Source organism: Prauserella endophytica (assembly GCF_005146945.1).
GTDB lineage: Bacteria > Actinomycetota > Actinomycetes > Mycobacteriales > Pseudonocardiaceae > Prauserella_A > Prauserella_A endophytica.
This window is the reverse complement of sequence record NZ_SWMS01000025.1, coordinates 56,207-98,716: the sequence shown is the minus strand read 5'-3', so window position 1 is coordinate 98,716 and position 42,510 is coordinate 56,207. Positions and strand designations below refer to the sequence as shown.

Sequence of the window (42,510 nt, the reverse complement as noted above, 5' to 3'; positions counted from 1 at the left end):
GCTACCCGCGCGTGCGCGAGATCATCATGCAGGACCTCGGCAGCGGGCTGATCTACCTGCCCTCGCACGCCATGGACTTCCGGTCCCCGGAGATCCGCCCGTATCTCGACCAGTACGTGCGCGGCTCCAACGGCATGGAGGCCGTCGAGCGCGTGAAGCTGATGAAGCTGATCTGGGACTCGATCGGCAGTGAGTTCGGCGGCCGCCACGAGCTCTACGAGCGCAACTACTCCGGCAACCACGAGGGCGTGCGCGCCGAACTGCTCTTCGCCGCCCAGCAGTCCGGCGCGGCCGACGCCATGAAGGGCTTCGCCGAGCAGTGCATGGCCGAGTACGACCTCGACGGCTGGACCGCCCCAGACCTCGTCAATCCCGACGACGTCAGCCTCCGGAGGAGGTAGTCATGACAACGACCGCAGCGGTGAACCCCACCCAGCAGCGCACGGCGGAGGTAGTGGCCGACATCTTCGGCGTGATCAACGAGCGGCTGGTGCGGCACTCGGTGACCTACCCCGAGTACCAGGCGGCCAAGGCGTGGTTGATCAAGGTCGGCGAGGCCGGCGAGTGGCCGCTGTTGCTCGACGTGTTCTTCGAGCACACGATCGAGAAGCTCGCCTCCGAGCGGCGCCAGGGCAGCTCCGGGTGCATCGAGGGCCCGTACTACGTCCCGGGCGCGCCCGAGCTGTCCTCACCGGCCACGCTCCCGCAGCGGCCGGACGAGCCGGGCGACGTGCTGGTGTTCACCGGAACCGTCCGCGACCTCGACGGCAACCCGCTCCCCGGCTCGGTGGTGGACATCTGGCAGGCCGACGCGCTCGGCTACTACTCGCAGTTCCACCCCGACCCTCCACAGTGGAACCTCCGCGCGAACGTCACCACCGGCGCGGACGGCCGGTTCGAGATCACGACGGTTGTCCCGGCGCCGTACGAGATCCCGAAGGAAGGTCCGACCGGTCAGCTGATCAGGGCCGCGGGCTGGCACCACTGGCGGCCCGCACACCTGCACATGATGGTGCGCGCGCAGGGTTGCCGGACGCTGACGAGCCAGCTGTTCTTCGCGGGCGGCGAGTACGTCGACGAGGACATCGCGAGCGCCGTGAAGCCGGAGCTCACGCTGGAGCTGGCCCACCTCGGCGACGGGCGCTACGCGGCCGAGTACGACTTCACACTGGATCCCGCGTGATGGGAGAGCTGTCCATCGCTTCGGTCCGCACGGTGGTGGTCGACCTGCCGCTGCGCCGGCCGCACAAGTTCAAGTCGATGAGTGCGACCAGGCAGAGCTACCTGGTGGTGCGGCTGCGCACCGAGGGCGGCGCCGAGGGGGTCGGCGAGGCCGTGGTGCCCGGCGGACCGTGGTGGGGCGGGGAGAGTGTCGAGTCGATGAAGGTGATGGTCGACGAGTACCTCGCCCCGCAGCTCGTCGGCGCCGAAGTGTCGCGCGTGGACTACCTGATGGACCGGCTCGACCGCGTGGCCGCGCGGAACTCCTTCGCCAAGGCGGCGCTGGAGATGGCGATCTTCGACGCGTGGGGCAGGACGCTCGGCGTGCCGGTGTACCAGCTGCTCGGCGGGCTGTACCGCGAGTCGATTCCCGTGACGTGGGCGCTCGGCGCCGAGGAGTCGGAGGTGGTGTTCGCCGAGGCCGAGGAGAAGCTCTCCTCGGGCCTGCACGCGTCGTTCAAGCTCAAGATGGGCGCGCTCGACCCTGCCGCGGACACCGCGCGCGTCGCCTCGGTGGCCAGGGCGCTCGGCGACAAGGCCAGCGTGCGCGTCGACCTCAACGCGGCGTGGGACGAGCCGACGTCGGCTCGTTGGCTGCCCGTGCTGGAGGAGGCCGGCGTCGACCTGGTCGAGCAGCCGGTGCCGGGCTGGAACGTCGACGCGATGCGCAGGCTCGCCGCGCGGCTAACGATCCCGGTGATGGCCGACGAGAGCCTGCTGACCCCGCACGACGCCCTGCGGCTGGTCGGCGAGGAGGCGGCGGACATCTTCTCGCTGAAGGTGCACAAGCACGGCGGTCTGTCGGCGACGAGGAGGGTCGCCGCGGTCGCGGAGGCGGCGGGCCTGCCCTGCCACGGCGGGTCGAGCATCGAGAGTTCCATCGGCACCGCCGCGGCGGCACACGCCTACGCGGCCATCAGGGGCGTCACGTTCGGCTGTGAGCTGTTCGGCCCGTTGTTGCTCGCCGAGGACCTGGTCACCGACCCGCTGACGTACGCCGACGGCGCGTTGCGCGTGCCGAGCGGGCCGGGTCTCGGCGTGACGATCGACGAGGAGAAACTGGGCAGGTTCGCCCGATGAAGTCGCCCGACGAGAAGGACTACGTCCAGTCGCTCGAACGCGGTCTCTCAGTGATCCTCGCCTTCTCGGACCGCCGCCCCAGGCTGACCCTCGGCGAGCTTTCCGAGCTGACCGGCCTTTCCCGCCCGACCGTGCGGCGCCTCGTGCTCACGCTGGAGCGGCTGGGCTACGTCCGCACCGAGGGCAGGCAGTACGTGCTCACGCCGCACGTCCTCGCACTGGGCAACGCCTACCTGTCTTCGCTCAACCTGACCGAGGTGGCCCAGCCCTACATGGAGGACGTCACCAAGGTCACGGGGCACACGTGCTCGCTGGCTGCGCTCGACGGCGAGGACGCGGTGTTCCTGACCCGTGTGCCCTCCCGCCGCGTCATGCGGCACACGCTCACCACGGGTACGCGGCTGCCCGCGTTCGCGACGTCGATGGGCCGCGTGCTGCTGGCCTGGCTGCCCGGACACGAGATCGAGGAGTTCCTGCACCACGCGCCGTTTCCGAGGATCACCGCGCGGACGGTGACCGACCCGGACCGGCTGCGCGAGATCCTGCGGGAGGTGCGCACGCAGGGCTGGGCGCTGGTGGACCAGGAGTTCGAGGAGGGTGTGCGCTCGTTCTCCGCGCCGGTGCTCGACTCGGGGGGCCGCGCCATCGCGTCGCTGAGCATGTCGGTGCCCGCAGGGGAGCTGAGCGTGGCCGACATCGAGGCGGAGACGCTGCCCGTGATCGTCGAGGCCGCGCGGGAGATCAGCAAGCAGCTCGGCGCCCCGGACAGGGGCTGACGAGCGATTCGGTGCGTTCCACACCCGCCCGGCGGAACGTACCCTTGTTGTCTACGTCACCGCGCGGGTACGATCGACGATGTATACCGTATACATCAAGGAGGTTGCGGTATGGCGGTGGACAGCGCCGGTACGTCGGTCGTGGAACGCGTTCGAGCCGTGATCGACGCGCACAAGGGCGAGCGAGGAGCCCTGCTCCCGATCCTGCACGGCATCCAGGCCGAGTTCGGCTACATCGCCCCGGAAGTGGTTCCGGTGCTGGCGAACGAGCTGAACATGAGCCGCGCCGACGTGCACGGCGTGATCACCTTCTACTCCGACTTCCAGGCCGAGCCCTCGGGCACCACGACGGTGCGACTGTGCCGCGCGGAGGCCTGCCAGTCGGTGGGTGCGGAGCGCCTCGTGGCGGACGCCGAGCAGGTGTTCGGCGTGAAGGTGGGGCAGACGACGCCGGACGGCTCGGTGACGCTCGGGCAGGTCTTCTGCCTCGGCAACTGCGCCCTCGGCCCCGCGGCCCAGATCAACGGCCGGATGTACGGGCTCATGGACCGGGCGCGCCTGGTGGAGCTGCTGGTACGCGCGGAAGGTGGCGAGGAGACCGCATGATCACCGTCTACGTGCCGAGGGACTCGGCAGCCGTCTCGGTGGGCGCCAACGAGGTCGCCGCCGCGATCCAGCGCGAGGCGGGCGCCGAACCCGTCCGGATCGTGCGCAACGGCTCGCGCGGCATGCTCTGGCTCGAACCGTTCGTGGAGGTGGAGACCGACCGGGGCCGCGTCGGCTACGGGCCGGTGACGCCTGAGGCCGTGCCCGGTCTCGTCGAGGCCGGGCTGTTCGAGGGCGCGCCGCACGAGCTGTGCCAGGGCGTCGTCGACGAGCTGTCGTGGATGCGCGACCAGCAGCGCCTGTGCTTCGCCAGGGTCGGCGTCACCGACCCACTATCCACAGAGGACTACGAGGCGAACGGCGGGCTCGCTGGGCTGCGCAGAGCACTGGAGCTCGACCCCGCGGACGTGGTCGCACAGGTGACCGAGTCGGGCCTGCGCGGCCGCGGCGGCGCGGGGTTCCCCGCGGGCATCAAGTGGAACACGGTGCGCGGCACCGAGGGCCCGCTGAAGTTCGTGTGCTGCAACGCCGACGAGGGCGACAGCGGCACGTTCGCCGACCGGATGCTCATGGAGGGCGACCCGTTCTGCCTCATCGAGGGCATGACCATCGCCGCGCACGCGGTGGGCGCGAGCGAGGGCTACATCTACATCCGCTCGGAGTACCCGGACGCCGTGAACACGATGCGCAGGGCCATCGACATCGCCTACGCGCACGGCTGGCTCGGTGAGAACGTGCTCGGCTCCGGGCTGAAGTTCGACCTCTTCGTGCGCGTGGGCGCGGGCGCCTACATCTGCGGCGAGGAGACCTCCATGCTGGAGAGCCTCGAGGGCAAGCGCGGCATGGTCCGCTCGAAGCCGCCGATCCCCGCGATCACCGGGCTGTTCGGCAAGCCGACCGTGGTGAACAACGTGCTGACCCTCGCCAGTGTGCCGACGATCCTCGCCGACGGCCCGCAGGCGTATGCCGACCTCGGCGTCGAACGCTCCCGTGGCACGCAGGTGTTCCAGCTGGCGGGCAACATCGCGCGCGGCGGGGTGTTCGAGACCGCGTTCGGCATCACGCTCGGCGAGCTCGTCAACGGCTACGGCGGCGGCACGCGTTCCGGCCGCCCGGTGCGGGCCGCGCAGGTCGGCGGCCCGCTCGGCTCGTACGTGCCGACCTCGCAGTTCGAGCTGCCGATGGACTACGAGGCGTTCGCGGCCGCGGACGCGATGCTGGGCCACGGCGGGGTGGTGGTGTTCGACGACACCGTGGACATGGCGGCGATGGCACGGTTCGCGATGGAGTTCTGTGCCGAGGAGTCGTGCGGCAAGTGCACGCCGTGTCGCGTCGGCGCCGTGCGCGGCGTCGAGGTGATCGACAAGATCACGGGCGGCGAGGACCGGGACGGCAACCTCGCGCTGCTGAACGACCTCTGCGAGCTGATGACCGACGGGTCGCTGTGCGCGATGGGCGGGCTGACCCCCAACCCGGTGCGCAGTGCGCTGACCCATTTTCCCGACGACTTCATGACGAACAACGCCCGCCACGAGGAGGCGAAGTAGACCATGGGTCTGTTGAAGGAACACGACTTCGGCACCCCGGCCAAGCCGGGACCGGCGACCGTGACCGTCGAGATCGACGGCGTGCCAGTGACCGTGCCGGAGGGCACGTCGATCATGCGCGCGGCGGCGGAGACCGGGACGGACGTCCCGAAGCTGTGCGCCACCGACAGCCTCGAGGCGTTCGGCTCCTGCCGGCTGTGTCTCGTGGAGATCGACGGCAAGAAGGGCACCCCGGCCTCGTGCACCACGCCCGTGGCCGAGGGTATGAAGGTGCGCACGCAGACGCCGAAGCTGGAAAAGCTGCGGCAGGGCGTGATGGAGCTCTACATCTCCGACCACCCGCTCGACTGCCTCACGTGCGCCGCCAACGGCGACTGCGAGCTGCAGGACATGTCCGGCGTCGTCGGGCTGCGGCAGGTGCGCTACGGCTACGAGGGCGAGAACCACCTCGACGCGCCCAAGGACACCAGCAACCCGTACTTCGACTTCGACGCGTCCAAGTGCATCGTGTGCTCGCGGTGCGTGCGGGCCTGCGGCGAGGTGCAGGGGACGTTCGCCCTGACGATCGAGGGCCGCGGCTTCGACTCCAAGGTGTCGCCGGGCGCCGCCGAGCTGTTCATGGACTCCGAATGCGTCTCGTGTGGCGCGTGCGTGCAGGCGTGCCCGACCGCGACGCTGCAGGAGAAGTCCGTCGTGGACCTCGGCATGCCGACGCGGACCGTGCTCACCACGTGCGCCTACTGCGGCGTCGGCTGCTCGTTCAAGGCCGAGCTGCGTGGCGACGAGCTCGTGCGCATGGTGCCGTACAAGGACGGCGGCGCCAACGAGGGCCACTCGTGCGTCAAGGGCCGGTTCGCTTTCGGCTACGCGACCCACCCCGACCGCAAGCTCAACCCGATGATCCGCGAGAAGATCACCGACGAGTGGCGCGAGGTCGACTGGGAGACCGCGATCTCGTACGTCGCCGAGAAGTTCCGCGACATCCAGGCCCGCCACGGCGCCGGTTCCATCGGCGGCATCACGTCGTCGCGCTGCACCAACGAAGAGGTCTACGTGGTGCAGAAGATGGTGCGCGCGGCGTTCGGCAACAACAACGTCGACACGTGCGCCCGGGTCTGCCACTCGCCCACCGGCTACGGCCTCAAGCAGACGTTCGGCACCTCGGCGGGCACGCAGGACTTCCGCTCGGTCGCACAGGCCGACGTGATCGTGGTGATCGGCGCGAACCCGACCGACGGGCACCCCGTGTTCGCCTCGCGCATGAAGCGCAGGCTGCGCGAGGGCGCCAAGCTGATCGTCATAGACCCGAGGCGGATCGACCTCGTGCGCTCGCCGTACATCGAGGCGGAGCACCACCTCCAGCTCGCACCCGGCACCAACGTCGCGATCGTCAACGCGATGGCGCACGTCGTGGTCACCGAGGGCCTCGTCGACCGGTCGTTCGTGGCCGACCGCTGCGAGGAGTTCGACGAGTGGGCCGCGTTCATCGCCCGTGAGGAGAACAGCCCCGAGGCCACCGAGTCGATCACCGGCGTGCCCGCGGAGCAGGTGCGCGCGGCGGCACGGCTTTACGGAGGCGCGGGCAACGGCGCGATCTACTACGGCCTCGGCGTCACCGAGCACAGCCAGGGCTCCACGATGGTGATGGGCATGGCGAACCTCGCGATGGCCACGGGCAACATCGGCCGCGAGGGAGTGGGGGTGAACCCGCTGCGCGGGCAGAACAACGTGCAGGGCTCGTGCGACATGGGCTCGTTCCCGCACGAGCTGTCGGGCTACCGGCACGTGTCCGACGACGCCGTGCGCGAGGTGTTCGAGAAGCTGTGGGAGCGCCCGATCCTCCCGGAGCCGGGCCTGCGGATCCCGAACATGTTCGACGCCGCCGTGGACGGCACGTTCCTCGGCCTGTTCGTGCAGGGTGAGGACATCGCGCAGTCCGACCCGAACACCCAGCACGTCAACGCCGCCCTTTCAGCGATGGAGCTGGTGGTGGTGCAGGACCTGTTCCTCAACGAGACGGCGAAGTTCGCGCACGTCTTCCTGCCGGGCACGTCGTTCCTGGAGAAGGACGGCACGTTCACCAACGCCGAGCGGCGCATCAACCGCGTGCGCCCGGTGATGGCGCCGAAGACGGGCAAGGACGAGTGGCGCGTGGCGTGCGAGATCGCGCAGGCGATGGGCTACGCCATGAACTACGAGCACCCGCGCGAGATCATGGCGGAGATCGCGGCGGTGACGCCGACCTTCGCTGGTGTCTCGTTCGAGAAGCTCGACAAGCTCGGCAGCGTGCAGTGGCCGTGCAACGACAAGGCCCCGGAGGGCACGCCGACGATGCATGTCGACGCCTTCGTGCGCGGCAAGGGCCGGTTCGTGCAGACGCCGTTCGTGGCGACGCGGGAACGCAGCACGCGCAAGTACCCGCTGATCCTCACCACCGGCCGCATCCTGTCGCAGTACAACGTGGGCGCGCAGACGCGGCGCACCGCCAACGTCGCGTGGCACCCGGAGGACGTGCTGGAGATCCACCCGCACGACGCCGAGGTGAGGGGCATCGAGAACGGCGACGAGGTGACGCTTTCCAGCCGGGTGGGCACCACGACGCTGCGCGCGCTGATCGCCGACCGGATGCCCGTGGGGGTCGTGTACACGACGTTCCACCACCCCGTGACCGGGGCGAACGTGGTGACCACCGAGAACTCCGACTGGGCGACGAACTGCCCCGAGTACAAGGTGACTGCGGTGCAGGTGGGCCTCAAGCACGCGGTGGACCGGCACGACGCGGCCCGCGACGAGGAACCGGCGCTGGCGGACTAGTCGAGGAGCGACATGACGAGCACGATCTCGCCTCAGGTGCGGATGGCCAACGACATCGCCGTGCAGTTCCGGCACCTGCCGGTCGACGAGGCGGCGAAGGCGATCGCCAACCACATCCGGATGTTCTGGGACCCGAGGATGAAGTCGGAACTACGCCGCCTGGTCGATGAGGACCCCACCTCCTTCGACCCGGTAGCCCTCACCGCCGCCAAGCAGGTCTGATCGGGGAGCAAGGGAGCTTTACTCCCGTCAAACGAGAGCAAAGCTCCCTTGCTCTCGTTTGGCGGGGGTGGGTGGGGCTCCGTTCGCGACAGCGGCGCGGGTCACCTGCGCGTCAGGCGGGGATGCGGAACACCGGGAAGCCCGGGGCGACGCGGCGCAGCTCGTCCTGCGGGGTCTTCGCGGTGATGTCCTCGAAGAAGGCGCCCGTCTCCCAGGCCCACTTCTTCAGGTACGCGTGGATCACGGGCGGCTTCTCGTCGTCGGACAGCTCGACCGGCTTGATCATCTCCACGCGTCTGCCCACGCGTAACTCGGCCTCACCCGCGACGCGCAGGTTGCGCACCCACTGCGTGTGCCCCCTCGGCGCGACGAGGTAACGCTCGCCCTCGAACGTCAGCAGGTTCACCGGCGTCGACCGCAACTCGCCGCTCTTGCGGCCGCGGACGTAGAGCACCCTGCTGCCCCAGAGGCTCACGCCGAGCCGGGTCAGCAGCTGGACGGCGCTGTTGAACAGGTTGGTGGGGGCCTTGGGGCGGAGGTAGCGGTTCTCGTCGTACTGGGTCGCCATGATGTCTCCTTCAGTTCGAGAGCGGTGCTCTCTGTTGAGATCAGTGAACACCTTGGTCCACGAGGAGTCAAGAGCGGTGCTCTCGAATTTGTGCACCGATCTCGCCAATGGCACACTGAGCGGCATGCCAGCCCACCGGACCGCGAGAGAACGAGCCCGTGCGGAGCTGACGGCCGCGATCAAGGACGAGGCCCGCAGACAGCTCGGGGAACAGGGCGCCGACGGCCTTTCCCTGCGCGCGGTCGCCAGGGAGCTCGGCATGGTGTCCTCAGCTCTGTACCGCTACTTCCCCAGCCGTGACGACCTGCTCACCGCGCTGATCATCGACGCCTACAACGCGCTGGGCGCGACTCTGGAGAAGGCCGCCGCGGGCGCCGACGCACCGCGCGAGCGCTGGCGCGCCGCGTGCCATGGTCTGCGCGCGTGGGGACTTGCCAACCGGCACGAGTACTCCCTGATCTACGGCACACCGATCCCCGGCTACCGGGCTCCCCAGGACACCGTCACGCCCGCCACGCGCGTGCCTGCCGTGTTCATCGGCGCCCTCCGCGACGCGTGGCGTGCCGGCGAGGTCAAGCCGCCCTTCAAGGGTCCGGAAATGTCCCCCGAGCTGCGCAGGCAGGTGGGCATCGTCCGCGCGCAACTGGCGCCCGACGTGCCGGAGGAGGTCCTCGCGCGGGGGCTCATCGCGTGGGTCCAGTTGTTCGGCATGGTCGGCTTCGAACTGGGTGGGCAGTTCGCGAACACGGTCGACCCCGCCGACGAGTTCTTCACCCACACCGTTGAGCAGATGACGCTGTTCGTGGGGCTCGGATAGGCGGCCTCAGCGCCGAACCGGCCTATGGTCGAGGGGACCAGCAGCAACGCCACGAAGGGAGCCGACATGGCCAGCCGCGACTCCACCACGCATTGGACCGGCGGACTCAACTCGGGCAAGGGCACCGTGACGCTCGACTCGTCCAACAGCGGGCAGTTCGAGGTCACGTTCCCGCGCCGGATCGGCGAGCCCGAGGGCACGACCAGTCCCGAGGAGCTGATCGCGGCGGCACAGTCGTCGTGCCTCGCGATGAATCTTGCCGGCGTCCTGGAGAAGGAGGGCCTCTCGCCCAGGACGATCGACGTCAGCGCCGAGGTGACGGTGACACCCTCCGGGGGCGGGCTCACCATCACCGGCATCGACATCACGTTGCGCGCCGCGGTCGACGGCGTCGACGAGCAGAAGTTCCAGGAGCTCGCCGGTACGGCCAAGGAAACGTGCCCGGTGAGCAGGGCCCTCGCGGGCACCACGATCAACCTCGACGCCTCGCTCAGCGATTAGCTGCGACTCGGAACCGGCGGAGCCGCCTCGCGCCTGAACCGCCCATCGGCTCCGCCACGCAAGCCACTTCACAGACATCGCGAGGCCGGTGACCGGCATCGAGCAGTATGCCGGTCACCGGCTTCGGTCACGCGCGAGCCGGACCGAGCACGACCACGGAGTTGTGGCCGCCCATGCCCAGCGACGACTTCACGGTCAGCCCGCCGTCCACACCGAACTCACCGTGCAGCAGCTGCGGATGCGCCTCGGCCACGCTCGGTGGAGCAGGGATCACGCCGCGTTCATAGCCGATCGCCGCCACCGCGACCTCGACCGCCGACGCCGCGCCCTGGCAGTGCCCGGCCAGCGGCTTCACCGAGTAGATCCCGGTGTCCGGACGGAACATCTCCTCCACGATCGCGGCCTCGACCCTGTCGCACTGCTTCGTGCCGGGGCCGTGCGCGTTGACGTAGCGGACTTCCTCCGCCGGCACCCGCGCGTTGTCGAGCGCCTCCACGAAACAGCGCCGCACCTCGGGAAACTCCGGGTCGATCGACGTCACGTGGTACGCGTCGTGGGACATGGCACCGCCGAGGGTGACCGCATACGGCTTGTCGGAGCGGTTCGAAAGCACCATCCCGACCGACGCCTCACCCATCACGAAACCGCGGCTGCCCTCCTGGAAGGGACGACAGCCGTCGAGTGGCTCCCGGTTGGCCACCGCGACGCCGAGCCGAGTGAAATGCAGCACGTTCTCCGGCGTGAGCGACAGATCCGTGGCGACGAGCACGACGTCGTCCACGATCCCCGCGTCGAGCCACGCCTTCGCCGTGAGCAGTCCCGCGTTTCCCGAGGCACACATCGCCGACACGTTCATGGCGGGCCCGTGGAATCCGTACTCCTGCATGAACGTCGACATCGGAGTGGACGGCATGAGCGCCAGGTAATCCCGCAGTCGCAGTTTTCCCTTGTCGGTGACGTAGAAGTCCTTCCACAGATACGCCTCTCCGATCACGACGGCGTGCAGCAGACCGACCCGCCTGCCCGGAGTCCACCCGCGGCCCTTCGCGTCCTCGATCGCCTCGCGTGCGGAAGCGCGCATGGCACGAGCAAAGCGACCACGGCCGTCGGCGGGATCACCGCCTTCGGGCACCGCGGCGACCCAGGCGGACTCGTCCCGGTTCCGGCCGAAACCGCCGGTCAGCACGGCCGCGGACTTGCCGGAAACCAGGCCGTCCCACAGCATTTCGCGGCCCCAGCCATAACCGGTGACCGCACCGATGCCGCATATTTCGATTCCACGCGACACGTCCTTGTCCTTACTCACTTTCTCACCTTTCGTTTGGCGGATAGGCGGCTTCGCACTGCACAGTCCAAAAAAAGTCCGCCTACTGTTTTGACGACGAAAGGCCGCGCCCGGGATGCCGCTAACGCGAAGTCGCCGCCGAATCCTCCTGTTCGCCTAGCGGCGAAACCGTGCTCTAATCGGGGTTCCCAGCACCACGCGGATGGACGGGACATGGAGGCGCGGACCCACGCAGAGGTGACCACCGGCACCGACCCTGACCACGAGATAGTCGCTGACCTGGCGCTCGCCGCCGGCTCGTCGGCCAGGTGGTCCGTCGGCGCCGGCGACGGCCGCGTTACGTGGTCGGCAGGGCTTGGCGCGATGTTCGGGCTCCCCGAGGAGGCCGAAGCCGACATCCGGCGCACGCTCCTGGAATTGATCTCACCGATCGACGTGACGCTGCGGAATGCTCCGCCGTGGGATAATTTCGAGCTTGAGCAGAGCCTCGAGACGCCGGAAGGCGAGGTCAGATGGATCCGGTTCCTGGCCCGACCTCGACCCGGCGGCACCAAGGCCGGACTTCTCGGGATTGCTACGGACGTGACTGAACGGCATGGCAGCGAGCAGGCGCTCGCCGACCTGGCCGACCGGTACCGGCTGCTGGTCGAGCTCAGCCCTGACGCGATCTGCGTTCACGAGGGCGGCAAACTCGTCTACGTCAACCCGGCGGCACTGCGGTTCGCCGCGGTGGACTCGGCCGACGAGCTGCTGGGCAGGCCCATCACCGACTTCGTCGACCCCGCCTCGGTCCCCGCGATGCTGCACCGCATCGAGGGCCTGACCACCCCGGGCGCCACCTCGGAGCCCACCGAGGTGCAGCTCAAGCGCTTCGACGGCGACTCGATGCTCGTCGAGTCGGTGTCGGTGCGCACGACGTGGCAGGGCAGGCCCGCGTTCCAGGTCATCATGCGCGACATCACGGCGCAGAAGGCCGCCGAGGCGGCACTGCACTACCAGGCGGCGCTCGTCTCCCACGTCAGCGACGCGATCATCGCCACCACTGCCGACGGCATCGTGACCAGCTGGAATCCCGCCGCGGAGGCCGTGTACGGGCGGTCCAGCACCGAGGCCATCGGCAGGGACGTCGGCGAGCTCGTCGGCGCGCCGCTCGACCCGGAGCGGGTGATGGCGGCGGGCGGCGTCGTCGAGGGCGACCACCGCACGGCGGACGGCTCGACACTGGCCATCCGGGTCTCCGCGGCCGAGATGCACGACGGCTACGTGCTCGTGTGCGCCGACGAGACGCCCCGGCGGCGGGCCGAGCGGCGGTACAGCACGGTGGTCGCCGCGCTCGACGAGGGCGTCGTGGTGATCGGCCCCGACGGGATGATCGAGTCGGCCAACCCGGCGGCGGCCAGGATCCTCGGCATGCCGAACACGGTGCTGAGGAAGTCGTCACCGACGAGGTTCCCGCTGTACGGCGAGTCGGGGGCCCGGCTCGCCGCGACGGAGTACCCGTTCTCCGAGGTACTGGCGACAGGGCAGGCGCAGAACGGGCGCGTACTGCGGCTGCAACGACCCGACGGCACCTACGTGTGGCTGTCCATGAGCTGCCGGCCGCTCGATCCCGACGCCGCGCCCCCATCGACGGTCGTCACGTCGTTCACCGACATCACCGAACGCAGGGCCATCGGCGAGCAGCTGGAGCACGACGCCACGCACGACCCGCTCACGGGCCTCGCCAACCGGACCCTCGTGCTGCAGCGGCTGGACGGCGCGCTGGCCGAGCCGGACCGCGAGGGCCTCGCGTGCGTGTTGTTCATCGACCTCGACAAGTTCAAGCTGATCAACGACTCGCTCGGGCACAGCACCGGCGACCAGGTGCTCCGCGTCGTCGGCCAGCGCCTGCGCCACTGTGTGCGCGCGACCGACCTGGTCGGCAGGCTCGGCGGGGACGAGTTCGCCGTGGTGACCTTCGACGTCTCCGGCGACACCGGCATCCGCTCGCTCATCGGGCACCTGCGGGCCTCGCTGACCAAGCCGATCGGCCTCGACGGCAGGCAGCTGCGCGTGGACGCGAGCGTCGGCATCGTCACCGCGGCGCCCGGCGACGCGCGCTCGGCCGAGGATCTCATCCGTGACGCCGACGTGGCGATGTACGAGGCCAAGACGCGGGGTCGCGGGCGGTACGAGTTCTTCGACGTCGAGCTGCGGGAACGCGTCCAGCGGCAGCTGCGGCTGGAGCAGGATCTGCGCGAAGCCGTGGTGGACGGCCAGCTGTGGATGGCCTACCAGCCGGTGGTGGACCTGCGGACGTGCCGGACCGTGGCCGTCGAGGGCCTCATGCGCTGGCACCACCCGACGCACGGCGCGATCTCGCCCGTCGAGTTCATCCCGCTCGCCGAGGAGAGCGACCTGATCAACCTCATCGGCGACTACATGCTCAGGACCACGACCGAGGAGATCGCGAGCCAGCGTGCCGCGCGGAACCTCGACACCCGGCTGACGGTCAACCTCTCCGCCCGGCAGCTCGACGACGCCGCGCTGGTGCCGACCGTGGAGGAGGCTCTTCGCCGCACCGGGCTGCCGCCGCAGACGCTGTGCCTGGAGATCACGGAAAGCGCGCTCATGAGGGACCCGGAGGTGGCGGGCGGGGCGCTGTCGGCGCTGCGAGGGCTGGGTGTGCGGCTCGCGATCGACGACTTCGGCACCGGCTACTCCTCGCTGGCCCAGCTCTGGCGGCTGCCGCTGGACACGCTCAAGATCGACCAGTCGTTCGTCGCCGGGATCGGACGGCCGGGCAAGTCCGAGGCCGAGGCGATCATCAGGGGCATCGTGACGATGGCGCACAGCATGGGGCTCACCGTGATCGCGGAGGGCGTGGAGACCGATCGGCAGCTCGAGGTGCTGCGGGAGCTGAACTGCGACCAGGCGCAGGGCTACCGCTTCGGCAGGCCGGTGAGCGCCGGGGAGCTGTTCCCCAGGATGGCCGGGTAGGCGTATATACTGAGTGACGTCACCGTATATACCGGGAGGCGTTCGTGGCGAAGGTACTGATCGACATCGACGACGAGGCACTGGCCGAAGCCTCGAGGCTCCTGGGCACCAAGACGAAGAAGGACACGGTCAACACCGCCTTGAGGGAGACCACGCAGCGCATCCGCCGTGCCAAGGCGCTGGCCAGGCTGGCCGAGCTGGGCGAGTCCGGGGCGTTTGACGAGCTGCTCGACAAGGAGTCCTACCGGCGGTGATCGCAGTCCGCTACCTGTTCGACACGAGCGCGCTGGTGCGCGTGCTGCGCGACGCGCGGGCGCGGGCGGGCTGGGAGCAGCAGATCGAGGCGGGGCTGGTGGCGACGTGTCCCCTGGTCGAGCTGGAGTTCCTGCACACGGCTCGATCGAAGGCGGACCGCGACCAGCTCGTGGAGCTGATCGGCGCGGCGTTCACGTGGCTCCCGGTTCCCGACGAGGTCTTCCGACGCGCCTTCGAGGTGCAGGACGCGCTGACGGCCGCGGGCACCCACCGCTCGGCCGGTGCCGTGGACCTGCTGCTCGCGGCGACCGCCGAGCTGGCCGGCCTCACGCTGGTGCACCACGACCACGACTTCGAGCAGATCGCCGAGGTCACCGGCCAGCCCGTGGCGCGGCTCGCGCCGCCGGGCTCGATCAGCTGACGGTCAGCACGAGGGTCCGCGGAGGCTCGCCTCAATGCAGTGAAGGCCACCTTCACTGCATTGAACGCAGTGAAGGTGGCCTTCACTGCGGTCGGCTGGTCAGGTGGCGATCAGGACCTCCAGGGTGCGGGGGCCGTGCACGCCCTCCACCCGGTCCAGCTCGATGTCGCTCGTCGCCGACGGTCCGCTGATGAACGTCAGCGGGCGTCCCGGCTCCAGCCGCGCCAGCGCCTCCGGCACGCTCGTCACCACCTGGTCGGCTCGCACCACGCACAGGTGGTAGTCGGGCACCAGGCTGAGCATCCGGCGACCCTGCCCCGCACCCGCGTCGAGCACGATCGTGCCCGTCTCGGCGATCGCCACCGCGCAGCCCGTCAGCACACCGTCCACAGTGTCCAGTTCGGCGAGCGGAAGCGGCGGCTCGTCGGGCAGCCACGTCACCGCCGGGACGCGCCACTCCGGCGGCACGTCGGAGGGCACCGCCATCGTCGACACGGAACGGAGCGCGAGGCGGTCGGCGATCCTGTCCGGCAGCTGTGCCTCGGCGACGCGGTGCACGATCGCCTTGTAGTCGGTGACCCGCTCGTCCAGCAGTCCCAGCACGTCGGGCACCGTGCGCGTGCGCTCGTAGTCCCTCGGGATCGGCACCGGCGACGCGCGGTTCACGGCACGGATGCGGGCCAGGATCTCGTCACGAGCGCTGAACATGGTTCTTCCTCCACCACGCGCGGAACGACTCCTTCGGCACCGCGGGCGCGTCGCGCGAGTCCGTCCACTTCGCACCGGGCCCCGGCAGCCGTTTGATGCGCCCGTCGCGGGCGAGCAGCCGCGAGAGCGAGCCCGCCTTCTGCGCCGCCTCGTATCGCTTCGGGTCGGCGAACACCCACGCCGCGGCGGCCATCGCGATCGCCTCCGGGGTGCGCTTTCCCTTTGCCCGCACGGCTTCCGCACGCAGGTGGGTGAGCACCTCGGGGATGTTGATCCGCACGGGACACACCTCGTAGCACGCGCCGCACAGCGACGACGCGTACGGCAGCGACGCCGCCTGCTCGTCATGCATGTCCCCGGCGAGCTGCGGGGCGAGGATCGCGCCGATCGGACCCGGGTACACCGAGCCGTACGCCTGCCCGCCCGTGCGCTCGTACACCGGGCACACGTTGAGGCATGCCGAACAGCGGATGCACCGCAGCGCCTGCCGCCCCACCTGGTCGGCGAGCGTGGCCGTGCGCCCGTTGTCCAGCAGCACCAGGTGGAACCTCCTCGGCCCGTCGCCCGGCGTCACGCCCGACCACACCGAGGTGTAGGGGTTCATCCGTTCCGCTGTGGACGATCGCGGCAGCAGCTGCAGGAACACCTCCAGGTCCTGCCAGCTCGGCACGAGCTTCTCGATGCCCATTACGGTGATCAGCGTTTCCGGCAGGGTCAGGCACATGCGCCCGTTGCCCTCGGATTCCACCACCACGATCGAACCGGTGTCGGCGACCGCGAAATTGGCCCCGGAGATGGCGACCTTGGCCGACAGGAACTTTCGCCGCAGGTGCCTGCGGGCCGCCTCGGCGAGGTCGCGCGGCTCGTCTGAGGCGGGCTCCTCGGCCATGCCCCTGCGGAAGACGTCGCGGATCTCCGCGCGGTTGCGGTGGATCGCGGGCACGAGGATGTGGGAGGGCCGGTCGTCGCCGAGCTGCACGATCAGCTCGGCGAGATCGGTCTCCACCGCGCGCACGCCGCCCGCCTCCAGCGCCTCGTTGAGTCCGATCTCGGCGGTGGCCATGGACTTGACCTTCACGACCTCGTCGGCGCCCTCCGCACGCACGAGGTCGAGCACGATCCGATTGGCCTCCTCCGCGTCGCGAGCCCAGTGCACGACGCCGCCGCGCGCGGTGACGGCCTTCTCCAGCCGCACCAGGTACGTGTCGAGGTTGGCGAGCACGTCGTCCTTGATGGCCTCGCCCGCCTGACGCAACCGCTCCCAGTCGTCCAGTTCGGCCACGACGCCCGCGCGCTTGGTGCGGATGGTGGTGGTGGCCTTGCGCAGGTTGCGGCGCAGCTGCGTGTCCGCGAGCGCCTCGTGCGCGGCCTTGGGGAACACCGGGCTCCCCAGCCAGGTCACCGGGTTGCGGACGCCCATGGCTCCTCCTCCGTGCTCGCCAGGATCTCCGCCAGGTGCACCGTCCGCACGCCCGTGCGCAGCCGCGACAGCCCGCCGCCGATGTGCATGAGGCATGAGTTGTCACCGGCGCTGAGCACCTGCGCGCCGGTGTCCTGCACGCAGCGCATCTTGTCGGCCAGCATCGCCGTGGACGTCTCCGCGTTCTTGAGCGCGAACGTGCCGCCGAAGCCGCAGCACTGCTCGGCCTGCGGCAGCTCAACCAGCTCCAGCCCCTTCACCGCGCGCAGCAGGCTGAGCGGCTTGTCGCCGACGCCGAGCATCCGCAGCGAGTGGCACGTCGGGTGGTAGGTGACGCGGTGCGGGAAGTACGCGCCGACGTCGGTCACGCCGAGCACGTCGACGAGGAACTCGCTCAGCTCGTAGGTGCGCTCCACGGCGGGGCTCGTGCCGCACAGGCTCGGGTGGATCTCCCGCACCATCGCGCCGCACGAGCCTGACGGCGCCACCACGTGGTCGTAGCCCTCGAACGTCGCCGCGTAGTCGCGAGCGAGCGGGCGGGCGTGGTCGTGGTAGCCGGTGTTGTAGTGCATCTGGCCGCAGCACGTCTGCGCGAGCGGGAAGTCGACGTCGCAGCCGAGCCGCGTCAACAGCCGGACCACGGCCTTGCCGGTCTCCGGGTAGAGCGTGTCGGTGAGGCAGGTGGCGAACAGCGCCACGCGCGGCGCGCTCATCCCAGCCCCGCCCGCTCGGCCGCCGTGCGCCACGCCGCCTGCTCTCCCCGCGGCTCGTAGCGGGCCAGCGGCGCGCTCGACGGCACGTCCGCGAGCACTCCGGCAGCCCTTGCCTGCACGAACACGTTGCCGAGCGCGCTCGCCTCCACCGGGCCCGCGAGCACCGGCAGGCCGCACGCGTCGGCGGTCAACTGGCAGAGCGGCTCGTTGAGTGCCCCGCCACCGACCAAGTGCACGACGTCGAGCTCGCGGTCGGCGAGCCGCGCGGCCGTCCGCAGCGAGTCGGCATGCGCGAGCGCCAGCGACTCCAGGATCGTGCGCACGACGGCGGGCGGGGTCTCCGGCACCGGCTGCCCCGACTCGCGGCACAGCGTCGCGATGCGCGCGGGCACGTCACCCGGGGTCAGGAAAACCGGGTGATCAGCGTCCACAATGGACCTGAAAGCCGGTTCCCGCATCGCCGCCTTCAGCACGTCGTCGAGCCTAATGTCGTGCCCCCGCTCCCGCCAAACGCGTAGCGACTCGGTGAGCAGCCACAGGCCCATGGTGTTGCGCAGGAACCGCACCGTGCCGTCGATGCCGGCCTCGTTGGTGAAGTTGGCCCTGCGGGCCTCGTCGGTGAGCACGGGCGCGGGCAGTTCGAGCCCGGCGAGCGACCACGTGCCGCACGAGACGTAGCCGAACCGGTCGCCGAGAGCGGGCACGGCGGCCACGGCCGAGGCCGTGTCGTGCGAGGCCACGGCCACCACCGGCACCCCGCCGGGGGCGGTGCCGATCGGCTCGCCGGGCTGGCGCAACGGGGGCAGCAGCCCGGCGGGCAGGCCCACCTTGTCCGCGAGTTCCGTGGACCACTGGCGCGTGGTGGCGTCGAGCAGCGCCGTGGTGGACGCGTTGGTCACCTCGGCGCCGAACTCGCCGGTCAGCCGGTAGCCGATGAGGTCGGGCAGCAGCAGCATCGTCTTGCCGGCCAGCCGCTCCTCCGGCTCGGCGAGCAGCTGGTAGATCGTGTTGAACGGCAGGTACTGCAGGCCCGTGATGCGGTACAACGTCTCGTCGTCGACCCGCTCACGAAGCCGCGCCGCCATGCCGTCGGTACGCGGGTCGCGGTAGCAGCGCACATCGCCGTCGAGCCTGCCGTCCGCGTCGAGCAGGCCGTAGTCGACGGCCCACGAGTCGATGCCGATCGACACCGGCTCCGCGCCCTCGGCCTCGCGCAGACCCGCGACGATCTCGGCGTACATCTCCTCGACGTCCCAGCGCAGCCCGCCGCCGGGCCGCTCACGGGGCCCGGTGCGGAAGCGGCGCAGCTCCGTGAGGTCGATGGTCCCCTCGATCACCTGGCCGAGCATGACCCGCCCGCTCGTGGCGCCGAGGTCGACGGCGACGAAAGCGGTCACCGGCCTACCTCGACCAGCGGAACGCCCAGCAGGCTCGCCACGGCGCGCAGCTCGGCGGCCCGGTGCCCGACACCGAGCGCCCAGTGGTGGGCGACGCCGCTGGCGGACCACTCGTCGGTCCATTCGCCGGGGTCGCGCCCGAAGTCGACGCGGCTCGTGGTGTTGCCGATGCGCATGAGCGGCCCGTCCACCACCTCGCCCTCCGACACGATCAGCGAGTACCGGCCCTCGCGGTCCTGGCCGATCCCGCACAGCGTCACCGGGCCGTGCGCGACGTCGAACTCGACGGACACGCCCCAGCCGCGCTTGCCGTGGTAGACGCCGAGCCCGCGCAGCAGGGGCTTCTTCGCGCTGATCGCCAGGTGCGCGGGGCCGTCGTGGCCCATCTCGACGTGCCCGCGCTCGAAGTCGAGCGCCTGCAGCTCCGTGAACGACCCGCCCGCGCCGAGCACGTCCATGATCAACATCGCGATGCTCGTGCGCAGCTCGTACTCCCCGGCGGCCGGGACGCCGCGCGCGGTGAGCAGGCTCGCGCCGAGGATCATCCCGGCGCCGAGCCGCTCGTGGGTCTCCCCATCGAGGCCGCGGTGGTAGTAGGCGAGGCTGTCGAGATCGAAGTCGGCGACGAGCCGATCGAGGCCCACGGCCACCTTCGCGCCCCATTCGAGGTCCTCGCGGTTAACCGACGCGTCCAGCTCGAAGACCGACTCGGCCTCGGCGACCTTTGCGGCCACGTCGGCGTCGGTGACCTGCTCGACGCGCACGCGCAGGTCGTCGAACTCCAGCACCTCGACGTGCCCGCCGAAGTGGGCGTTGACCATGGTCAGGTCGGTGGAGACGTCGTACATGCCGGGGTAGAGATGCCCCATGAGCCCGTGCCTGCCGTGGCGCAGCACCTTGCGCACGGCGGCAGCGGAGATCCAGCGCCCGATCTTGGCCCACGCACGCTCGTCGCGCAGGTGCCCGGACACGCTGCGGAACTCCACGCCCGCGCGGCGGAACGCGTTCGCCATCTCCGGCAGCGGGCACGCGCCGCAGTAGGCGAGCCACTGCCCGGTGTCGAAGGTGGCGTGATCCATCGACTCGGTGGGCTGCAGGTTGATCAGCAGCACCGGAGCGCCGCTGCGCTGCGCGATCGGCATGAGCATCGTGGCCGTCATGTACGTCGTGAGGAACCCGACGATGAGGTCACAGCCCGCCGCGCGCAGCTTCTCGGCCGCGGCGGCGCCCTCCTGTGCGTCGGAGATGAACCCGACGTCCACGATCTCAGCATCGAAGCCGGTGATGCGCTCGCTCACGTACGCCGACGACTGCTTCAGCGTCGGCAACAGGTCGGGGAACTGCGGCCAGTAGGCACCCAGCCCGCCCGCGACCAGCCCGATCCGGGGCCGCCGCTTCGTGTCGCTCATGGAGCCTCCTCTGTCAAGAAAAGCCGGTCCGCCGATGCAGTGAAGGCCACCTTCACTGCGTTCAACGCAGGCATGGTGGCCTTCACTGCATCAAGGCCCACCACGGAACGCCCACCCCGCAGTGAAGGCCACCTTCACTGCGTCCAACGCAGGCATGGTGGCCTTCACTGCATCAACCTCACCTCAGGAACGCGGCTGCGACACCGGCGTCGACCGGGATGTGCAGGCCGGTGGTGTGGGAGAGGTCGCCCGCGGTCAGCACGAACACCGCGCCCGCGACGTGCTCGGGCAGCACCTCCCGTTTGAGCAGGGTCCGCTTCGCGTAGAAGGCACCCAGCTCCTCCTCCGGCACCCCGTACACGGCCGCGCGCTGCGCGCCCCAGCCGGACGCGAAGATGCCGGAGCCGCGCACCACGCCGTCGGGGTTGACACCGTTGACGCGGATGCCGTGCTCGCCGAGCTCCGCCGCCAGCAGCCGCACCTGATGCGCCTGATCGGCCTTCGTCGCGCCGTAGGCGATGTTGTTGGGGCCCGCGAAGACCCCGTTCTTGCTGACGATGTAGACGATGTCGCCGCCAAGGCCCTGCGCCACCATCACGCGCGCCGCCTCGCGCGACACGAGGAACGAGCCGCGCGCCATCACGTCGTGCTGGAGGTCCCAGTCCTTCGCGCTGGTCTCCAGCAGCGGCTTCGACACGGACAGCCCGGCGTTGTTCACCACCAGGTCCACGCCGCCGAACGCGAGTGACGTGGCAGCCACCGCCGCGGCGATGCCGTCCTCGTCGGTGACGTCCACGGCCACGGCCACGGCCCGGTCGGTGTTGCCGATCTCCTCGGCCACCTCGGTCGCCGAGGAGAGGTCGCGGTCGGCCACGGCCACGCACGCGCCCTCGGCGGCGAGCCGGTGCGCGATCGCCCTGCCGATGCCGGAGCCGCCGCCGGTCACGAGGGCGATCCTGGTCGCGAGCGGCTTCGGCTTCGGCATCCGCCGCAGCTTGGCCTCCTCCAGCTCCCAGTACTCGATGCGGAACTTCTCCGACTCCGGGATCGGCGCGTACGTCGACACCGACTCTGCGCCGCGCATCACGTTGATCGCGTTGACGTAGAACTCGCCCGCCACGCGCGCGGTCTGCTTGTCGCGCCCGAAGCTGAACATGCCGACGCCGGGCACCAGCACGATCGCCGGGTCGGCGCCCCGCATCGGCGGCGAGTCCGGCGTCGCGTGCCGCCGGTAGTAGGCGGCGTAGTCCTCGCGGTAGGCCGCGTGCAGCTCCCTGATCCGGTCGAGCACATCGTCGATCGGCGCGCTGCCGGGGAGGTCCACCACGAGCGGTGCGACCTTGGTGCGCAGGAAGTGGTCCGGGCACGACGTGCCGAGCGCCGCGAGCGCGGGGTGCTTCTCGTGGGCGAGGAACTCGAGCACTTCGGGGCTGTCGGTGAAGTGCCCCAGCTGAGGCGAGTCGGTGGACGCGAGCCCGCGCAGCACGGGGAACAACAGTGCCGCGCGGGCTCGCCGCTCTTCTTCGGGAAGCGGCTCGTAGCCGGGCAGCGCCTTGCCGAACGGCTCGGGGTCGCCGTGCTCGGCGAGGTACGCCTCCGCGGTGCGGATGATCTCCAGCGAGTGCGCCTGGCACTGCTCGCTCGTGTCGCCCCACGCCGTGATGCCGTGCCCGCCGAGGACGCAACCGATGGCCTGCGGGTTTGCCTGCTTGATCGCCGCGATGTCGAGGCCCAGCTGGAACCCGGGCCGCCGCCACGGCACCCACACGACGCGGTCGCCGAACACCTTGCGGGTCAGCTCCTCGCCGTCCACCGCGGTGGCGATGGCGATTCCGGAGTCGGGGTGCAGGTGGTCCACGTGCGCCGCGTCGACGAGGCCGTGCATCGCGGTGTCGATGCTCGGGGCAGCGCCGCCCTTACCGTGCAGGCAGTAGTCGAACGCGGCGACCATCTCGTCCTCGCGCTCCTCGCCCGGGTAGACGTCCACGAGCGCACGCATGCGGTCGAGCCGCAGTACCGCGAGGCCGGTCTCCTTCAGGGTGCCGAGGTCGCCACCGGAGCCCTTGACCCACATCAGCTCCACCTCGGCGTTGGTCGCCGGGTCCAGGTCGGTGCCCTTCGCGGAGGCGTTGCCGCCCGCGTAGTTGGTGTTGCGCCGGTCGGCGCCGAGCGCGTGCGAGCGCGCGAGCAGATCGGTGACGGCCTGGTTGGTCATGTCACGCTCCCCATCCGGCGGCGGTGCCGCCCACGCGCTCGGCGACGATCCGCTCCGCGTAGCCGCTGCGCTTGTACGCGGACATCGGATCCGGGTCGAGGCCCATCTCCTCGCGCAGCTCCCCGAGCAGCGGGCGGACGTCCGTGGCGAAGGCGTCGGTGAGAATCCCGTTGGCGCCCAGCACATCCCCGGCCTGCTGCGCCTTCCGCAACGCGTCGGCGTCCACGAGCAGGGCCTTCGCCGTGGCCTCCTGGACGTTCAGCACCGAGCGGATCAGCGCGGGGACCTTCGGCTCGATGTTGTGGCACTGGTCGAGCATGAACGCGACGCCCGATGCCGCGTCGAGCCCACCGCCCAGCACGATCTCGACCATGATCCGGAACAGCTGGTACGGGTCGGCGGCGCCCACCATCAGATCGTCGTCGGCGTAGAACCGCGAGTTGAAGTGGAAACCGCCGAGCCTGCGCTTGCGCAGCAGGAACGCCACGATGAACTCGATGTTGGTGCCGGGCGCGTGGTGCCCGGTGTCCACGAGCACCTGCGCCTTCTCGCCGAGCTCGAGGCAGTGCGCGTAGCTGGTGCCCCAGTCGGGCACGTCGGTGGCGTAGAACGCGGGCTCGAAGAACTTGTACTCCAGCAGCATCCGCTGGTTCTCGCCCAGCCGCTCGTACACCGCGGCGAGCGCCTCCTCCAGCCGCGCCTGCCGGTCGGCGATGGAGTCCTGGCCCGGGTAGTTGAGCCCGTCCGCCAGCCAGATCGACAGGTCCCGCGAACCCGTCACGTCCATGATGTCGACGCAGTCGAGCAGGTGCCCGAGCGCCTTCTTCCGCACGGCCGGGTCCGGGTTGCAGACACTGCCGAGCCGGTAGTCGTCGTCCTGGAACACGTTGGGGTTGACGGCGCCGATGCGCACGCCCAGGTTCTCCGCGTGCTTGGCGAGGTCGGCGTAGTCGTCGACCCTGTCCCAAGGGATGTGCACCGCGACGCTCGGCGCGACACCGGTGAACCGGTGCACGGTCGCAGCGTCCGCGATCTTCTCGTAGGCGTCGCGCGGGATCCCCTCCTGCGCGAACACCTTGAACCGCGTGCCGGAGTTGCCGAAGGCCCACGAGGGGGTCTCGATGCGCTGCTCACGCAGCGCGGCTTTGACGGCGGAGTAGTCGGACATGGAGCCCTCCCTCTTGTGGTGTGGATCAGTCGAGATGGAAGACCTCGGGCAGCGGCACGATGCCTTCGTCGGGCGCGCCGTCGAGGTTCTCGAAGAACTCGGCCATCTCGGCCTGCCACCTGGCGTTGACTTCCTTTGCTGCCATGCCTTCGAGTGCGGCGTCGAGGTCGTCGGTCTCGAAGTAGCCGACGAGCAGACCGTCCGGGGCGAGGAACAGCGAGTAGTTGCCCCAGCCGGTCTCCCGCAACGCCGCCCGCATCTCTGGCCAGACCTCGGCGTGTCTGCGCCGGTACTCGTCCATGCGGTCCGGCTTCACCCTGAGCAGGAAGCAGACACGCCGAGGTCCGGTGGCCATCAGAAGTCGTACTCGTCGATGTTGTCGGCGTTGAACGTGGTCGGCGGGCCGAGGATGATCTCCCCGTTCTTGCCGATCTTGCGCTCGCCGAGCTTGCCCGCCTTGAGGACCTCACCTTCCTTGCCGGTGATCTGGCCGGAGGCCAGCGCGGCTGCGGCGTAGCCCGCGAGGTATCCGAGCTGCTCCGGGTCCCACAGCGCGAACTCCTTCACCGTGCCGTCCTTGATGAACTGGCGCATCTGGTTCGGGGTGCCGAGACCGGTGAGCACCACTTTGCCCTTGTACGGCGACGACGAGATGTAGCGCGCGGCGGCCGAGATGCCGACGGTGGTCGGCGAGACGATCGCCTTCAGGTCCGGGTTGGAGGACAGCAGTGCCTGCGTCTCCTGGAAGGACTTCTGGTCGTCGTCGTCCCCGTATGCGACGGTGACCAGCTCGATGTCCTTGTACTCCGGCTTCTTCAGCTCGTCCTTCATGAACTCGATCCAGGTGTTCTGGTTCGTCGCGTTCGGGGTCGCGGACAGGATCGCGATCTTGCCCTTGCCGCCGATCTGCTCGGACACCATCTGGATCTGGGAACGGCCGATCGACTCGGAGTCGGCCTGGTTGACGAACACCTGGCGCGCGTCCACCGCGGCGTCGGAGTCGTAGCTGACGACCGCGATGCCCTTCGCCATCGCGTCCTTGAGCGCGGGAGCGACGGCGTTGGGGTCGTTGGCCGCGATCACGATCGCGTCCTGGTTCTGCTGCACCAGCGTGTTGATGTAGGAGACCTGCGACGACGCGGAGGCGTCCGAGGGGCCGACCTCCTTGCCGGTGCCCTTGAGCTCGGCGACCGCCGCGATGCCACCCTGGTCGACGATGTTCTCGTAGGGGTTGTCGATCTCCTTCGGCAGGAAGGCGATCTGCAGCCCCTCCTTGATCGGGGCGTTCGGGTCGGCGACCTTCTCGGAGTTCGCGCCGGATCCGCTGCCGGACTCGGCGCTGTCCTTGGTCGTGCCGCCACAGCCGGCCACCAGCGCGGCCGCGAGGCCCATGCTGGTCACCGCGAGCAACGCCCGCTTCCCGCTCCATCGGTGGTGGATCATCTTTGGTCCTCCTCGGGGGTGCCGTGCGGGGCGGCGGTCGCCCCCACGGGGTCTGGCAGGGTTTCCTGCGGTGGTGGTGATCCCGGTATCGCCGCCGCGGCCGGTGTACGCCGCCTGCGCACCAGGTTCGCGACCACGGGAACCAGAACCGAGATGATCAGCAGCAGGCCGTTGATCACGTTCTGGATCTCGTTGGTCACGTCGTTGAGGAACAGCACGTTGCGCAGCCCGGCCATCAGCAGCAGGGCGCTCGCGACGCCGACGACCGTGCCCCGGCCGCCGAAGATCGACACCCCGCCGAGCAGCACGGCCGCGACCGCGATCAACTCCATGCCGTTGGCGTTGTCGGCGCGGGCGCTGTTGTAGCGCAACGTGTAGACGAGCGAGGCGATCGCGCACAGGATGCCCGACACGATGTAGAGCACGAACTTGATGCGCTGCACGCGAATTCCGGAGAACCGCGCCGTCTGCTCGCCGAGCCCGATCGCATACAGCGAGCGGCCAACCGGTGTGTAGTGCACGACCACGGCGACGAGCACGCCGAGCAGCAGCACCACCAGCGTCGCGTACGGCAGGAACGTGCCGGGGATCTCCTCCGTCGCGATCGGACGGTAGACGTCGGGAAAGCCCGTGACCGCGCCGTCGCCGAGCACCACGTACGCGAGCCCCCGGTAGAGGCCGAGCGTGCCGATGGTGACCGCGAGCGCGGGCAGGGCGAACCTCACGATCAGCGTCGCGTTGAGCGAGCCGAGCACCGCGCCCGCGACGAGCACGATCGGCACGATCGACTCGAACGACATCCCCGCGTCCCACAGCACACCCGTGAGGGCGGAGCAGAAGCCGAGGATCGACGCCACCGAAAGGTCGATCTCGCCGGTGAGGATGATCGGCAGCAGCGCCAGCGCGAGCAGCGCGACCTCGGTGTAGTCCAGCAGCAGGAAGCTGATGTTGTCGGTCTCGGCGAAGCCGGGCGTGCTCGCCGAGCCCCACACGAACACGAAGATGCACAACAGCAGGAGGACCGACTCCCAGCGGAGCAGTTTCTCACGCACGGCGCAGGCTCCTTTCCTTCCGGAGGCGCTCGGCTAGTCGCACCATCACCGCCCGGTCCAGCGAGATCGCGAGCAGCAGCGCGGCGCCGTCGACGGCGCGCTGCCAGAAGGCGGGCACGCCGAGGATGGGCAGCGCGCTCGTGATCGTGGTCAGCAGCAGCGCACCGAGCACGGCGCCGAGCACCGTCCCGCTGCCGCCGAAGATGGCGACCCCGCCCACCACCACGGCCGCGACCACGGCGAGCTCGCGGCCGGTGCCGACCGAGGCATTGATCGTGCCGAAGTACGACGCGTGCAGCACGCCCGCGAGCCCGACGAGCGCTCCGGACACGACGAACGCCGTGAACACCCGCTTGCCAGCGGGGATACCGGCAAGGCGCGCCGCCTGCGGGTTGGAGCCGATCGCGTACAGCTCGCGGCCGGAGCGCCAGTTGTGCAGCGCGTACGCGGCGATCACCAGTGCGGCCAGCGCGATCAGCGTGAGGTGTGGGATGCCCAGTATCGAACCGCTGCCGAACGCGAGGAAGCCCTGCGACATCTGGTCGGCGTTGATCTGGTGCACGCCCGTGGCGCTCGCCCAGCCGTAGTTGATGCCGCGGAAGACGTACAGCGTTCCCAGCGTCACCACGAGCGCGGGCACCTTCGCGATGGCCACGAGCGCCCCGTTGAACGCGCCGCACGCCGCGCCGAGTGCCATGCCCGCGAGCACCACGAGGATCGTTGGCGTGTCGTGGTCGGCGATGAACATCTGGCCCGACATGTAGGCGGTCAGGCCCATCACCGAGCCCACGGAGAGGTCGATGTTGCGCGTGATCACCAGGAGCGTCTGGCCGATGGCGAGCAGCGCGATGATCGACGCGTTGAGGAACAGGTCGTGGATGCCCTGCGCGCTCAGGAAGGACGGGTTGGTCGCTGTGGTCACACCCACCACGGCGACGAGCGCGACGACGATGCTCAGCTCACGCCCGGAGAGCAGCGCGCGAAGTCGGCTCATGCGGCACTCCCGTTGCCTGTCGCGGCGTACATGACGGACTCCTCGGTGGCCTCGTCGCGGGACAGCTCGGCGGTGATCCGGCCCTCGTGCATCACGAGCACGCGGTCGGCCATGCCGAGCACCTCCGGCAGCTCGGAGGAGATCAGCAGCACCGCCATGCCCTCGGCGGCGAGGTCGGACAGCAGCGCGTGGACCTCGACCTTGGCGCCGATGTCGATGCCGCGCGTCGGCTCGTCGACGATCAGCACCGACGGCTCGGTGGCAAGCCACTTGCCGAGCACGACCTTCTGCTGGTTGCCGCCGGAGAGCGTGGCGGCGGGGTCGGAGAGGCTGCCGAACTTCAGCGAGAGCCGCTCGCCCCACGTGCGTGCGAGCTCGCGTTCCCTCGACTGGCGGGTGAGCCCGCCCGGCGAGACCTGCTTCAGCCGCGCGAGGCTCGCGTTGCGCTCGATGGACAGCTCGAGCACGAGCCCCTGCTCCCTGCGGTCCTCCGGCACCAGCGCGATGCCCTGCTCGATCGCGGTGCGCGGCTTGCTCTTCGGCAGTGGTTTCCCGTTCACCGTCACGGTTCCCGAGTCCCGGTCGTCCACGCCGAAGACGGCTCTGACCACTTCGGACCGGCCCGAGCCGACCAGCCCGGCCAGTCCGACGATCTCGCCGCGGCGCACGGAGAAGGAGATGTCCCGGTAGACACCGGCCCGCGTGAGGCCGTCGACCACCAGCACCTCGTCGCCCACCTCGGTGTCGCGCTTGGGGAAGAGCTGCTCCACCGACCGGCCCACCATGCGGCGCACGAGCGTGTCGTTGTCGATGTCGTCCATCCGCTCGGTGACGACGAACGAGCCGTCGCGAAGCACGGTGACCCGGTCGCACAGTGCGTACATCTCGTCGAGGCGGTGGGAGATGAACAGCAGCGCCGCGCCGCGTTCGGCGAGTCCGCGCGCGACGCGGAACAACCGCTCGGCCTCCACAGCGGACAGTGCGGCCGTCGGCTCGTCCATCACGATGATCCGCGCGTCGGCGACCAGCGCCTTGGCGATCTCGATGATCTGCTGGTCGGCGATGGAGAGGCCCCGGGTCTGCCGCGCCGGGTCGATCGGCACGCCGAGCTGCTCGAACACCTCGGAGGCCCTGCGGTGCATGGCCCTGCGGTCGATGCGGCGGCCAGGGCGCAGCGGCTGGCGGCCCATGAACACGTTCTCGGCGACGGAGAGGTCGGGGAACTGGATGGGTTCCTGGTGGATGACTGCGACGCCGCGCTGCTGTGCCTCGCGCGGCGAGGAGAAACGCACGGGCTCCCCGTCGAGGAGGACCTCGCCGCTGTCGGGCTGGTGCTCGCCGCCGATGATCCGGACGACGGTCGACTTGCCCGCGCCGTTCTCGCCCGCCAGCGCGTGCACCTCCCCGGCACGGAGCGCGAGGGAGACGCCGCGCAGGGCGCGGACCGCCTGAAACGACTTGGTGACGTCGCGGAGCTCGAGTAGCGGCACGCCGGTGTGTTCCGGTGCTGCCACGATGTCCTCCTTCGGTGGAGATCGTGAAACGTTTCATTCACGAGTGGCGCTCAAGTTAGGCCGTTCCGGGCGCGTCGTCAAGACCCCGCTTGACGTGCCGTTTGATAACGATCCGGCAGGCCCCCTCGCGGCAGCTCGTGTTAGCTTGCTTCTGATCGCAGAATCCCTGGTGTGCAACCTTTCGGTTGAACGTTTCAGCACAGAGCGAGGCAGGGTATGTCGCCGATGTCGCCGAGCATCAAGGACGTCGCGGTGCGCGCGGGCGTCTCGGTCGGCACCGTGTCCAACGTCCTGAACCACCCCGAGCGCGTCGCCGAGTCCACCAGGACCGCGGTGCAGTCGGCGATCGCGGCGCTCGGCTTCGTCCGCAACTCCTCCGCGGCACAGCTACGGGCGGGCACCAGCCGTTCGATCGGACTCATCGTGCTCGACATGGCCAACCCGTTCTTCCACGACGTGGCCCGCGGGGTGGAGCAGGTCGCCGACGAGCTGGGCTACGCCGTGGTGCTGTGCAACTCCGACGACCAGACCTCCCGCGAGAACCGGTACCTCCAGGTGCTGGAGGAGCAGCGGGTGCGCGGGGTGCTGATCACGCCGATCGAGGTCAGCTCCGACCGGCTCGACGCGCTGCGCAGACGAGGAACGCCCACGGTGCTCGTCGACCGGCACGACCCGAGGGTCAACTGCTGCTCGGTGGCCGTGGACGACGTCGTGGGCGGAGAGCTGGCAGGCGCGCATCTGGTGGCGCAGGGGCACGAGCGGATCGTGTACTTCTCCGGGCCGCTCGGGCTGAGCCAGTGCGCCGACCGCCTCACCGGCCTGCGGCGGTCCGTCGCGGCGGCCGGCCTCGACCCGGACGCCGTGATCGAGGTGGTGGAGATCCCGGTGATGAACGCGCGCAGCACCCACGACGTCGCCCGTGCCCGGTTCGAGCAGGGCGAGCGGGCGACGGCGGCGTTCTGCGCCAACGACCTCATGGCGCTCGGCGTGCTGCGCGCCGCACTGTCCACGGGCAGGCGAGTACCGGGTGACCTTGCGATCGTCGGCTACGACGACATCGAGTTCGCCGCCGACGCGGCTGTTCCGCTCACGTCCATCCGCCAGCCGACGCAGCAGATCGGCCGGGCGGCCGCGCAGCTGCTCGTGGAGGAGTGCGACAACCCGGACACCCACGCCCACCAGCAGGTCATGTTCAAACCCGAACTGGTGACCAGGGAATCAACCCGGCACTGACGCGGCCCGCGAGTCCCCCGCTCCAGCCCGCGAGTCCCCCGCTCAGGACACCGAGTCCCCCGCTCAGGACACCGAGTTGTGCGCTCAGGACGCCGAGTTGTGCGCTCCCGCTCGCCCCGAACGGGCAACTCGCCGGCCCGAGCGGGGGACTCGCGGGACCGAGCGGGGGACTCGCGTGTCGGAGCGGGGGACTCGCGGGACCGAGCGGGGGACTCGCGGGACCGAACGGGCAACTCGCGTGTCGGAGCGGGGGACTCGCGGGCTCAGGCGGGGGACTCGCGGGTCTCGTGGGGGAACTCGCGCACGCGGCTGACCACCGTAGCGATGCGCTCCAGCGCGTCGCGCCCCTCGGGGATGTCGGCGAGCAGCCAGGCGTGGAACATGCCGGGGTACTCGTGGTACTCCAGTCCGACGCCCTCGTCCCGCGCGCGATCACGGAGGCGCCGCGCATCGACCAGCAGCACGTCACGGGTACCGACGAAGACGCTGACGCGGCCGAGGCTGGACAGCGGTCCGAACAGCGGACTCACGAGCGGATCGCGCTTGTCGAGATCGCCCGCGTAGAGGCGGCCGGCCTCGCGCAGCCCGGCGACGGCAAGGTAGGGATCGATGCGGTCGAGCTCGGGCAGCGCGGGATCGGTCATGGTGATGTCGAGCCACGGGCAGATCAGCACGAGCTCCTTCGGCTGCGGCTCGTGCGCCTCCTCCAGCGCCTCCGAGAGCACGAGTGCGAGCGCGCCGCCCGCCGAATCACCCATGATCACCTGATCACCGGGGTCGGTGTCGCCGAGCAGCTCGTTGTAGGCGTCCTTGATCATGCGAACGGTCTCGTCGGACTTGTGGTCCGGCGCGAGCGGGTAGATCGGCACCGTGACAGTGCAGCCGGTGCGCTTGATGAGCCGCTCGAAGAACGACCAGTGGTCCTTCTGGATCTGGTGGACGTAGGCGCCGCCGTGGAAGTAGAGCACGTGCTTGCTGCTCGTCGGCGCCTTCGGAGCGAGGGTGTAGCAGGGCCTGCCGTCGACCTCGCGGCAGGTCACCGACAGCCTCCGCCGAAGCTTGGCGGCCGGCCCCGCCGCAACCGGACCCTGGCTCTTCTCGATGCTGCGGTGCAGCGAGTCGAGGTCGGCATAGGTCTTCTTCGCCCGCGTGAGTCGCAGCTGCGCGACGAACAGGCGGGCCCGCAGACTCGTACCCCTGAACACGGCGCCCGGCTACCCGTTCGCGCCGACGGGAAAACGCCGTTGAAACGTATTAGCAAGATCGGCAACAAGTCCAGCCGACACGGCACGCACGACCACCCGAACTGGGCTTACCGAACCGTTGACTCATGAATCGTTTCACACCGATGATAGGCTCCGGCGAAGCGCGAACCGAGGGGACACATTGGTCGGGATCAAGGACGTGGCGCGACGCGCCGGGGTCTCGATCGGCACGGTGTCCAACGTCGTCAACCGCCCGCACATGGTATCGGCGAGCACCAGGGCCAGGGTCCTGTCGGCGATCCAGGAGCTCGGGTACGTCCGTGACGAGTCGGCCCGGCAGCTACGGGCGGGCCGCAGCCGCATCATGGCGCTGCTCGTGCTCGACCTCGGCAACCCGTTCTTCGTCGACATCGCTCGCGGCGCCGAGGAGACCGCACAGGACGAGGGCCTGCACGTCATCACCTGCGACAGCGGCCACCAGGCCGACCGCGAGGTCTCGTACCTGTCGATGCTGGCTGAGCAGCGCGTGAGGGGTGTGCTGCTCAGCCCCGTCGACACCTCGGGCGCCGCGCTGGCGACGTTCCGGCGCAGCGAGATCCCGTACGTGTTCGTCGACCGCAGGGTGCCCGCCGACGAGGCCAGCTCCGTGTCCGTCGACGACGTCACCGGTGGAGCGCTCGCGGCTCGTCACCTGGTGGAGACCGGGCACACCGAGATCGCCTTCGTCAACGGCCCGTCGATACTGGCCCAGTGCCGCGACCGCGAGGCTGGCGTGCGCTCGGTGCTCAACGCCTGCGCGGCGCGGCTGTCGGTGCTGGAGACCTCCGAGCTCGACGTGGCGTCCGGCCGCGACGCCGCCTCCCGCCTGCTCGGCATGAGCCCGAGGCCGACCGCGGTGTTCTGCGCGAACGACCTGCTGGCGCTGGGCGTGCTGCAGGGCATGGTCGCGGCGGGCGTCCGCGTGCCGGACGAGCTGGCGATCGTGGGCTACGACGACATCGAGTTCGCGGGCGCCGCCGCGGTTCCACTCACGTCGGTGCGCCAGCCAGCCCGGCGCCTGGGCCGGGCGGCGGCCGAGCTGCTCATCGCCGAGACCGGCGACGGCGACAGCGACGAGCCGGTGGAACGCCAGACGGTGGTGTTCGAACCCGAGCTGGTGGTGCGTGCGTCGACGAGCCTCACCAGGTCAGGCTGAGGCGGCGACGACACCGGCAGCGATCGCGCACAACAGCGCGGCGATGATCAGGTTGGTCGCCACCCGCAACAGGCGGAACTTCTTCGCCCCGAGCCGCACCACCGCGAGCAGCCGTTCGCGATGCCAGCGCTGCGGATCCCGCGCGAGGTCGGTGATCCGCTCGGCGAGCTCGGCGTCGGAGAGGGTCCCGTAGACGGCGAAACCGCTCCCGCGAAGCCGGGGCCGCACGCTCCACAGCAACAGCAACAGCGCGGTGGCCAGCAACGTCAGCGCGGCCCAGAAGGCCAGCAGCGCAGGCAACGGCGTCGTGGCACCGGGCAGCAGAGCGAGGCCCACGGTGACGATGGGGCTGAACACCGCGAGGAGCATGCTCGCCTTTGTCTCCGTGCGGGCCAGCGCCGCGTCGCCCCGGGCCAGCTCCTCCCGCAGGAAGTCCTCCACCTTCGCCGGATCGAGCCCTTCCCGAACTTCCGTCATCACCGCATCATGCCCACCTCCGCGACCACGCGGGGCCACATCTGACGAACGTCTCCCTCAGGTGGACAGATCCAGCTTCCGGATCACGCGCGCCGGACTGCCCGCCACGAACTGCGGGCACTCGCCGGGCAACGTGCGGTACTGCCGCTCAGTCACGGATGATCGACACGATCCGGCACGCCGCTCGCCCGAGCCGCTGGTCGCCCTCGATCCGGCTGCGCGCGATGGCGTCCTCCGGTTCGATCCCGCGCGTGCACAACCGCCACAGGGTGTCGGCCTCGACGTGCACCATCGCGGCGGGCTCACCGGCCGACGCCTCAGCGAGGCTCCATCCGTTCGCCGTGGCCGTCACCCTCCACGTGCGCCCCAGCGTGTTGACGTCGAGGCGCGTGCCCGGCACGGCGGCGACGTCGCGCAGCGTGAACGGCAGGGCTCGCAGGAACGTGTCGAGCACGGGCAGGAGGAGCCGTTCGTCGAGGTCAGGCCGCAGGCCGACTGCCTCGCGGATCTGCTGCCGGTGCACCCAGTACTCGGTGAGGTCGCGAGCGCAGTCCAGCCACAGCGGCGCGGGATCGGCCCCGGCCCACGAGACACCGAGGCTGCGCCCGTCGGGGTCGCTGCCCTGCCAGAGCGCGGCGATCTGGTCGCCGGTCAGCGTGAGCGTGTCGATGAGGCACCGTGGGCTGAGGCGGGCGCAGGCGTCGACCCACTCCTGGTTGATGCGATGGATGAAGCCGGCGAGGTCTTCCCCGTCGCGTGGCCTCGGCCCGCCGTGCCCGTCGCGGTCGCGGGCCAGGCGGCCGTAGTCGTCGCCGAGCAGGTGGGCCGCGACATCCCGGACGCTCCACCCCGGCACGGCGGTGCGCGACCAGTCCGCGGCGTCGAGTCCGCCAAGCAGAGCGAGCAACTCGGCTCGCTCGGGTTGGAACAGCTTGCGGGCGTCGATCGGCTCACCGAGCCAGGCGAAGTCGGCCATGGCTTCGATTCCTACCGCGCGAAGCCGGCCTGGCTCAACCGGTTAACCGACGTCGCGGGCACCGGACTCCGTGTCGTGCGGCTCGGTCTCGAGGTCGTCGAGGCCGAGGCCGATGATGCGTTCGGGGTGGATGCGGATGAGCGCTCCGTCCAGTTCGGACGGCCCGTCCAGCCCGGCGTCGATCGCCTCGGCACGTCCGCGAATCTCGAGGCAGCGCACGCGCCACGGCTCGACCGAGGCGATGTCGTCGACGACAAAGGCGACGCGACCGTTGTCGGCCACGTTGCGGAACTTCCGGCTCCGTGCCATGTGGTAACCACGGATGTCGATGGTCCCGGTGGCGGCGTTGTAGCGGAAGCCGACCGGGTTCACCTGCAACGTCCCGTCGGGCTGCACGGTGGCGAGCCTGCCAAGGCGCTGTGTGCGGAGGTACTTGAGCTCGATGTCGTTGAAGGGCATGCGTTCAGCGTGCTACCTCTACCATGGTGGAGGTCAACCGGTCGCAGGCCGATGACCATCACCCGATATCGCGGCCGGTCAGTGGTTTCCCGCGAGTTCGCCGCTGAGACGGCGATGCATGGTCTCGCTGTGCTCGTTGAGGCCGACGATCTCGACGGTCTTGCCTTGTGCGGCGTACTTCGTGGAGATGGCATCGAGCGCGGCGACCGTGGAGGCGTCCCAGATGTGCGCGGCGGTCAGGTCGATCACCACGCGCTCCGGGTCGCCCGTGTAGTCGAACTGGTAGACGAGGTCGTTGCTGGAGGCGAAGAACAGCTCGCCGGTGACGGAGTACACCACCTGACCGCCGTCGGGGTCGGCGACGGCGGTGACGTTGACGAGGTGCGCGACCCGCCTCGCGAAGACGACCATCGCAGTGATCGTGCCGGCAACCACGCCGATCGCGAGGTTGTGCGTGGCCACGACCACCCCCACGGTGACGGCCATGACGGTGAGCTCACCCACGGGCATGCGCTTGAGCGTGGCCGGCCGGACGCTGTGCCAGTCGAACGTGCTGAAGGCGACCAGCACCATCACCGCGACCAGCGCCGCCATGGGGATCTCGGACACCACCGGCCCGAGCACCAGGCAGAGGATCAGCAGGAACACACCGGCAAGGAACGTCGAGAGCCGGGTGCGGGCACCGCCGGCGCGGACGTTGATCATGGTCTGGCCGATCATGGCGCACCCGCCCATCCCGCCGAACACACCGGTGACGACGTTGGCGATGCCCTGGCCGACGGCCTCGCGGGTCTTGTTGGAGTGTGTGTCGGTGATGTCATCGACCAGTTTGGCGGTCATCAGCGACTCCATGAGCCCCACCAACGCGAACGCCAGTGCGTACGGGGCGATGAGCTGCAACGTCTCCCACGTGAGCGGCACGTCCGGCAGGCCGGGAGCCGGGAGCCGGGAACGACGACGGCAGTTCGCCCTTGTCCCCGACGGTCGGTACGGCGATCCCGGCGGCGACGGTGAGCACGGTGAGCACCACGATCGAAACCAGCGGCGCCGGAACCGCCTTGGTCAGCCTCGGCAAGAACACCATCAGCGCGAGGCCGCCTGCGAACAGCGGGTACACCGGCCACGGCACGTCGATCAGTTCCGGCACCTGGGCCATGAAGATGAGGATCGCCAGCGCGTTAACGAAGCCGACCATGACGCTGCGCGGCACGAACCGCATCAGCCTGGCCACGCCCAGCGCGCCGAGCGCCACCTGGAACAGCCCACCCAGGATGACGGCGGCGATCAGGTGACTCAGACCGTGCTCGCGGGCCAGCGGGGCGACCACCAGAGCGATGGCGCCGGTCGCGGCCGAGATCATCGCCGGACGACCTCCGACGACCGCGATCACCACGGCCATCGTGAACGACGCGAACAACCCAACGCTCGGGTCGACGCCCGCGATGATCGAGAACGAGATGGCCTCGGGAATCAACGCCAGCGCGACGACCAGGGCGGAAAGGACCTCCGTCTTGGCGACCCTCGGAGACAGCCACGACGGCCGCTCGAAACGTCGACGGGCGAAGGACAGGACAGCAGTACCAGGCACGGAACACCTAACATCGCTCGAGCGCACCACGTCGGGCGCGGGTGAAACGGGCAACAGCCGAGTGGAAGGCAACGCCTGCGGCAGCAGGCGGCTGGGAGAAGGAAGGCCTGTTAAGGCGGGGTCATCCCCTTGTACTGGGTGAACATGACGCTCCTCGACGTTCGACGATGCCGAATGTGGGGGCGTCAACGACCCCCGGAGACCGGTCCGCTGGACCGGCCGTCCGAACTCGCCACTCAACTTAGCCGAACGCGGGCTCGCGGCGGACACGCACCCTCGGCGAGGCCGATCGCCCCGCGGCCCTCGAGGGCGACCTCGACGAAGCGGTCACGCGGGACGGTGCAGGTCCGGATCCCGCACCGTGTCCCACAGGTCCGCTACCCCGTGGGGTCGAGCTTCGCGTCGGAGGCTCACTGCTTCCTCCGCAGGGCGCGCCTGGTCAACCACTGGACCGCGAGCGACGTTCGTTGCGATGATCGGGCCTTCGACCGGGCCGGAAAGGGGTAAGTCCGACGGATGTTGTGGTCATGAGCCGGCTACGCGAGTTGTTGACGCCCGCGGAATTGCGCCCCGACGCGTCGTTCAGCATCGGTTGCTGGGTGAGTATGAAGGGTGGCTTCTTCGCGCCCCAACAGACGACCTATTCGGGCTACCGGTTTCCCGTTCAACGTCCACGAGATGGCGAGCGCCACGGCAGCGTCGCATGTCCGCGGTGCGGTGACATGGTTCCGTACTCGGTCCTCAGCGTGGACGACGCGCTCCGGCGGCGCCGGAACTGTCGAGCGGCCTGGATCGTGACCGGCGCGGCGCTACTCGTGATCCCGGTCGTGATCATGATCGTCATGTCGGCCCGGGGGGACGACGACTGGGTCGAGGTTTTCCCGCTCCTGGTCCCCGGCATCGGCTGCGTCCTCGCAGCTTTGTTCCACCCACCGTCGATCACCGGCATCACGTCCGGCAAACCCCGCGGACAGCACATGCTGGCGAGGTAGGCGAGATCCCGCGCAGCAGGGGCACCGCCATCAGCTAACTCGCTGTACTGCCGAATTGCCCCCGAACAGGTCGAGAGCGGCGCGCAAGCGCGCCGCGAGGGCCGCTCGACGCCTAACGATCAAGCTTCCGAATCACCCGTGCCGGGTTCCCTACCGCGAGCACACGCGCCGGGAGGTCCCGCGTGACCACGCTCCCCGCGCCGACCACCGCGTTGTCACCGACCGTTACGCCAGCGCACACGATCACTCCGCCGCCCAACCACACGTTGTTACCGATCACGATCGGCTCGGCACGCTCCCACCGCTGCCGGCGCATCCCGTGCTCGTCCACCGGATGCAACGCCGTCAACAACTGCACCCGAGGCCCAATCGACACGTCATCCCCGATCGTGATCGACGCGCAATCCAGCAGGATCGCGTCATAGTTCAGGAAGCTGTTCGACCCCAGCCGGATGAGATAGCCGTAGTCACACTGAAAGCGAGGCATGATCCACGAACCCTCGCCAACCTCCCCCAACAGTTCGCGCAGCACCCTCTGCCGTTCTTCGTGCTGGTCCGCCGCCGTCGCCGAGCACGAGCAGCACCGTGGCCGCCGTGCGGCGCGCGTCGTGCAGGCGAGCTTCGCGGACGCCAGCTTCTTCGAGAAGCGCCTTCCATTCGCGGAGGTCGCGGCGCGGGTCAATCGGAGTACCGTTCGGCTGGGTGAACATCCAGTCGCCGCCGTGCCAGTCGGAGTCGGCGAACTCGCGTTCCTTCGCCTGCTGCTCCGCGTGCGTGAGCAGCAGGTCGAACAGACGGTCTGGCAGCACAATGCCACGCCGGCCAGCTTTCGACTTCATGTCTACCTCGACCAGGCCACCGCCGTGTCGCTGGGGGCACCAGCGAGCGTGACTCGTGCAGTCAGGCGGGCACGGCGGCGGGCAGGGCTTACAGTGGTGCCGCTTGCAGCCCTCGAGGCACGGCGTCGTCTTGTGGTACTTGCGGCCGCACGCGTGCGGGTTCTCGCAACCATGCTGCCACGGCCCCGCGGCAGGCTGAATCGGCAGGCAACTTCTCGATCAGAAAGCTACTGTGGCGGGCGATGGCGTGGTCTGCCTGGCCAAAGCCACTCGTTCACGTTGCCACTATCAGTAGGTGATCTCCCAACCGGCCGGTCCCCCGTAGTACTCGTGGTTTACGTTCTGGAAGATCAGCGTCGCGCCCTGCGGTTGGCTCACACCGGTTTCCAGGGTGACTTCGTAGGCCTGATTCTGCCCGAAGCTCCACGGGTCAGTACCCACGTCAGCCAGGCAGCCGATCAGGTACCCGCGGCCGGGCGGTTCGCGGCTGACTCCGTCGGGCGAGAGTTCCTTGAACGTGGGAGCGGCGAACAGTTCAGTGAGCCAGTCCTTCGTTTCGGGATCATTGCCGGTCTTAACCCGGAAGTCGAGCGCCATGATGTTGTCCGGGTTCTCGCCGTACGACGCGGTCTCGGGGTCGCACGGCGGGTTGGGCCGGAGGCCGGTGAGTGTGAAGGTTGCGTCACCGGCCGCGCCGAGCGCGGAAGGGAGCGTGAACGACTCGCCCACGGACAGGGGAACGTGACCGCGCCTGTTGGTGTCCCACGGGTTGATGATGCCAGTGTCGAACTCGTCTGGCCCGCTGCCAGTTGGTGATACTTGGGGTGGTGCTGCTGCAGGCTGCGGCCGCTGCCCTCCGCTGGTTTCGTTGTCGCTGCACGCCGCCGCGCCGAGGCCCGCAACGGATGCGAGCGCCAACGTGGCCATGATCTTTCGCATGGCTAGCTCCGGTTCGGATGTGCTCAGTCCAGTGGCTTCCGAGTGAGAACTCGAACGTCACGCGCAGTTCCGTGCTCGTCAACGCACAAACAGCAACGACTTTGTGGTCCCCTGACCGCTGCCCCGGACAGCGCGCACCTCTACGTCTGCCGCCGGAGGCAAGCGCTGATCAGGTGGGCGATGGTTCGGACCCGCACCAGGCAGGAACGGTGTCGCGGGTGCCACTCGGCCGCCTCGGCGAGCTGGCCCGCGACGGACTACGACTTGGCTCGGGAATCGCGCTAACGCTCCACCGCTACTGGCCACGATCGAGACCGCGCGCGACGTTGAAGAGCGCTCGTCGCGTTGCGCAGCGCTGGTAACGGTGCCGGACCCACTACGGGATTGAGCCGCCGGGATCGAGGGAGCCTGGTTCCTTCTCGGCGAGCTTGGCCACGGACACGGAGGCGTCCACCACATGATTCTGCGGCAGTACGCAAATTGCGTAGCGAGCGGCGGCGCTGATGCGGCCCGGGCGGCATTCCTGATCTGCAACTGCTGCCGCCGTGCCCTGCCCTGGTGTACGCGAACAGCCCGCTCGGCAGGCACTCCGTCCTCGCCGAGCATCCCGGCGCCCACTTCCCGTAGCGCCGCACACGGGCTGTGATGGTCCACCCCGCGCGTCTGGGAGGCCCCCTGTGCCAATCTCAGCGGCGAGAAGTGGAGATACGTGGCAGAACCTGTGTCTGCCGAGACGTCGACCGGAGAGGCTCGCTCGGCGGCAGCGGGCGTAGCGGCAAAGGCAAATGAGACGAGGACTGAGACGACCACAGATGAAACGGCCCCCGCCGGGGTCGACGGGGGCCGTTTTCGCAGGTAGAGGGAGTGGCCAGGGCCGGGGTCGAACCGGCGACCTTCCGCTTTTCAGGCGGACGCTCGTACCAACTGAGCTACCTGGCCGGATACGCCGGCTTCCAGCCGAACGCTCTGGCGACCCTGACGGGACTCGAACCCGCGACCTTCGCCGTGACAGGGCGACGCGCTAACCAACTGCGCCACAGGGCCTTACCGTGTTGCGTACTCCCAACGGGATTCGAACCCGCGTTGCCGCCTTGAAAGGGCGGAGTCCTAGGCCGCTAGACGATGGGAGCCCGGCCAGTTCGGCGAACCGACCGACCGCGCTCTCAGGTCTTTCCCTGGGAGCGATGACTAGTCTAGGACACCCCCACAACCCCATTCACAGCGGGTACCCCATCAACTCTGACCTGCACAAACCCTCCTCCGGCCCGAGCGAGCACCGGCAGGCCCCGGCGGGGGCCCGCACGGGACAACAGCGTTACGAAAACCTTGTCGTCACGTTTACGAAAGCGAAAGACCCTGTGGCGAAACACTGTTGCCACCGGCAATCAATTGCCCCGTGAGGGTCTGGACCAGTAACTTGAGCCTCGTGCTGCCCAGGTGCACGACCAGGGGGTGTGCACCTGGGCAGCCTGGGGGCCCGGCACACAACGCCTAGGAGTGCCCTGAAGAACCCGCCCGTAGCGAGCGGCGATCCAGACGGCGGCCTCGCAAGGCGGGGGAAGTCCTCGTACCGGGTCGTACTCGGGCTTTCCGACAGCGTGGCGAGGCGCCGTCTGGGCGTCGCGCAGTAGGCAGCGGTTGTCCAGCGCGCTGCTAGCGCTGCACCGGCGCGTTGCCGTCGTCGTCAGGCTTTAGTCCCAGCATGTCCAGCAACTGGGCGCAGTCTTCGATCCCACGGGCTCCTCGCGCCACGGCGAGCCTCGCCCTTCGCACCTGGTCGTCGGAGACCCGCGGAGCGTCGGCCTGCCCGGCCCGCTGCGCCGGCACGCCGCCGAGCCCGGCACCCTGCCCTTCTCCCTCGTAACGAAGGAGGAACTGCCGCACTTCCACAGACCCGCTCATGGTTCCTCCTGGGGCTTCTGGATCACCTTGGCCGCGAGGCTAGCCAGCACGGGAACCCCTCGACAGCCCCCCGCAGAGTGAAGCTCCAAGCACGCTGCGTGGACTTGAGCGGCCATTCGGGGACAGTTCGGAAATGTCGCTCCGGCAACGGAGAAATGACAGGTCGGAGCCCTTTTTCGGACGCAACACTCGCGGCGCCCGGCCATGTCATGTAACAATCATCGTGCTGACACACCCCCGGTCAGCGCCTGTGGAGATCCCCTCCGGCCCCCGCGTTCCTCCCCCTGGCGCGGGGGCCTCTCCATTTCCACACCAATTCGATCTTGCCCATTGGGAAACGACCGTCGGCTACAGAATGCATTCACCTGCTGCGCCAGGCAGGTAAGCGACTACTCCAGATGGCACAACTTCGGAGAAAAGAGCGCGACACGCGGTGTGGGTAGGGTCACAGGCGTATCGCGGCCGAGACACAACCGTTATCGTGTCCGGGTGCCTCTTCCCTCATTCGGACGGCTCAGCAGCCGCACCAACCTCAAGGCAGTGAACGGCGGTCGACACCGCGGCGCCGCCACACAGGACGCGGACCCCGCCGCCGAAGACCACGAGCTGACGAGCTACCTCGCGGCACTGGCGCCCGAGACCGACCCGGAGAGCACCGGGTCCGGCAGGCGCTTCGGTGATGCGCAGGTCTACCAGCTCCGCATGAACCTCATCGCCAGCCAGCAACTGAAGGACCTCGCCATCGAGCGCGGCACCTCGCCGCAGGCGCTCGCCCAGGAATGGGTGCTGGAGCGTCTCGCGTGGGAGGCGCAGGCCGCGTCCGACCTGCGCCAGCCGCGCCGCGCGCAGGCGCCCGACCCCGAACCGCAGACCGACCAGTACGTCTTCGACCGTCAGCAGTGGGAGCAGCCCCTCCGCGGCGGCCTCGGCTGACAGGCGCGGACACACCGACGCGAAACGATCGAGCCCCCGGCGGAAACTCCGCCGGGGGCTCGATGCAGTCAGGGGGTGACGCGCTTAGAGAGCGCGAACCTTCTGGGCCTGCGGCCCCTTCTGACCCTGGCCGACCTCGAACTCCACTCGCTGGTTCTCCTCGAGCGTGCGGAAGCCGCGACCCTCGATCTCCGAGTAGTGGACGAACACGTCGCCCTCGCCGCCGTCCTGGGCGATGAAGCCGAAGCCCTTCTCGGCGTTGAACCACTTCACAGTGCCTTGCGCCACCGTTTTACTCCTCGTTGCTGTTCCGCATGAACACCGCCGAAGCGATGTCCTGGCCGTCCCGGGCGGTTCCAACGAGACGAGCAAAGAGCGCGGCGGCTCAGGGCTCGCGTCAGAAGTTCCGCGAGTGTGAAGCCACTAACACGCAAAACGACGGCCACCCGGCAGCCTACCGGCTACCGGCCGTTTGCGAACCCCGCAATCTCAGGTTGGTCCGACTGGGCGGACTCTTCTCCGGGAGGTTGCATAGTCCGCGCCTCCGGCGATCAACCCTTCCAGCGGGGTGACGGTAGCGCCCAGCAGCCCGGCGTCCACTCACGGAGCGGAACCGCACCATCGCCCGTACAGCTGAACTACAACCC

General features: G+C 69.5%; 39 protein-coding genes, 3 tRNA genes and 2 pseudogenes. 17 read left to right on the top strand and 27 right to left on the bottom strand.

All coding sequences use genetic code 11. The annotated features are described in order from the left end of the window. The 8 genes from FCN18_RS31455 to FCN18_RS31420 all read left to right on the top strand — a co-directional run. The coding region (locus tag FCN18_RS31455; protein WP_323808384.1) for a 4-hydroxyphenylacetate 3-hydroxylase C-terminal domain-containing protein at positions 1-401 on the top strand (401 nt) is incomplete at its 5' end. Between the two features lie 2 nt (positions 402-403). Next, positions 404-1,183, top strand: coding sequence for a dioxygenase family protein (locus tag FCN18_RS31450; RefSeq protein ID WP_137096779.1), 780 nt, complete (start codon positions 404-406; stop codon positions 1,181-1,183). After that, complete coding sequence (locus tag FCN18_RS31445; RefSeq protein ID WP_113642252.1) at positions 1,183-2,301, top strand: muconate cycloisomerase family protein; 1,119 nt, start codon at positions 1,183-1,185, stop codon at positions 2,299-2,301. The genes FCN18_RS31450 and FCN18_RS31445 overlap by 1 nt, the downstream gene beginning before the upstream one ends. Next, on the top strand, positions 2,298-3,077 hold the full coding sequence (locus FCN18_RS31440; protein WP_137096778.1) for an IclR family transcriptional regulator domain-containing protein: 780 nt from the start codon (positions 2,298-2,300) through the stop codon (positions 3,075-3,077). The genes FCN18_RS31445 and FCN18_RS31440 overlap by 4 nt, the downstream gene beginning before the upstream one ends. A 111-nt stretch (positions 3,078-3,188) precedes the next feature. Further along, positions 3,189-3,683: an NADH-quinone oxidoreductase subunit NuoE family protein gene (locus tag FCN18_RS31435; RefSeq protein WP_112265155.1), complete on the top strand. Its 495-nt coding sequence runs from the start codon at positions 3,189-3,191 to the stop codon at positions 3,681-3,683. Continuing rightward, on the top strand, positions 3,680-5,230 hold the full coding sequence (locus FCN18_RS31430) for a formate dehydrogenase beta subunit (protein WP_112265157.1): 1,551 nt from the start codon (positions 3,680-3,682) through the stop codon (positions 5,228-5,230). The genes FCN18_RS31435 and FCN18_RS31430 overlap by 4 nt, the downstream gene beginning before the upstream one ends. A gap of 3 nt (positions 5,231-5,233) precedes the next feature. After that, positions 5,234-8,044 carry a formate dehydrogenase subunit alpha gene (fdhF, locus tag FCN18_RS31425; RefSeq protein WP_137096777.1) on the top strand — a complete coding sequence of 937 codons (2,811 nt, stop codon included), beginning with the start codon at positions 5,234-5,236 and terminating at the stop codon, positions 8,042-8,044. A gap of 12 nt (positions 8,045-8,056) precedes the next feature. Next, positions 8,057-8,266, top strand: a complete 210-nt coding sequence (locus FCN18_RS31420) for a formate dehydrogenase subunit delta (protein ID WP_199542779.1) — start codon at positions 8,057-8,059, stop codon at positions 8,264-8,266. A gap of 112 nt (positions 8,267-8,378) precedes the next feature. Here the strand turns inward: FCN18_RS31420 and FCN18_RS31415 are convergent, their stop codons facing one another. Beyond that, the gene (locus FCN18_RS31415; protein WP_112265161.1) at positions 8,379-8,834 is read right to left on the bottom strand and encodes a nitroreductase family deazaflavin-dependent oxidoreductase; all 456 of its coding nucleotides are present in this window, start codon (positions 8,832-8,834) and stop codon (positions 8,379-8,381) included. Positions 8,835-8,958: 124 nt separating this feature from the next. On the opposite strand from FCN18_RS31415, the gene FCN18_RS31410 reads away from it, so the two are divergent. Together FCN18_RS31410 and FCN18_RS31405 are read left to right on the top strand one after the other, a co-directional pair. Beyond that, a complete protein-coding gene (locus FCN18_RS31410; protein WP_137096776.1) occupies positions 8,959-9,651 on the top strand; it encodes a TetR/AcrR family transcriptional regulator in 693 nt (230 codons plus the stop codon). A gap of 66 nt (positions 9,652-9,717) precedes the next feature. Continuing rightward, positions 9,718-10,152 (top strand): OsmC family peroxiredoxin, encoded by a 435-nt coding sequence (locus FCN18_RS31405; protein WP_112266644.1) that lies wholly within the window; start codon positions 9,718-9,720, stop codon positions 10,150-10,152. A 127-nt stretch (positions 10,153-10,279) separates the two neighbouring features. Here the strand turns inward: FCN18_RS31405 and FCN18_RS31400 are convergent, their stop codons facing one another. Further along, complete coding sequence (locus tag FCN18_RS31400; protein WP_137096785.1) at positions 10,280-11,377, bottom strand: beta-ketoacyl synthase N-terminal-like domain-containing protein; 1,098 nt, start codon at positions 11,375-11,377, stop codon at positions 10,280-10,282. Positions 11,378-11,650: 273 nt separating this feature from the next. Here FCN18_RS31400 and FCN18_RS31395 point away from each other — a divergent pair, with 273 nt between their 5' ends. Genes FCN18_RS31395 through FCN18_RS31385 form a run of 3 tightly spaced genes read left to right on the top strand, consistent with a single transcriptional unit; the run spans position 11,651 to position 15,092 of the window. After that, positions 11,651-14,416, top strand: a complete 2,766-nt coding sequence (locus FCN18_RS31395; protein ID WP_137096775.1) for a sensor domain-containing protein — start codon at positions 11,651-11,653, stop codon at positions 14,414-14,416. A gap of 44 nt (positions 14,417-14,460) precedes the next feature. Next, complete coding sequence (locus FCN18_RS31390) at positions 14,461-14,670, top strand: type II toxin-antitoxin system VapB family antitoxin (protein ID WP_112265165.1); 210 nt, start codon at positions 14,461-14,463, stop codon at positions 14,668-14,670. Further along, positions 14,667-15,092 (top strand): PIN domain-containing protein, encoded by a 426-nt coding sequence (locus tag FCN18_RS31385; RefSeq protein ID WP_137096774.1) that lies wholly within the window; start codon positions 14,667-14,669, stop codon positions 15,090-15,092. The genes FCN18_RS31390 and FCN18_RS31385 overlap by 4 nt, the downstream gene beginning before the upstream one ends. A gap of 99 nt (positions 15,093-15,191) precedes the next feature. Here the strand turns inward: FCN18_RS31385 and FCN18_RS31380 are convergent, their stop codons facing one another. The 12 genes from FCN18_RS31380 to FCN18_RS31325 form a co-directional block, all read right to left on the bottom strand. Next, positions 15,192-15,800, bottom strand: coding sequence for a LutC/YkgG family protein (locus FCN18_RS31380; RefSeq protein WP_112265169.1), 609 nt, complete (start codon positions 15,798-15,800; stop codon positions 15,192-15,194). Then, positions 15,784-17,220 carry a LutB/LldF family L-lactate oxidation iron-sulfur protein gene (locus tag FCN18_RS31375; protein WP_137096773.1) on the bottom strand — a complete coding sequence of 479 codons (1,437 nt, stop codon included), beginning with the start codon at positions 17,218-17,220 and terminating at the stop codon, positions 15,784-15,786. Before FCN18_RS31375 ends, FCN18_RS31380 begins: the two co-directional genes overlap by 17 nt. Next, positions 17,199-17,933, bottom strand: coding sequence for a (Fe-S)-binding protein (locus FCN18_RS31370; RefSeq protein ID WP_137096772.1), 735 nt, complete (start codon positions 17,931-17,933; stop codon positions 17,199-17,201). The genes FCN18_RS31375 and FCN18_RS31370 overlap by 22 nt, the downstream gene beginning before the upstream one ends. Next, positions 17,930-19,330, bottom strand: coding sequence for a rhamnulokinase (locus FCN18_RS31365; RefSeq protein ID WP_170200625.1), 1,401 nt, complete (start codon positions 19,328-19,330; stop codon positions 17,930-17,932). Before FCN18_RS31365 ends, FCN18_RS31370 begins: the two co-directional genes overlap by 4 nt. Next, positions 19,327-20,739: an L-fucose/L-arabinose isomerase family protein gene (locus FCN18_RS31360; protein ID WP_113642246.1), complete on the bottom strand. Its 1,413-nt coding sequence runs from the start codon at positions 20,737-20,739 to the stop codon at positions 19,327-19,329. Before FCN18_RS31360 ends, FCN18_RS31365 begins: the two co-directional genes overlap by 4 nt. 178 nt (positions 20,740-20,917) lie before the next feature. Further along, positions 20,918-22,954, bottom strand: coding sequence for a bifunctional aldolase/short-chain dehydrogenase (locus FCN18_RS31355; protein ID WP_137096770.1), 2,037 nt, complete (start codon positions 22,952-22,954; stop codon positions 20,918-20,920). 1 nt (position 22,955) lies between these two features. Continuing rightward, positions 22,956-24,122: an L-rhamnose isomerase gene (rhaI, locus tag FCN18_RS31350; protein WP_113642244.1), complete on the bottom strand. Its 1,167-nt coding sequence runs from the start codon at positions 24,120-24,122 to the stop codon at positions 22,956-22,958. 25 nt (positions 24,123-24,147) lie between these two features. Further along, the gene (locus FCN18_RS31345; RefSeq protein ID WP_112265179.1) at positions 24,148-24,477 is read right to left on the bottom strand and encodes an L-rhamnose mutarotase; all 330 of its coding nucleotides are present in this window, start codon (positions 24,475-24,477) and stop codon (positions 24,148-24,150) included. Continuing rightward, positions 24,477-25,565, bottom strand: coding sequence for a rhamnose ABC transporter substrate-binding protein (gene rhaS, locus FCN18_RS31340; protein ID WP_112265180.1), 1,089 nt, complete (start codon positions 25,563-25,565; stop codon positions 24,477-24,479). Before rhaS ends, FCN18_RS31345 begins: the two co-directional genes overlap by 1 nt. Further along, the gene (locus FCN18_RS31335; protein WP_112265181.1) at positions 25,562-26,617 is read right to left on the bottom strand and encodes an ABC transporter permease; all 1,056 of its coding nucleotides are present in this window, start codon (positions 26,615-26,617) and stop codon (positions 25,562-25,564) included. The genes rhaS and FCN18_RS31335 overlap by 4 nt, the downstream gene beginning before the upstream one ends. Further along, a complete protein-coding gene (locus FCN18_RS31330) occupies positions 26,610-27,611 on the bottom strand; it encodes an ABC transporter permease (RefSeq protein WP_113642243.1) in 1,002 nt (333 codons plus the stop codon). The genes FCN18_RS31335 and FCN18_RS31330 overlap by 8 nt, the downstream gene beginning before the upstream one ends. Then, positions 27,608-29,125 carry a sugar ABC transporter ATP-binding protein gene (locus tag FCN18_RS31325; RefSeq protein ID WP_137096769.1) on the bottom strand — a complete coding sequence of 506 codons (1,518 nt, stop codon included), beginning with the start codon at positions 29,123-29,125 and terminating at the stop codon, positions 27,608-27,610. The genes FCN18_RS31330 and FCN18_RS31325 overlap by 4 nt, the downstream gene beginning before the upstream one ends. Positions 29,126-29,350: 225 nt before the next feature. Between FCN18_RS31325 and FCN18_RS31320 the strand changes: the two genes are divergently transcribed. Next, entirely contained in the window at positions 29,351-30,358 is a 1,008-nt protein-coding gene (locus FCN18_RS31320) for a LacI family DNA-binding transcriptional regulator (protein WP_112266650.1), read from the top strand. Between the two features lie 263 nt (positions 30,359-30,621). Here FCN18_RS31320 and FCN18_RS31315 read toward each other — a convergent pair whose 3' ends face one another. Then, complete coding sequence (locus FCN18_RS31315) at positions 30,622-31,563, bottom strand: alpha/beta hydrolase fold domain-containing protein (protein WP_137096768.1); 942 nt, start codon at positions 31,561-31,563, stop codon at positions 30,622-30,624. Positions 31,564-31,744: 181 nt separating this feature from the next. On the opposite strand from FCN18_RS31315, the gene FCN18_RS31310 reads away from it, so the two are divergent. Continuing rightward, complete coding sequence (locus tag FCN18_RS31310) at positions 31,745-32,758, top strand: LacI family DNA-binding transcriptional regulator (RefSeq protein ID WP_113644597.1); 1,014 nt, start codon at positions 31,745-31,747, stop codon at positions 32,756-32,758. On the opposite strand, the gene FCN18_RS31305 is transcribed toward FCN18_RS31310, so the two are convergent. The 4 genes and pseudogenes from FCN18_RS31305 to FCN18_RS31290 all read right to left on the bottom strand — a co-directional run bounded on the left by FCN18_RS31305 (position 32,750) and on the right by FCN18_RS31290 (position 36,240). Continuing rightward, positions 32,750-33,235, bottom strand: a complete 486-nt coding sequence (locus tag FCN18_RS31305) for a Pycsar system effector family protein (RefSeq protein WP_112265186.1) — start codon at positions 33,233-33,235, stop codon at positions 32,750-32,752. The genes FCN18_RS31310 and FCN18_RS31305 overlap by 9 nt on opposite strands. A 148-nt stretch (positions 33,236-33,383) precedes the next feature. Further along, on the bottom strand, positions 33,384-34,211 hold the full coding sequence (locus FCN18_RS31300; protein ID WP_137096767.1) for a maleylpyruvate isomerase family mycothiol-dependent enzyme: 828 nt from the start codon (positions 34,209-34,211) through the stop codon (positions 33,384-33,386). A gap of 42 nt (positions 34,212-34,253) precedes the next feature. After that, the gene (locus FCN18_RS31295) at positions 34,254-34,670 is read right to left on the bottom strand and encodes a PPOX class F420-dependent oxidoreductase (protein ID WP_137096766.1); all 417 of its coding nucleotides are present in this window, start codon (positions 34,668-34,670) and stop codon (positions 34,254-34,256) included. 78 nt (positions 34,671-34,748) lie between these two features. Beyond that, positions 34,749-36,240, bottom strand: a pseudogene (locus FCN18_RS31290) (SulP family inorganic anion transporter). Positions 36,241-36,785: 545 nt separating this feature from the next. Between FCN18_RS31290 and FCN18_RS31285 the strand changes: the two are divergent. Next, on the top strand, positions 36,786-37,250 hold the full coding sequence (locus tag FCN18_RS31285) for a hypothetical protein (RefSeq protein ID WP_137096765.1): 465 nt from the start codon (positions 36,786-36,788) through the stop codon (positions 37,248-37,250). 112 nt (positions 37,251-37,362) lie between these two features. On the opposite strand, the gene FCN18_RS31280 is transcribed toward FCN18_RS31285, so the two are convergent. The 7 genes and pseudogenes from FCN18_RS31280 to FCN18_RS31250 form a co-directional block, all read right to left on the bottom strand. Further along, a complete protein-coding gene (locus FCN18_RS31280; RefSeq protein WP_228714226.1) occupies positions 37,363-37,782 on the bottom strand; it encodes a sugar O-acetyltransferase in 420 nt (139 codons plus the stop codon). A 34-nt stretch (positions 37,783-37,816) separates the two neighbouring features. Further along, positions 37,817-38,269: pseudogene (locus tag FCN18_RS40750) on the bottom strand (site-specific integrase); the annotation flags it as partial. 108 nt (positions 38,270-38,377) lie between these two features. Further along, positions 38,378-39,028, bottom strand: coding sequence for a hypothetical protein (locus FCN18_RS31270; protein WP_137096764.1), 651 nt, complete (start codon positions 39,026-39,028; stop codon positions 38,378-38,380). An 865-nt stretch (positions 39,029-39,893) separates the two neighbouring features. Then, a tRNA-Phe gene (locus FCN18_RS31265) sits at positions 39,894-39,967 on the bottom strand. Between the two features lie 28 nt (positions 39,968-39,995). Then, positions 39,996-40,072, bottom strand: a tRNA-Asp gene (locus FCN18_RS31260). A gap of 13 nt (positions 40,073-40,085) precedes the next feature. Continuing rightward, a tRNA-Glu gene (locus FCN18_RS31255) sits at positions 40,086-40,158 on the bottom strand. A 523-nt stretch (positions 40,159-40,681) separates the two neighbouring features. Next, entirely contained in the window at positions 40,682-40,930 is a 249-nt protein-coding gene (locus tag FCN18_RS31250; protein ID WP_112265197.1) for a hypothetical protein, read from the bottom strand. Between the two features lie 489 nt (positions 40,931-41,419). Here FCN18_RS31250 and FCN18_RS31245 point away from each other — a divergent pair, with 489 nt between their 5' ends. Continuing rightward, positions 41,420-41,863: a hypothetical protein gene (locus tag FCN18_RS31245; RefSeq protein ID WP_112265199.1), complete on the top strand. Its 444-nt coding sequence runs from the start codon at positions 41,420-41,422 to the stop codon at positions 41,861-41,863. Between the two features lie 84 nt (positions 41,864-41,947). Here the strand turns inward: FCN18_RS31245 and FCN18_RS31240 are convergent, their stop codons facing one another. Beyond that, the gene (locus tag FCN18_RS31240) at positions 41,948-42,151 is read right to left on the bottom strand and encodes a cold-shock protein (RefSeq protein WP_009156738.1); all 204 of its coding nucleotides are present in this window, start codon (positions 42,149-42,151) and stop codon (positions 41,948-41,950) included. Positions 42,152-42,510: the final 359 nt, after the last annotated feature.

Excerpts from the sequence above, each read along its gene's own strand:
- FCN18_RS31450 (WP_137096779.1), top strand. The coding sequence starts at position 404 with ATGACAACGACCGCAGCGGTGAACCCCACCCAGCAGCGCACGGCGGAG.
- FCN18_RS31445 (WP_113642252.1), top strand. The coding sequence starts at position 1,183 with ATGGGAGAGCTGTCCATCGCTTCGGTCCGCACGGTGGTGGTCGACCTG.
- FCN18_RS31440 (WP_137096778.1), top strand. The coding sequence starts at position 2,298 with ATGAAGTCGCCCGACGAGAAGGACTACGTCCAGTCGCTCGAACGCGGT.
- FCN18_RS31435 (WP_112265155.1), top strand. The coding sequence starts at position 3,189 with ATGGCGGTGGACAGCGCCGGTACGTCGGTCGTGGAACGCGTTCGAGCC.
- FCN18_RS31430 (WP_112265157.1), top strand. The coding sequence starts at position 3,680 with ATGATCACCGTCTACGTGCCGAGGGACTCGGCAGCCGTCTCGGTGGGC.
- fdhF (WP_137096777.1), top strand. The coding sequence starts at position 5,234 with ATGGGTCTGTTGAAGGAACACGACTTCGGCACCCCGGCCAAGCCGGGA.
- FCN18_RS31420 (WP_199542779.1), top strand. The coding sequence starts at position 8,057 with ATGACGAGCACGATCTCGCCTCAGGTGCGGATGGCCAACGACATCGCC.
- FCN18_RS31415 (WP_112265161.1), bottom strand. The coding sequence starts at position 8,834 with ATGGCGACCCAGTACGACGAGAACCGCTACCTCCGCCCCAAGGCCCCC.
- FCN18_RS31410 (WP_137096776.1), top strand. The coding sequence starts at position 8,959 with ATGCCAGCCCACCGGACCGCGAGAGAACGAGCCCGTGCGGAGCTGACG.
- FCN18_RS31405 (WP_112266644.1), top strand. The coding sequence starts at position 9,718 with ATGGCCAGCCGCGACTCCACCACGCATTGGACCGGCGGACTCAACTCG.
- FCN18_RS31400 (WP_137096785.1), bottom strand. The coding sequence starts at position 11,377 with ATGCTGTGGGACGGCCTGGTTTCCGGCAAGTCCGCGGCCGTGCTGACC.
- FCN18_RS31395 (WP_137096775.1), top strand. The coding sequence starts at position 11,651 with ATGGAGGCGCGGACCCACGCAGAGGTGACCACCGGCACCGACCCTGAC.
- FCN18_RS31380 (WP_112265169.1), bottom strand. The coding sequence starts at position 15,800 with ATGTTCAGCGCTCGTGACGAGATCCTGGCCCGCATCCGTGCCGTGAAC.
- FCN18_RS31375 (WP_137096773.1), bottom strand. The coding sequence starts at position 17,220 with ATGGGCGTCCGCAACCCGGTGACCTGGCTGGGGAGCCCGGTGTTCCCC.
- FCN18_RS31370 (WP_137096772.1), bottom strand. The coding sequence starts at position 17,933 with ATGAGCGCGCCGCGCGTGGCGCTGTTCGCCACCTGCCTCACCGACACG.
- FCN18_RS31360 (WP_113642246.1), bottom strand. The coding sequence starts at position 20,739 with ATGAGCGACACGAAGCGGCGGCCCCGGATCGGGCTGGTCGCGGGCGGG.
- FCN18_RS31355 (WP_137096770.1), bottom strand. The coding sequence starts at position 22,954 with ATGACCAACCAGGCCGTCACCGATCTGCTCGCGCGCTCGCACGCGCTC.
- rhaI (WP_113642244.1), bottom strand. The coding sequence starts at position 24,122 with ATGTCCGACTACTCCGCCGTCAAAGCCGCGCTGCGTGAGCAGCGCATC.
- FCN18_RS31345 (WP_112265179.1), bottom strand. The coding sequence starts at position 24,477 with ATGGCCACCGGACCTCGGCGTGTCTGCTTCCTGCTCAGGGTGAAGCCG.
- rhaS (WP_112265180.1), bottom strand. The coding sequence starts at position 25,565 with ATGATCCACCACCGATGGAGCGGGAAGCGGGCGTTGCTCGCGGTGACC.
- FCN18_RS31330 (WP_113642243.1), bottom strand. The coding sequence starts at position 27,611 with ATGAGCCGACTTCGCGCGCTGCTCTCCGGGCGTGAGCTGAGCATCGTC.
- FCN18_RS31320 (WP_112266650.1), top strand. The coding sequence starts at position 29,351 with ATGTCGCCGAGCATCAAGGACGTCGCGGTGCGCGCGGGCGTCTCGGTC.
- FCN18_RS31305 (WP_112265186.1), bottom strand. The coding sequence starts at position 33,235 with ATGACGGAAGTTCGGGAAGGGCTCGATCCGGCGAAGGTGGAGGACTTC.
- FCN18_RS31300 (WP_137096767.1), bottom strand. The coding sequence starts at position 34,211 with ATGGCCGACTTCGCCTGGCTCGGTGAGCCGATCGACGCCCGCAAGCTG.
- FCN18_RS31295 (WP_137096766.1), bottom strand. The coding sequence starts at position 34,670 with ATGCCCTTCAACGACATCGAGCTCAAGTACCTCCGCACACAGCGCCTT.
- FCN18_RS31285 (WP_137096765.1), top strand. The coding sequence starts at position 36,786 with ATGAGCCGGCTACGCGAGTTGTTGACGCCCGCGGAATTGCGCCCCGAC.
- FCN18_RS31270 (WP_137096764.1), bottom strand. The coding sequence starts at position 39,028 with ATGCGAAAGATCATGGCCACGTTGGCGCTCGCATCCGTTGCGGGCCTC.
- FCN18_RS31250 (WP_112265197.1), bottom strand. The coding sequence starts at position 40,930 with ATGAGCGGGTCTGTGGAAGTGCGGCAGTTCCTCCTTCGTTACGAGGGA.